We start from the raw sequence: 57,517 nt of genomic DNA, 5'->3' as shown, positions 1-57,517 counted from the left end.
ATCGAAAAACGCATGTCGGTCATGTCCCGGGCTCGCCGGTCTCCTCTTTGCGCCGGCGAAGATGCCAGCCATCATTTGAATCATCTGTATAGGCAGACTATATGGGAGTACAAATCAGAGATGTTAACGGCGGCTGCGATACGATATGAGTTCGAACGACTTCATCACATTATTTTTCCTGGTGGCGGCTGTGCTGATTTTCTTTCAGCTCCGCTCCGTGCTCGGGCGCCGCACAGGAAATGAGAAGCCGCCGCGCGATCTCTATACGCCGCGGGATGCGGCTCCGGCCGAAGCCGCCGATGCCGGTAAGGTCGTGACGCTGCCGCGGCGCGATGCGACGACGGAGGATGAGGATCGCTTCGCCGCCATCGATGCTTTCGCGGCGCCCGGAACGCCGCTCAACGAATCGCTGCGTGCGCTGAACAAGGCCGATCCCGCCTTCAGCCCGAAGGAGTTTCTGAACGGCGCCCGCATGGCTTACGAGATGATCGTCATGGCCTATGCCGATGGCGACCGGAAAACGCTGAAGAACTTGCTGTCCCGCGAAGTCTATGACGGGTTCGATGCGGCGATCGGCGAGCGCGAGGCCCGGGGCGAGAAGGTGAAATCCACTTTCGTGGGCATAGACAAGGCCGAAATCACCCATGCGGAGACGAAGGGCAGCGAAGCGCAGATCACCGTGCGCATTGCCAGCCAGCTGATATCGGCGACCTACGACAAGGCCGACGTTCTGATCGAGGGCGACGCCGAAAACGTCGCCGAGGTCAACGACGTCTGGACCTTCGCCCGCGACACCCGCTCGCGCGATCCGAACTGGAAACTCGTGGCGACCGAATCGGAACATGAGTGACCACGCATCGGACTTCGTCCTGCAGGCCATAAGCTTCGACACTCTGGAAGGCTGGAAGGATGATGATCCCTCCGGCCTTTTTGAAGTCATGCGAAGCTGCCGGCGGCAGATCACCGATGTCAAACCGTACCGCACCGGATCGCTGGGCTTGAGCTCGGAAGACCTGCTTCCGCTTCTCGCCGACGCCGAAGATTTCACTCCGTCATCGCCGGCGTCGGCGCGCGCTTTTTTCGAGACGCACTGTCGGCCCTTTCTGATTCGCCGCAAGGACGGCAATTCCGGCTTCGTCACCGCCTTCTACGAACCTGATATCGACGTGTCGGCGCGGCCGGACGAAATTTTCCGTTTTCCTTTCTACCGGCGGCCGGACGATCTGATCGATCTCGACGACGCCAATCGCCCCTCCGAGCTCGACAAGGCCTATGCTTTCGGCCGTCTGCATGAGGGCCGTGTCACCGCCTATCCGGACCGCTGCGCCATCGATCAGGGGTTTCTCGAGGGCCGCGGCCTCGAGATCGCCTGGGCGAAGTCGAAGGTCGATGTCTTCTTCGTGCATGTGCAAGGTGCTGCCCGCCTGCGCTATGAGGATGGTCGTATCGGCCGCATCACCTATGCCGCGAAGGCCGGCCATGCTTTCTCGGCGATCGGCAAGCTGCTCATCGACCGCGGCGAGATCGATCGGGCGGAGATTTCGATGCAGGCGATCCGTGCCTGGCTGGCGCGCAATCCCGAGCGCGTCGATGAAGTGTTATGGCATAACCGCTCTTATATTTTCTTCCGTGATGCACCGGTTGCCGATTCGCAGGCCGGTCCGATCGCGGCCGCCAAGGTTCCGCTTCTCGCCGGGCGCTCGCTTGCGGTCGACCGGATGATCCATACCTTCGGCTATCCCTTTTTCATTCGCGCCGAAAGCCTCACCCATCTCGACCAGGGCCGGCCGTTCCGCCGGCTGATGCTGGCGCTCGATACCGGCTCGGCGATCGTCGGGCCGGCGCGGGGGGATATCTTCACCGGCTCGGGGGACATGGCCGGGGAAGGTGCCGGCACTGTCCGCAACGACGCCGATTTCACCATCCTCATTCCCAATGCCGCCGCCGGAAGATTCGACTGATGGCCAGGGATCGCAAGCTGAGCGCGGATGAGAGAATCCTCTGGGGCAAGGTCGCCCGCAGCACGCGGCCGATGCCCGGCAAGGCGGGGGCGTTGACCGAACTCGATGCTTTTCTTGCCGAAGCCGAAGCGGCGGCCGAACGGGAACAGGAAAAGCAGACGCCCGCCACGCCCACGCCGCTGCAGCCGACAGTACCGTCAATGGCAAAGCCATCGGCCGGGGTGCATCATCCGCTGGAAAAGCCGGTCAAGCGGAAGATCGCCAAGGGCCGGCTGGCGCTCGAAGCGCGGATTGACCTGCACGGGCTGGTGCAGAGCGAGGCCCATGCCATCCTTCTCGATTTCCTGATCCGCGCCCATGAGCGCGGCATGCGCCATGTGCTTGTGATCACGGGCAAGGGCAGCTCCATGGGCAGCGACGGCGCGCTGAAGCGGGCCGTGCCTCTCTGGTTCTCGAAGCCGGAATTCCGCTATCTGATCTCCTCCTATGAGTCGGCCGCACAGCACCATGGCGGTGAGGGCGCGCTCTACATTCGCCTGTCGCGACGGCATGGGGAAAGGCCATGACACCCTTCGGAGAGGCAGTTCGCAGGTTGCGGGCGCGCAAGGGCGTGTCCCAGAAAGAGATGGCGGAAGCGCTGAATGTTTCTCCCGCCTATCTCTCGGCGCTCGAACATGGAAAGCGTGGTTTGCCGACATTCGACCTGCTGCAGCGCATCGCCGGCTATTTCAACATCATCTGGGATGAGGCCGAGGAACTGTTCCTGCTCGCCCGCTCTTCGGACCCGCGCGTGGTGATCGACACCTCCGGCCTGCCCCCCGAATATACCGAATTTGCCAACCGGCTGGCCCGGCGGATTCGCAACCTTGACAGCGCTGAGATAGGCCGGCTATCGGCTCTTCTCGAAAATGGCGGCAAAGGCGACGGAAAAGCGTCATAATCCCCTGTTTTATGCCTTGTTTTAGGGGCTTGCCATTGGGAAGTGGGTTCAAAAAACCTATATACGAGAGTGAAGAAAGCCGGTGATTCGCAAGGCGCCGCAGCTTTACGACAACAGGGAAAATCTCGACAGAATGAGCGATACATCCGCGACGGAAAACGGCGTAAGCACCGAATATGGCGCAGATTCCATCAAGGTTCTGAAGGGCCTCGATGCCGTGCGCAAACGCCCCGGCATGTATATCGGCGATACCGACGACGGCTCCGGCCTGCATCACATGGTCTATGAAGTCGTCGACAACGCGATCGACGAAGCGCTTGCCGGCCATGCCGACATCGTCACCGTCACTCTCAATCCGGATGGTTCGGTAACCGTGACCGACAATGGTCGCGGCATCCCGACGGACATTCACACCGGCGAAGGCGTGTCGGCTGCCGAAGTCATCATGACGCAGCTTCATGCCGGCGGTAAGTTCGATCAGAATTCCTACAAGGTTTCCGGGGGCCTGCACGGCGTCGGCGTCTCCGTCGTCAACGCGCTATCCGTCTGGTTGAAGCTGAAGATCCGCCGTCACGACAAGATCCATGAAATGAGCTTCACCCATGGCGTGGCCGACGCTCCGCTGAAGGTTACAGGCGACGCGCCGAATGAAACCGGCACGGAAGTAAGCTTCATGCCGAGCACCGACACCTTCACCATGACGGAGTTCGACTACGGCACGCTGGAGCATCGCCTTCGCGAACTCGCCTTCCTGAATTCAGGCGTCCGCATCCTGCTGACCGACAAGCGTCATTCCGATATCAAGCAGGAAGAGCTGCGTTATGACGGCGGCCTCGAGGCTTTCGTCGCTTATCTGGACCGCGCCAAGAAGTCGCTCGTCGACAAGCCGGTTGCCATCCGCGGCGAAAAGGACGGCATCACCGTCGAAGTCGCGATGTGGTGGAACGACAGCTATCACGAGAACGTACTCTGCTTCACCAACAACATCCCCCAGCGCGACGGCGGCACACATATGGCCGGTTTCCGCGCGGCGCTGACGCGCCAGGTCGTTTCCTATGCCGACAGTTCCGGCATCACCAAAAGGGAAAAGGTGACGCTACAGGGCGAAGATTGCCGCGAAGGCCTGACGGCGGTTCTGTCGGTCAAGGTGCCGGACCCGAAATTCTCCTCGCAGACCAAAGATAAGCTCGTTTCCTCGGAAGTCCGTCCTGTTGTCGAAAGTCTCGTCAACGAGGCGCTGAACACCTGGTTCGAAGAACATCCGAGCGAAGCCAAGATTCTCGTCGGCAAGGTCGTCGAGGCCGCCGCCGCACGTGAAGCCGCCCGCAAGGCCCGCGAATTGACCCGCCGCAAGGGCGCACTCGATATCGCTTCGCTGCCGGGCAAGCTCGCCGACTGCTCCGAGCGTGATCCGACAAAATCCGAAGTCTTCCTCGTCGAGGGCGATTCTGCCGGCGGTTCGGCCAAGCAGGGCCGCTCGCGCGAGAACCAGGCGATCCTGCCGCTGCGCGGCAAGATCCTGAACGTCGAACGCGCCCGTTTCGACAAGATGCTGTCGAGCCAGGAAATCGGCACATTGATCACCGCCCTCGGTACCGGCATCGGCAAGGACGAGTTCAATGTCGAAAAGCTGCGCTACCATAAGATCATCATCATGACGGACGCTGATGTCGACGGCGCCCATATCCGCACCCTGCTGCTGACCTTCTTCTTCCGCCAGATGCCGCAACTGATCGAGCGCGGTCATCTCTATATCGCCCAGCCGCCGCTCTATAAGGTCTCGCGCGGCAAGTCGGTGCAGTATCTGAAGGATGAGAAGGCGCTCGAAGAATATCTCATCAGCCAGGGCCTGGAAGATGCTTCCCTGAGGCTCGGTAGCGGCGAGGTTCGCGCTGGTCAGGATCTGCGCGAGGTTATCCTCGATGCTTTGCGCATGCGCGCGCTGCTCGACAATCTCCATTCGCGTTACAATCGTTCCGCCGTCGAACAAGCGGCGATTGCCGGAGCGCTCAACGCCGAGCTCGCCAGCGACCCGGTTAGAGCGCTGGCGCTGGCAAACGAAGTGGCTGGACGCCTCGACATCATCGCCGAGGAAACCGAGCGCGGCTGGCGGGGCGATGTGACAACCGATGGCGGTCTGCGCCTCGAGCGCATGGTCCGCGGCGTCAAGGAAATTGTCGTGCTCGACATGGCGCTGATCGGTTCCTCGGATGCCCGTCATATCGACCAGCTGACGGCACGGCTGAAGGAAATCTATCAGACGCCGCCGTCGCTGCATCGCCGCGAAGGCGACGTCGAAATCTCCGGCCCGCGCGCTCTGCTCGACGCGATCTTCGCAAGCGGCCGCAAGGGCCTCACCATGCAGCGCTACAAGGGTCTTGGCGAGATGAATGCCGAACAGCTCTGGGAAACGACGCTCGATCCGAATGTTCGTTCGCTGCTGCAGGTCAGGGTCAACGATGCCACCGATGCCGACGGCCTGTTTGCTCGACTGATGGGCGATGAAGTCGAGCCGCGGCGCGAGTTCATCCAGGACAATGCGCTGAGCGTTGCAAACCTCGATATCTAATTGATATTTCAGAAATAAATGGCCCAGCTATCTTTAGGATGCGGGGCTTTCGTTTGCCCGGTATGTGCTTGGCCTCAGGCTTCGCTCAATTCGCCACGAAGCGACCGTTGAAGGCGACCTCGGAGAGCGGCTTGCGCTGGCTGGGGAATTCGCGCGCCTGATTGCGTTCGGAAAGAACGCTCTTGTCGGCCAGGCGGCCGATGGCGACGCCTGCTTCGATCCGGTATCCCTCGGGAATGGTAAAAGCCTGCCTGATCTCTTCATGCTTGATGCCGCCCATGCCATGGGCGTAAAGGCCACAGAGGCGCGCCTGGATCGCCAGATGCCCCCATGCCGCACCGGCATCGAAGGAATGGGTGTAGCTCGGCTTTTCCTCAGCCGAGCCGGCAGCCCCGGTGAAGGCGCGCGACACGACGAAAATCAGCGCCGACGCGTTTCTGGCCCATTCCTGGTTGGAATCGACGAGCAATGCGACGAATTTCTCCCATTCCTCTGAACCTTTGAGCGTATAGATGAAGCGCCAGGGCTGGTGGTTGGCCGAAGACGGCGCCCAATGGGCAGCGTCGAGCAGGCTGAGCAACCGCGCCTCCTCGATGATTTCGCCGGTGAAGGCGCGCGGCGACCAGCGGTCGAGAAACATCGGATCGATCGGATAGTCGGATTCGCGGTGATTGCTCTTCGTCATGCTTGTTCCGGGGTTCGGGGCGGAGAATTTGGATCGGGGCTGGGCTCAGTCCGTCCAGACGATGTCGAGCTCTTCGCGGAAGGCGAAGCGCTTCAGATGATCGTCGATGACGTGCTGCATCCTTTCCTGTTGCGAGGGATCGGCGACGGAAAGTGTCATGGTCAGTGCCGCATCGTCGGCCGCAAACGTCACCTCGGCCGTATCGCTGAACGGCACCCGACCCTTCACGGGATTGAAATCGACGCTGAACTTGTGGCTCCAGTGTTTGCAGAGCTGCTGCAGATAGCGGCTTGCATGTTCGGTCCGCACGACGGCCTTCGAGAGATGCATTTCGAACTCCACGTCATCTTGTGTAGCGCAGTCATATTTCCTGTCTCACCGGCTTGGCAAGCGCAGCATCGTCGCAGTTTGGGTGTACAGACTGTCTTCATAAAAGCGGCCTCACGCCGGCGTCGAAGCAGCGTAATGAACCAATTAGTCAATCGATTGCGGGAGTTGCGGATGCTGGTGAACGGAAAATGGACGGAAGACTGGCAGCCCGTTCAGGCCAAGGACGAGAAGGGCGGTTTCATCAGGCAGACCTCGAGTTTCCGCCATTGGGTAACCCCGGATGGTAGTGTCGGGCCGACGGGCGAAGGCGGCTTTGCAGCCAGCACCGGCCGTTACCATCTCTATGTCGCCTATATCTGCCCCTGGGCCTCGCGCACCCTGATCGGCCGCAAGCTCAAGGGCCTGGAAGACATCATCTCCGTCTCGGTCGTCGAACCGCTGCTGGGCAAGCAGGGCTGGCGCTTCGGTGATTATCCCGGCGCGACGGAGGATCACGTCAACGGCGTAACCTATATGCATGAAATCTATACCAGGGCGGCGCCGGATTTCACCGGCCGGGCTACCGTGCCGGTTCTCTGGGACAAGCAGAAAAAGACCATCGTCAATAATGAATCCGCCGATATTCTACGTATGGTGAACAGCGGCTTCGGCGGTCTGGCAAAAAATCCGATCGATCTTTACCCGACGGAGAGGCGCACCGAGATCGATGCTTTCAACGATCGCATCTATCCTGCCCTCAACAACGGCGTCTACCGCGCCGGTTTCGCCAGTACGCAAGTCGCCTACGAAGAAGCCTTTGCCGATGTCTTTTCCTGCCTCGACTGGGTCGAGCAGCAGTTCGAGGGCCGGTCCTTTCTCTTCGCCGATCATCCCACCGAGAGCGATATCCGGCTTTTTGTAACGCTGGTGCGCTTCGACGTCGCCTATCACGGCATCTTCAAATGCAATCTCCGCCGGCTTTCCGACTATGCCAAGCTGCGCGCCTTCTGCCGCCGCATGCTGGATTGGCCGGGCATCGGTGAAACGGTCAACCTCGATCATATCAAGCGCGGCTACTATTCGATCGAAAGCCTCAATCCGACGAAGATCGTCCCCTCCGGCCCGGATCTGGCGGAAATTTTTAGAGCATGATGCCGAAAGATACGGGCGGTTTTCGGCAGAAAATCACCCAAATCGCGGCAAAGCCGTACCGCTTCTTGGCAAAGCCGTAATGACACCGATGAATAATTCGTTCATAGGTGGCTGCAAATTCGTTTCGATGAGGAGGAATTCCATGAAGCTGATGCGTGTTGGCGAAGCAGGCAGTGAAAAACCAGCACTTCTCGATGCCGATGGCAGGATCCGCGATCTTTCCGGTCATGTCGCCGATATCGGCGGTGAAGCGATCGGACCGGCCGGCCTTGCAAAGATAGCGGCGATCGATCCGAAGAGCCTTCCGGAAATCGCACCCGGCCGCATCGGCGCCTGCGTCGCGGGCACTGGCAAGTTTATCTGCATCGGCTTGAATTATTCGGATCATGCTGCCGAAACCGGTGCGACGGTGCCGCCCGAGCCGATCATCTTCATGAAAGCAACATCCGCAATCGTCGGGCCGAACGACAATGTCGTCATTCCCCGCGGTTCGGAAAAGACCGATTGGGAAGTCGAGCTCGGCGTCGTCATCGGCAAAACGGCCAAATATGTGACGGAAGCCGAAGCGCTGGATTATGTCGCCGGTTATTGCGTCTCCAATGACGTCTCCGAGCGCGCTTTCCAGACCGAGCGGTCCGGTCAATGGACCAAGGGCAAATCCTGCGACACCTTTGGCCCGATCGGCCCCTGGCTCGTGACCAAGGATGAAATTCCGCAACCGCAGAACCTCGGCATGTGGCTGACGGTCAACGGCCAGAAGATGCAGAACGGCTCATCGAAGACGATGGTTTACGGGGTTGCGTTCCTCGTCTCCTATCTCAGCCAGTTCATGTCGCTGCATCCCGGTGACGTGATCTCGACCGGCACGCCTCCGGGCGTCGGCATGGGCCTCAAGCCGCCGCGCTATCTCAAAGCGGGAGACGTGGTCGAACTCGGCATCGAAGGTCTCGGCACGCAGAAGCAGACCTTTGTAGCGGATCGTTAACGACGCTTCCTGCTGAGAAACTTAAGTTTTCCAGTCGAGAATGGTGCCGGAGAGTCAATTCTCCGGCATTTCTTGTGTGGGTCTGGTGCGTCCATGTTGCTGTGCAACAAAAACCTGTTAGTCTGCGTTACGTGCCCGCGTTACGAAAAGAGTCGATGCCTCTCAATCGGTGTCATCTTTTCGATGGAGAAAGGTGGCGCCTTCCATGTTTTATCAGCTTTATGAATTGAACCATGCTGCCATGGCGCCGTTTCGCGCCGCGGCCGATATCATGCGATTTGCCTATGCCAATCCGCTGAACCCGTTCTCCCACACGCCGTTTGGCCGGACGATGGCAGCAAGTCTCGAAATGTTCGAACGCACGACGCGTCGCTACGGCAAGCCCGAATTCGGACTGAAGCAGACGACGATCGGTGACCAGACAATGTCTGTCCGCGAAGAGGTCGTCTGGTCGCGACCCTTCTGCAATCTTCTGCATTTTGCCCGCAATGTTCCGCCCGCCGCCCGCGGCAACGACCCGCGCATCCTGATCGTCGCGCCGATGTCCGGGCACTATGCGACGCTGCTGCGCGGCACGGTCGAAGCGCTGCTGCCGAGTGCCGATGTCTATATCACAGACTGGATCGACGCCCGCATGGTGCCGATGACGGAAGGCACGTTCGATTTCGACGATTACGTCGACTACGTCATCGAGATGCTGCATTTCCTCGGTCATGACACGCATGTCATCGCCGTCTGTCAGCCTTCCGTTCCCGTCCTGGCAGCCGCTGCCGTGATGGAAGAAGCCAGGGATCCGCTTTCGCCGGCGTCGATGACGCTGATGGGCGGCCCGATCGACACGCGCATCAACCCGACGGCGGTCAATAAGCTCGCTCAGGAGCGGTCGCTGCAGTGGTTCTCCGACAATGTCATCATGAACGTGCCTTGGCCGCAGCCGGGCTTCATGCGCCCGGTCTATCCAGGATTCCTGCAGCTTTCGGGCTTCATGTCGATGAATCTTGATCGCCACGTTGTCGCGCACAAGGAATTCTTCATGCATCTCGTGAAGAACGACGGCGAGCCGGAAAAGCATCGCGATTTCTACGACGAATATCTCGCCGTCATGGATCTGACCGCCGAATTCTATCTGCAGACGGTGGAGGAGGTCTTCATCAAGCATTCGCTGCCGAAAGGCGAACTGATGCATCGCGGCAAACGCGTCGATCCGGCGGCAATTCGCAACGTGGCCCTGCTGACCGTCGAAGGGGAGAATGACGATATCTCAGGGGTCGGTCAGACAAAGGCGGCGCAGACCATCTGCGTGAACATTCCCGAAGATATGCGCCTGCACTATCTTCAGCCGGATGTCGGCCATTATGGTGTTTTCAACGGCTCGCGTTTCCGCCGCGAGATCGCGCCGCGCATCCTCGATTTCGTCCGCCAGCATTCCCGTTCTGCCGTTAAGCCTCCGGTCCCGCGCGTCATCAAAGGCGGCCGCTCGGCGTGATTCAGAGGCAGCTGAATTAGCAAAACGGATTCAAGGCCTTGTCCGATTTCGCGGGCAATCGTCTTGAAGGCGGTTATTCCGGTAACCACATCGATTTCAGCGTTCGGTATCCTGCCGGGCGCGGAAAGCGAGGGATACCCGCACGATGAACCAGTCAGCATTGCTTCGACCGGATTGGACTCCGGCTACCATTGCCCTGATGATTCTCGGCTTCATGGTTTTCTGGCCTCTGGGTCTTGCCATGCTTGCCTACATCATCTTCGGCGACCGTCTGCGCGGCTTCAAGCGTGACGTCAACCAGGCGACCGATGGCTTCTTTGCCTCCTGCCGCCGCCCGCATGGCCGTCACCGCCCGCACTTCTCGACCGGCAACGTCGCCTTCGACGACTGGCGCAAGGCCGAGATCGACCGGATCGAGGAAGAGCGCCGCAAGCTCGACGAAATGCGCGAGGAATTCGACGCTTACATGCGCGAACTTCGCCGCGCCAAGGACCAGGAAGAGTTCGACCGCTTCATGCGTGACCGCAGGAACGCCAAGCGCGATGACAACGGCCCGGTCGCTGAATATCAGACGCCGTAAACGCCTGAACGATGAATTGATGACCGGCATCTCCCGATGCCGGTTTTTCCATGCCTGCCCTTCCGGCGATCATTTAGATTTGCCGGCGAATCGTATAGAAAACACGCATGTTCTCGCTTCTGAAAACAAGGTCGAAGGCGCGAAAGCCGGCTCCGCCCGAAATGCGGACGCTCGACGTTGCCGGCCGGCTCATGCCGCTGACGATCAAGCAGCATGACCGGGCGACACGCATCACGCTGCGCATCGAGCCGGGCGGTCGCGCCTTGAAGATGACGGTGCCCAAAGGCCTTGCGGCGCGCGAGGTCAATGCTTTCCTTGATCGTCACCAGGGTTGGCTGCTCACCAAGCTTGCCAAGTTTTCGACCGATGCCGGCCTGCGTGACGGCGGCGAAATCCTCCTTCGCGGCGTTTCCCACCGCATCCAGCATAGCGGCAGCTTGCGCGGGCTGACGGAGGCGGTTTCCGTAGACGGCAGGCCGGTGCTGCGCGTCAGCGGCATGCCGGAACATGTCGGACGACGCATTGCGGCCTTTCTCAAGAAGGAGGCGCGCGCCGATCTCGCAAGACTGGCGACGATGCATGCCGCAACGATCCGAGCGCCGATCCGTTCGATCTCGATGAAGGATACCCGAAGCCGCTGGGGCTCGTGCTCGTCGGAGGGAAATCTGAGTTTTTCCTGGCGTATCGTCATGGCGCCGCCTTCGGTGATCGATTATCTCGCCGCCCATGAGGTCGCCCATCTCAAGGAAATGAACCACGGCCCGCACTTCTGGGCTCTCTGCCGTAAGCTTTGCCCAGGTATGGAGGAGGCGAAGTCCTGGCTCAAACGGCATGGCAGCCAGTTGCATGCCATCGATTTCGACTAGCGCATAACCCTGAAAGTCGGAATCGATTTTTCGCAAAGGATGATGCGCAGATTTAAAGTGATAGCGCGTCCTTTGGACGCGCGGCGCTCTAGCCGAGAGCCGCGCTAAATTCAGCGTTCGTCGCAAATTGGCTCGACTCTTTCCGCATTTCGTGTCACTTCGCTGCCATGAGACCGGATATCAAGATCTGTGGCTTGAAGACGCCTGACGCTGTCGATCGCGCGCTGAAACGCGGCGCGACCCATATCGGTTTTATCTTCTTCGAAAAGAGCCCGCGCTATATAGAGCCGGACCTGGCGGCAAAACTTGCCGAACCTGCGCGCGGCAAGGCGAAAATCGTCGCCGTCGTCGTCGATCCGACCAATGACGAACTGGACGAGATCGTGTCGTTGTTGAAGCCGGATATGCTCCAGCTTCACGGCAACGAGAGCCCCGAACACGTGCTGACCATAAAGGCGGTCTATGGTCTGCCTGTGATGAAGGTCTTTTCGATACGCACGGCAGACGACCTGAAGCGCGTCGAGGCCTATATCGGCATCGCCGACCGTTTCCTCTTCGATGCGAAGCCGCCGAAGGGCTCGGAACTGCCTGGCGGCAACGGTATTTCCTTCGATTGGAGCCTTCTCAGCTGGCTTGACGGCAGCGTCGACTACATGCTTTCGGGCGGGCTGAACAAGGACAATGTCGCAGAAGCGCTTTTCATAACCAAGGCACCGGGTATCGACGTCTCCTCGGGAGTCGAAACTGTGCCTGGTGTGAAGAGCGTCGTGAAGATCGATGAATTTTTCGATGCGGTCGAAAAGGCGAATGCGCCTGTCATGGCCTCAGGGAGTTGAGAGTGAACGAGACGCCTAAACCGAATTCCTTCCGTTCCGGCCCCGATGAGGATGGCCGTTTCGGCATTTATGGCGGTCGTTTCGTGGCCGAAACTCTTATGCCGCTGATCCTCGACCTGCAGGACGAGTGGAACCGGGCAAAGAACGATCCGGCATTCCAGGCCGAATTGAAGCATCTCGGCGCGCATTATATCGGCCGCCCGAGCCCGCTCTATTTTGCTGAGCGGCTGACGGCCGAACTCGGCGGCGCGAAGATCTATTTCAAGCGCGAGGAGCTGAATCATACCGGCTCGCACAAGATCAACAATTGCATCGGCCAGATCCTGCTCGCCAAGCGCATGGGCAAGACCCGCATCATCGCCGAAACCGGTGCCGGTCAGCACGGCGTCGCCTCCGCAACCGTTGCCGCCCGCTTTGGGCTTCCCTGCGTCGTCTATATGGGCGCCACCGACGTCGAGCGTCAGGCGCCGAACGTTTTCCGCATGAAGCTGCTTGGCGCGGAGGTCAAACCGGTCACCGCAGGCAGCGGCACCCTGAAGGACGCTATGAACGAGGCGCTTCGCGACTGGGTCACCAATGTCGAGGATACCTATTATCTGATCGGAACGGCAGCGGGTCCGCATCCTTATCCGGAGATGGTCCGCGATTTCCAGTCGGTGATCGGCATCGAAGCGAAAGAGCAGATCCTGGCTGCCGAAGGCCGTCTTCCGGATCTCGTCATCGCTGCCGTCGGCGGCGGCTCCAACGCCATCGGCATTTTCCATCCTTTCCTGGATGACCCCTCGGTCAAGATCGTCGGCGTCGAAGCCGGCGGCAAGGGTCTGCAGGGCGACGAACACTGCGCCTCGATCACCGCCGGTTCGCCGGGCGTGCTGCACGGCAACCGCACCTATCTGCTGCAGGATAGTGACGGTCAGATCAAGGAAGGCCATTCGATTTCGGCCGGCCTCGATTATCCCGGTATCGGCCCCGAACACTCCTGGCTGAACGATACCGGCCGCGTCGACTATGTGCCGATCATGGATCATGAAGCGCTCGAGGCTTTCCAGACCTTGACCCGCCTCGAAGGCATCATCCCGGCGCTCGAGCCCTCGCACGCGATTGCCGAGGTGATCAAACGCGCCCCGACGATGGGCAAGGACGAGATTATCCTGATGAACCTCTCCGGCCGCGGCGACAAGGATATCTTCACCGTCGGCAAGATTCTGGGAATGGGACTGTAAGACATGACCGCACGCATGGACAAACGCTTTGCCGAGCTGAAGGCCGAGGGCCGTCCGGCACTTGTGACCTATTTCATGGGCGGCGATCCCGATTACGACACCTCGCTCGGCATTATGAAGGCGCTGCCGGAGGCAGGCTCCGACATTATCGAGCTTGGCATGCCCTTTTCCGACCCGATGGCCGACGGCCCGGCGATCCAGCTGGCCGGTCAGCGGGCGCTGAAAGGCGGCCAGACGCTGAAGAAGACGCTGCAGCTGGCGGCCGATTTCCGCAAGACCAATGATGCGACGCCGATCGTGATGATGGGTTACTACAACCCGATCTATATTTACGGCGTCGAGAAATTCCTCGACGACGCGCTCGCTGCCGGCATCGACGGCCTGATCGTTGTCGACCTGCCGCCTGAGATGGATGACGAGCTCTGCATTCCGGCGATCCGCAAAGGCATCAATTTCATTCGCCTGGCGACGCCGACGACCGATGAGAAGCGCCTGCCGAAGGTCCTGAAGAACACTTCAGGCTTCGTCTACTACGTCTCGATGAACGGCATCACCGGTTCGGCGCTGCCTGATCCGTCGCTGGTTTCGGGCGCGGTCGAGCGCATCAAACAGCACACCAAGCTGCCCGTCTGCGTCGGCTTCGGCGTCAAGACGGCGGAACATGCAAAGGTCATCGGCGGTTCGGCCGACGGCGTCGTCGTCGGCACCGCGATCGTCAATCAGGTCGCGACCAGCTTGACACATGACGGAAAGGCAACGGCGGACACCGTTCAGGCGGTTGCCACGCTGGTGCGCGGCCTTTCCACGGGAACACGTTCGGCGCGCCTTGTTGCTGCCGAATAGTTTGCCCACATTGGCAACAAAGCATGTCGCGCAAAAGTGTGCAGCGGTTTTGCGGCAACGACATGCGGGAAACTAGGACCTAAAGCGTGGCAGCGAATCTGAAAGATCGCGACGCGCTTTAGACTATCAGGAGTATTCGAGTTGAACTGGATCACCAACTACGTTCGCCCGCGGATCAATTCCATGCTGGGCCGTCGCGAAGTGCCGGAGAACCTCTGGATCAAGTGCCCGGAAACGGGCGAGATGGTCTTCCACAAGGACCTGGAAGGCAACAAATGGGTCATTCCGGCGTCCGGTTATCACATGAAGATGCCGGCCAAGGCCCGCCTGGTCGATCTTTTCGACAATGGCGAGTTTGAATCGCTGCCGCAGCCTAAGGTTGCGCAGGACCCGCTGAAGTTCCGCGATTCGAAGAAATATAGCGATCGCCTGCGCGACAGCCGCCTGAAGACCGAACAGGAGGATACGATCCTCGCCGGTGTCGGAAAGGTGCAGGGACTGAAACTCGTGGCCGTCGTGCATGAATTCAACTTTATCGGTGGTTCGCTCGGCATGGCCGCCGGCGAGGCGATCGTTAAGGCTTTCGAGCGTGCGACGTCTGAAAAATGCCCACTGGTGATGTTCCCCGCTTCCGGCGGCGCGCGTATGCAGGAAGGCATTCTGTCGCTGATGCAATTGCCGCGCACGACGGTTGCCGTCGACATGCTGAAGGAATCCGGCCAGCCCTATATCGTCGTGCTGACCAATCCGACCACAGGCGGCGTCACCGCCTCCTATGCCATGCTTGGCGATATTCATCTGGCCGAGCCCGGCGCCGAAATCGGCTTTGCCGGCAAGCGCGTGATCGAACAGACGCTGCGTGAAAAACTGCCCGAAGGCTTCCAGACCGCCGAATACCTGCTGGAGCATGGTATGGTCGATATGGTCGTCAAACGTCACGATATTCCGGAAACGCTGGCGCGCCTCCTGAAGATCCTGACGAAAAAGCCGGTTTCGGCGGCGAACAACATCAATAGTGGCGCGATCGCTCTGGCGGCGAGCGCCTGATAACCGACAAGCAGGCGGGGTGCCGAATTGATACCCAGAGGCCAAACCGCGGTGAGTGAGGCAGCACAGGAGATCGACAAGCTCATGGGATTGCATCCCAAGGGGTTCGATCTGTCTCTCGATCGCATCACCCGTCTTCTCGATGTGCTCGGCAATCCGCACAGGAAACTACCGCCGGTGATCCATGTCGCCGGCACCAACGGGAAAGGGTCGGTCACCGCCTTCTCCCGCGCCCTGCTCGAAGCCGGTGGCTACAGCGCTCACGTCCACACCTCACCGCATCTCGTCAATTGGCACGAACGTTATCGCATTGGCGTCAAGGGCGGACGCGGGCAGCTTGTCGACGACGCCGTTTTTGCCGAGGCCGTGCGTCGCGTAGCCGATGCCAATGCCGGACAGCACATCACCGTCTTCGAAATCCTGACGGCGGTCACCTTCATCCTGTTTTCCGAACATCCGGCCGATGCCGCGATCATCGAAGTCGGTCTCGGCGGCCGGTTCGATGCGACCAATGTCATTTCCGACCCGGCCGTCTCGGTGATCATGCCGATCTCGCTGGATCACCAGCCTTATCTCGGCGACAGGGTCGAGTTGATCGCAGCCGAAAAGGCCGGCATCATGAAGCCGGGATTTCCCGTTGTCATCGGCCATCAGGAATATGACGCAGCACTTGACGTGCTGATGTCGACGGCCGAACGGCTGCATTGCCCGAGCGCCGTCTTCGGGCAGGATTTCATGGCGCATGAGGAATATGGCCGGCTCGTCTACCAGGACGAATTCGGCCTTGCCGACCTGCCGCTGCCGCGCCTTCCCGGCCGCCACCAATATGCCAATGCCGCCGCCGCTATTCGGGCCGTCAAGGCGGCGGGTTTCACCGTCACCGAGACGATGATGGAAAAGGCGATGAGTTCGGTCGAATGGCCGGGCCGGCTGCAGCGTCTGAGCGAGGGCCGGTTGCTGTCGCATGCGCCCGCCGGCGCCGAGATCTGGATCGATGGCGGGCATAATCCCGGTGCCGGCGAAGTGATCGCCGAAGCCATGGCCAATTTCGAGGAGCGCCAGTCTCGGCCGCTTTTCCTGATTACCGGCATGATCAACACCAAGGATCCGGTCGGCTATTTCAAGGCCTTTACCGGCCTGGTCGAGAAGGTTTTCTGCGTGCCGATCCGCGGCAGCGAAGCGATGATCGACCCGGTGATATTGTCGAATGCGGCTTATGATGCCGGTTTGGTTGCCGAACCGATGTTGACGGTCGGCGATGCGCTGGAAGCGATAAAAGCCGTTCTCAATCCGGAGGCATTGCCGCCGCGAGTTCTGGTCGGAGGCTCTCTCTATCTCGTCGGCGACGTGCTTGCCGACAACGGAACGCCCCCGAAATGAGGGCCGCGAAATGAAAAAGCCCGGTCGAGCCGGGCTTTTTCGTCAATGCTATATAAATTGATCGATATCAATCAGGCAGCGCTGGAAATCCAGTTCGAAAGAGCCGTCTTCGGCTTTGCACCGACAGAGATATCGGCAACTTCGCCGCCCTTGAAGATTGCAAGGGTCGGAATAGAGCGCACACCGAACTGTGCAGCGAGTTCCGGGTTCTCATCGATATTGAGCTTGGCGACCTTGACCTTGCCTTCCATCTCGACGGCGATTTCTTCGAGGCTCGGAGCAATCATCTTGCACGGGCCGCACCATTCAGCCCAGAAATCGACGACGACGGGTTCTGCGGATTCCAGAACTTCCGACTGGAAGTTATTGATATCGACTTTCACGGTAGCCATGGGCTGCTCCTTTAACGGAATTGGGTGTTGGACCACATGTGATGGTGCGGTGCCGAATTTTCAATGTCCGGTATTTCACTTTGTCTTGACCGCCGCAAGCGCCAAACCGAGCGCCTTTTCGCTTAGTGTGAAGAGCGAGGCGTTCTCGGTATAGACAAGCATGCAATCGATACGCTTATCAGGATAGAGCGGCGCCAGGATCTCGCGATAGATCGCCAGCTGCGCCCGGTGCGCGAAGGGGATAGCCTCTTCTGTTGTCGGCGGCACCCGATTGGTCTTGTAGTCGAGAATGACGACGCGATCGGCAAGGACGGCAAGCCGGTCGATGCGGCCGGAGACGGCATAGCGCCGATCGTCGAGCGTCAATGTTCCCATAATCGAGACCTCGGGCTGGGCCTGCGCACCGAGGACGGCCTGCAAACCTTCCTCGTCCAATAGTTTCAGAACCGAATCGACAAGCTTGCGCCGTTCCCCTTCCGGCCAGAATCGCGCCGCGCGTTCGGCATAGCGGCTTGCCGCATCAGGCCGCTCGGCAGACGGAATTTCGGGAAGCGCCTGCAGCATGCGATGGATCAGCCTGCCCTTCTCCAGTGAACGATCGCTGCGCTCCTTCTCACCGAACAGCGGCGAGACGACCAGCAGGCCGCCTTCATCTTCATCGACGATCGTCCCGGCACCGGAAGGACTGAGCGGCCGGGGCAGCTCAGCCTGCGGCGGCAATGGCCGCAACAGGCCGTCCGGCAAAATCTCCTCGCTGCCGCGCTCCTCGCTGCCGCGCTCTTCGCTGCGATCGATACGCTCGAAGCTTCGTTCCACCCGCGGCACCCGCCATTTGATGCCCGGCCATTCCCCATCGGGACCGGAGAATGTGGTCGCCTCCACATGCGGATGGTCGTCGCTGAGTGCCGCCGAAATCATCATATGCCAGGTGTCGTTATTCACACGCACGCCACGATAGCCGCAGACGACCAGCCGGTCGGCGGCTCGCGTCATGGCGACATAGAGCAACCGGCGGTATTCCTCTTCCGCCAGCATCTGGATACGTGCGGCATCGTCCTGGGTCAGCGAATTGGAAAGATCCGAGACAGGAACCCAGACGGGCATTGGCGGCTCGTCTGGGCCGGTCTCGATCAGGCGAAGCTTCGGAAGATGGGTATGGGTGAAGGCCTTCGAACCACCATCGACGAGGAAAACGATCGGTGCTTCAAGACCCTTGGAGGCATGCACCGTCATGATTCGCACCTCGTTGCGCCCCTTGTCCTGCTCGCGCTTCATCACCGGAGCTTCGAGCTCCAGCGTCGAGATGAAGGATTGCAGCCCGGGAAGGCCGGAGCTCTCATGGTCGAGCGTGAAGGTCAGGAATTCGTCGAGGATATCGCTGACCTCGGTGCCGAGACGGGCAAGGAATTGCCGCCGCCCGCCATAGCTGCCCAGCACGCGCGCATAGAAATCATGGACCGACAGGCTCCTGGAATGCCGGAGAAACAGCTCCAGCCTCTCGACGGCAGCGCGGAAACGCTCGGTGCCGTCGGCGGCGAAGCTTCTGAGATGGCTCCAGACGCTTTCATTGTCGCCGCGCAACGCGGCGATCGCGAAGATGTCGTCCTCCGAGAGATCGAAAAGCGGGCTCTTGAGCACGGCGGCGAGCGAAAGATCGTCTTCCGGCAGAAGCAGGAAACGGCCGAGCGCCAGCAGATCCTGCACGGCGATATGGCTGGTCAGCACTAGCCTGTCCGCACCGGCGACGGGAATATCGCCGCGGCGCTTCAACGCGCGCGTCAACGCATTGACGAAGGCGTCGCGCTTGCGCACCAGCACCAGGATGTCGCCGGCCTCGATCAGGCGCTCCTTGCCTTTGTCGACAATCGTCTCGCGGCCGACGAGTGTGCCGATCGAATGGGCGATCCGCCGCGCGAGGATTGCGGCCGGCGCGCTTTCCGGCGTCGCATCGAAGGGCGCCGTCCAGTCCTCCTCCTTCACCACCGCTTCCGGCGCAACCATCTCCCAGAGATCGACGGCGCCGGGATGCCCGATGCGGCTGGAGCGATGCACGACCGGTTCGCCGAGCGCGCTGAGGCCGCGCGCGTTCTCCGGCGCCTTGAAAATGTGGTCGACGGCCTCGAGCACGTCGGCGGTCGAGCGGAAGGAGAGCGGCAGCCGCACGGAAGAAAAGCTCTGCCCGCTATCGGAAACGCGCCGCCGCGTCCGGTCGCTCTCCTCGGAAAAACGCTCAGGCCGCGCCCCCTGGAAGGAATAGATCGACTGCTTTTCATCGCCGACGGCAAACAGCGTGCGCACGATCGGCCGGGCGCTTTCGCCGGAGAAGAAATCTTCGGCGAGCGACTGGATGACGCTCCACTGGATCGGGCTGGTATCCTGCGCCTCGTCGACGAGGATATGATCGATACCCCGATCAAGCTTGTAGTGGATCCAGGGGCCGACGCCACTTTTCGTCAGGAGGTCGGCGGCGCGGGTGATCAGGTCCTCGAAATCGAGCTGGCTGCGTTGCTTCTTCAACTCCTCATAGTCGTGATTCAGCCGGTCGGCGAGCACGAGCGCCGCATGCGTGGCGCCGTACATCCGCATCAGTTTCAGCCGGTCGCGGCTTGCTGCGACATGCGCGCGGGCAATGGCGATAGCCCCCGCCAGCTGCGGTGCCTCGGCAAGCATGGCCTTGACGAGGAATTGCGAGTCCGCCTTGGGCTCGCCCTTCACTGTCAGCAAGATTTTCTCGAGGATCTCAGCGCGCCTTGCGTCATCGCGCTCCCGCCCGGCGAGCCTGAGGCCATAGGCAACCTCCTGCGCCTTCGCGCCGCCTTTCTGGTCGGCGAGCGAAAGATAAAGCTCCAGCGTGCCACCCGAAAGCTCCGGCAAAGGCCAATATTGCGCCGCGATCCTGTCTTCCGTGTCGCCGGCGGCAAGGCCGAGCCTCTTGCGCAGAACCATTTCCACGCCGCCTTGCTGTTCGGCCGTCGCCGTGAAACGACGAATGGCATTGCGGTTGGCGACGATGTCGCCGAGCAGGTTCTCCAGTCCGGATTCGTCGCCGAGATTGAGCACGTAGGCGAATGCCTCAGCAAGGGCGCTGTCTTCGTCAGGCGCGGTTGCCGTCAGCAGCGCCCGGCGCGCATCGGAAAGCAGCGCCACCGCCGCGCGATCGTCGAGAACCGAGAAATGTCCGGCAACGTTGGCCTCCAGTGGGAACTGATGCAGCAGCGCCTCGCAAAAGGCATGGATCGTCTGGATCTTCAGTCCGCCGGGTGTCTCCAGCGCCTTGGCAAACAGCCGGCGGGCCTCGGCAAGCTTCAGTCCGTCGGGAGCTGTACCCTCGATCTGCGTGATCCGCCGGCCGAGGTCTTCATCGTCAAGCACCACCCATTCCGCCAGCCGTTCGAAGACCCGGTTCGACATTTCCGATGCCGCAGCCTTGGTGTAGGTGAGGCATAAAATGGCGGAAGGCCGCGCCCCGGCAAGCAGCAGCCGGATGACGCGCTGTGTCAATACATGTGTCTTGCCGGAACCGGCATTGGCCGAGACCCATGCCGAACGCAGTGGATCGGAGGCAATCGCCTGCTGGATCGTCGTCCAGCCGATCCAGGCGCCGGGATCGTCGTCGTTGGGAAGGGCGGTCACATCACTCATCACCGCCGCCCTCTTCGGTTTCGGCGGTCGACCATTCGGAGACGCGGGCAAGATGATCATAGTCGCCGCCGAAATCGAATTGCTGGGCCGGGATCAGCCGCGAAGTGAAGCCTCTTTCGCTGGATTGCAGCAACCCCGCGAATTTGACCAGCTGGTCGATCGATTCGGCTGCGAGATCCATCGCCGATTTCGCCTTGTCGCTGCGCGCCGAGCTCTCGTTGTTGACGGTATCGACCTGGAAGCGGCTTCCGGGTCGCAGACGCACATAGAGAAGGTCCTGCGGCACGAGGCTGCCGGCATCACGGAAGGCGCCGGCACTCAAGGCCGCCGCTTCGAGCGCAAGCTGCGGATCGAGAAGCACGCGCGCCTGCGCCGGCGAAGGATTGTAGCCAGTCTTGTAGTCGATAATGTCGGCCGAATGCGGTCCTGTTATGTCGATCCGGTCCGCGACGCCGGTGAGCCGGATATTGATCGACTCCAGCTCCATGCCACCCCGTACTTCCGTCAGCGTTTTCAGGATGCCATGCCGGCGTCCAGCCTCCCATTCGAGGAAGGCGCGGGCCACCGCGCGAAAGCGCGGCCGCCATACGGCATCGATATGAGGCGGCAACTTTTCCATGTCGAAAAGCTCGGAAAGAATGCGCTCCATCGCCGCTGCCGCATCCGGCGTGCCGGCGATATGGGCTTCGCGAATGAAACGGTCGATGATCTTGTGGTAGAGCGTCCCGCGTTCGGCCGCACCCGGATCGCGATTGAACGGATCGAGGGGGTCGAGCCGCAGGATGCGACGGGCATAGATGGCATAGGGATCTCGGCGCAGCCGGCCGACTTCGCTGAAGGAATAGGATTTCGGCTGCAGCGCCAGCGGCGGTTTCGGCGAGGGTCGTTGCGCTGGCGCCTGAGCATCTCCCCGATCGATGAGACCGGCCCATTGGAGAAACCGGTTGCCGCGGCCCTTCAATTCCGCTTCGAACGCCTCTCCGCCCAGCGCCAGCAGCCGCTGCAGCCAACGCGAGGCAACGGTCGGCGTTGAGCCCTGGCGTAGCGCGCGCGAATAGATCAGATGGCGCGTACCGTTTGCCATCTCGAAATCATGCGCCAACTGGCCGATACGCCGCTCCGGCGGCTCGAGGCCGATCTCCGTCTTCATCATTCGCGGAATGAAGGGATTGTTGGCGGTCTGTCCCGGCCAGGTGCCTTCGTTCAGGCCGCCGAGGATCAACGTATCGACGCTCTGCAGGCGGGCTTCCAGCGTGCCGAAGATGAAGAGCCTCGGATGGCTGAGCGCCCGTGGCTTCACCGCATGACCGGCAGCAAGGGCTGCCATGATGTCGATCCATTGCGGTCCGTCGGCCTCCATCTGGCCGTTGGTGTCGATCACTTCGCTGAGCAGGGCGGCGAGAGCGTCTCCCGCTTCGTTGGACCAGAGATCGGCGAGATTTCCTTGCGGATCGACCGCGACCGCTTCAAGCGAACGGCCAGTGCGCTCTGCCCATTCGGACAGTGTGAAGCGCACTGTTCTTCCGCGATCTTCCGGCCGGTGCCGCATCAGCGCCGAAGCCAGAGGCTCGGTCGCTTGTGCGACCCGGCGGGCAAGGTCGTATGCGGCGTCGGCGGCCTCAGGCAAAAGCGCTTTTCGCCATTGCGGCGCGTGCCTGTCCAGGGCCTGTTCGGCAAGTTGGTGCGTGAGCAGCGGTTCCAGCGCACTGATATCCACCTCTGCCACGCCGCCGCGCAGTGCCAGCAGCTCGAGCGCCTCGGTAGCGGAAATCAGTGCACCGCGCTCCAGGCCGAAGCGGGCAAGCGGATGTTTGAGCAGCGAGACGATCGCCACCGGATCGCCCGGCCGCAGCGCTGCTTCCAGTAGCAATTGCAGAAGCGTGCCCTGCGGCATGGCTGAAAGCGGCGTACCCGCCGAATCATCGGCGAGGATGCCGAAGCGCGAAAGCTCAGCCATCACCCGCCGAGCGAGACTGCGGTCCGGCGTGATGAGGGCTGCCCGGCTTTCGCCGTCCAGTCCCAACCTCTCCAACGCCAGCCTGAGCGCGATGGCAATCGCGGTTGCTTCCTCGCGCTCATTGGCGGCTTCAATCAGCGAGACATCAGAGAAGGCCGAAGACAGCGCGCCTGCCGGCAGGTCGGTTTTCCAAGCTCCCCAGTCACTGGTCGCCTCCGCCGGAGCAAGGGCCCGCGACAGGATTTCGGCACGCCGCTCAAGATCGGCCTCCGGTCTGTCGAGGAGCGTGACGTCGGCCCGCGTCAGCTTCAGCCGCTTGAGCAGAGACGACAGACCATATTGCGGATGGCTCCGGCTTGCCGGATTGGCATGTTGGCCTGGCACCGGTTCCCGCGCGACCATCTGCCAGTGCTTCTCGGGCATGGAGAGATCGAGGCCCGGAAGCACGATCACGCCTTCCGGCAGATGGGCGACGGCGGCAATGAGATCGGCGGTGGCGGGAACGGAACCCGTCGAACCGGCGATGATGATCGGCCCGGCGGGTTTCGTTGCCGAAAGCCGGCTTGCTTCGGCCCGGAGAATGGCGTTTCTGTGCCGCGCCGGCGAGGATTTGCCGAGTTCGGACAGCCGCTCCGGCCAGAAGGCGCTGGCGATCTGCAGGAATTCCGCCGTCAACTGCCACCAGGCGGCATAATCGCCGGTATCGAGTTTCGACAGCTCCGACCAATCGAGATCCTCGGTCTCGATGGAATCGATCAGCTCGGCAAGATTGCGGGCGAGCCAGATCGCATCCGCCGGGCTTGCCGGCGCGACGAGCGGCGAGTCCGAGTGAATGTGGCGGACGATCTCCGGCAGCTTGTTTCGCCAGGCAAGGATCAAACGCGCAAGCTCCAGCAGACGGGCGGTATTCGACAGCGGCTGGGCGAGATCGATCGTTGCCGGCAGCGCCTCGTCGAAATAGCCGCTATCGTCATCGGTTTCGCCGAGCGGACGGATGACGGGGAGAATCGCCGAGTGGCCGCCGAGCAGGTCGACGAATTCGGACCGTAGCACACGCACGGCGCGTCGGGTCGGCAGGTAGATCGTTACTTTGGCAAGCGATAGCGGATCATCGGTGTCGTGCCGGAAAATCGGCGTCAATCGGCCGTCGCAAAGTGTCGTCGCCAGCGTTTTCAGGAAGGAGAGGCCTGCCGGGATCGTCAGGATGCGTGGCTGGTGCCGCTCCGCCATGGCTTACGCAAACGTCCGTAATCGCCGGATCGTTTCCTCCGCCTCGCCGATCGCGTCGGGCGTGCCGACCGTTAGCCAGTGGCCTTCGAGCACGATGCCGAAAAGCCGTCCGCGCGCGATCGCCTTGTCGAAATAGATATTGAGGTTGAAAGCATGCTTCGGTGCATCGTCGAGCAACGACGGGTTCATGACGATCGCTCCGGCATAGACGACGGGATTGGACGGATCGTCACGATAACGCGTCAGCCGGCCATCGGTTGCGAGGCTGAAGTCGTTCTTGCCGTTGTGACCCGTCGTATCCTCGATCGCAACACAAAGCAGCGCCATATCCATGCGTTCGGCATCGAAGAATCCGGCTAAGCGTTGTAGATTCGTCGGCCGCCCCGGCTGTTCGCCGATCCAGAAGAGATCGGCATTCATGACGAAGATATTGTCGCGGGTAAGTAGCCTCAGCCCCTTCGCCAAGCCGCCGCCGGAATTCATCAGTGCGTCCCGCTCGTCGGATATGACGATGTCGAGGCCGTGATAATTGCCGAGATGGTCGAGCATCTGGTCGGCGTGGTGGTGAACGTTGACGACGGCGCGTTCGATGCCGGCCGCCACCAGCGAATCCAGCGCGTAGTCGATCATCGGCTTGCCGTCGATCTTCACCAGCGGCTTCGGGATCTTGTCGGTGATCGGGCGCATGCGGGTTCCGAGACCCGCGGCCAGTACCATGGCTTGTCTGATGGTCATTCTGATCCGGAACTTATGATTCGCTCTCGCCTATTCCAGCCCTTGCGCACCAATCGCGCAAGGGGGCAAGCGCTTCATGCTCGAGCGCGACGTTCAGGTAGCAAAGCGTGCGCGGCATATGTTTCAGATAACCCGGCTTGCCATCGCGCTGCAACAGGCGCACCCAAAGACCGGCAAGCTTGCAATTGCGCTGGGCAGACATGATCGCCCAGGCCTTCATAAATCCGGCCTCGTCGAAACCGCCCTGTGCGCGGCGAAGCGTCAGATAATCGTCCATCAGCTGCCGGAAGAGGTCCGGCTCGATCGTTACGCGCGCATCCTGGACGATCGACGCAAGGTCATAAGCCGTCGGGCCGATCATCGCGTCCTGGAAGTCGATCAGGCCGATCTTGCGAATATCGCTTTCATGTTCGCGCCAGATGATGTTCGGCGAATGGAAGTCGCGCAGCAGCAGGCTCTTCTCGGCCGTTGCGAGCTCGTCGATGAGCGCGTCCCAGATCGCCAGATATTCCGCCCGTTCGGCTTCCGTTGCGGGTGCGCCCTGGCGCTTCCAGGGCAGGTGCCAGTCGAGCACCAGCCGCACCTCCATCTTCATCGCCGTGCGGTCGAAATCAGGAATATGGTGGATATGGCCCTTTCCAACGGGGATGTCCTGCGGAAATTTCAGGGCGTGCAGCCTGGCCAGGCAGGCAACGCTTTCGCGATAGCGTTCTATAACCGGCTGTCCGTGGACATCCAGAACGCCTTCGCTGCCGAGATCTTCGATCAGCAGTATACCCTCGTTATAATCCACCTTGTAGACTTCGGGCGCTGCAAAACCATCCTTGCGCAGCGTATCGGCGATTGCCACGAACGGATAGGCGTTTTCGGCAAGATGCGCGACTTTGGGATAGGGTTTGCCGTCGAGAACAGGCGGGCCTTCAGCAAGCGGCGGCCAGTCCATCAGGATGATGCGTTGGTTCCCGGCTTGCGGATAGATCGCCTCATAGGCGCGCAGCGAAGCGTCGCCGGTCAGGAAGCGGCGTCTCGCTTCGGGATAACCTGCACCGTCAAGGAACTCGCGGATCGCCAGGACACGGCGGATGCGTGAATCTTGCGCGCCCGCGGCTCTGATTGTCGCCCGGCGGCCGTTGCCCTCATGTTCAAGTGTCAGCGCGATGCGCTCCGCGGGCAGTTCGCTCCCCGCCATCTCCGGCCATTCGACGAGACAGATACCGTTCTGCAAGGCCTCGTCGAAGCCAAGCTCCGTCAGTTCGGCAGGATCGCCGAGCCGGTAGAGATCGAAATGCGAAACGGCGATGCGCAGATCGTAGGATTGCACCAGCGTGAATGTCGGGCTCGGGACCTCGAGCCCCTCGTCATCGGCCATGGCGCGCAGAATCGCCCGGGCGAGCGAGGATTTCCCCGCGCCGAGATCGCCGGAAAGGGCAAGGCAATCGCCGGCCTTCAGGGCCAGCGCCAGGTCTTCACCGAGGCGGATGGTGGCCGCCTCGTCTTTCAGGAAAAGCGAGATCGCATCATTTGTCGTCATTCGGCGGCAGCGGAATGCGGTACATCGACCGAGGGGATACGGCAGACGACGGTCGTGCCCTTGCCCGGTTCGCTGTCGATCGTCACATCGCCATGATGCAGACTGACGAAGCTGTCGACGATCGAGAGGCCGAGGCCGGCGCCGCCGCGTTTGCCGCTTTTCGCTCCCGTGGCAAAACGGTCGAAGACGGTCGCGATCATGTCAGGCGAGATGCCGGGGCCGCGATCGCTGACGGCGAAGACGAAGTCCGTGCCTTCGCGATGGCATTCCAGCGAGATCGAGGTGCCTTCGGGCGAGAAATTCGCCGCATTGGACAGAAGCTTCAGAAGGATCTGCTTCAGCCGCTGCGGATCGGCGACGATCGAGCCGAGATAGGCCGGGGCGGTAATTGCAAGCGCCACACCGCTTTCGTGGAGGCGATCTGCGATCTGCATCGAGACGTCGTCGAGCAGGTCGTTGAGATCGATATCCGCATAATTGAGACGCATGATGCCGGCGTCGACGGTCGCAAGGTCGAGAATATCGTTGACGAGCGTCAAGAGAACCGAGGACGAGGTCGAGATGTGGTCGATATATTCGGCCTGCCGTTCGGTAAGCGGCCCGACGCCCTGCGTGCGCAGGAGATCGGTGAAGCCGATGATGTTGGTCAGTGGCGAACGCAGTTCATAGGAAACGTGCTGGACAAAGTCGTTTTTCAGCTCGTCGGCCTTGCGCAACGCTTCGTTCTTCTCGGTCAGCGCGCGCTCGGCGCGCACGCTGTCCGTCATGTTGACGAAGGTCAGCATGGTCTGCGCGTTCGGCAGCGGGATGACGGCGTAGTCGAGCACGAGGCCGGAGAAGAGTTCCAGCGTTCCCTGGCCCGAGCGGCGTTCGTCGTCGAAGCTGGTGATCAGTTCCGCGAAGGTCTTCCAGCCGTCCGGCCGGTCATAGGACGGCGCGCAGGCCTCGCCTAGCGCACGGATATGGGTGCCGGGCTTGGCTTCGGTTTCGGTGATCCCCCAGAGCGCGCGGAAGGCCGGGTTGGAAAGGCGGATGCGTCCATCAGGACCGAACACCGCCACACCCTCGGAAAGGTGGTCGATGGTTTCGCCCTGCACCTTGACCAGCGTGTTGTAGCGCGTTTCGAGGTCGACCTGCTCGGTCAGGTTTTCGAACACCCAGGTGGCGCCACCCTGCGGATGGGCGGTCGCAAAGACGCGCAGCGTCTGCCCGTTCGGCAGGTGCCAGAGATCGGATTGCGTGTCGAGCGCGCGATAGACCGAAAGCGCGGCTTCCTTCCAGCTTTTCCAGTTGAGCTGGTCCGGCAGCTTCTTGGCCGCTCGCAGCCGCTCGAGCAACTCGCTATTGTCCGGTCGGCCTTCGAGGAAGGCGATATCCAGCTCCCAGAGCGCGACGAAGGCCTGGTTGTAGAATTGCAGCCGGCGGTCGCCGTCGAAGATGGCAACCGGCGTAGCGAGATGGTCGAGCGTTTCGGCATGGCTCTTCAGCGTCCGTTCCAGCTCGGCGCGCACGGCCTCTATGTCGGACACATCGATCGCGATGCCGGCCGAGCCGCCGGGAACCCTGACGTCGACGACATCGAAGAATGTGCGGTTGCCGCGCACGACCGTCGAGATCTTGTCGTGGAAGGGCGATTCCGGCGTCGTCGTGGCGCGAATGCGTTCGCGAGCCACGGTCGTCAGCATCTCGCGGCCTTCATTGATCGCCTGCTGCGGCGACCGCGCTTCGACCGCCTCGCCATAAGCCTGGTTGACCCAGGTGAGGCGGCCCACCGGATCGCGCTGCCAGGCCGGCATGTCGATCGCGTCGAGCATGGTCTGGAAGGCCGAGATCGAGGTCATCAGCCGGTCGCGCTCGATCCTGAGCTCTGCGAGCTCGGCGCGCAGATTGTTGAGCGCCACGAAACGGACGAAGGCCCGCCCGCCGGAAACCCGGCCCTGCGCCTCCAGGATTTCGTCGCGGATGGTTTCGACCACCATGTCGAAGCTCTGCGCCTCGTCGCGCAGCCGGTCGATCGCCTTTTCCAGCTCGGAAGCCGAACGTGACTTCAGCCACAGGCCGAAGGCCAGGAATTCGCCGTCTTGCGGCGCGCCGGTCTCAGGCGGAAGCTGGCCGAGCAGTTCGGGACGCGCATTGCCGTCCCAGATGACGATCCGCCGGTTCTTGTCGGCGATCAGAGCCTGGTATTGCGAAATGCGCTGCTGGGCATCGGAGAGCGCCGAGCGGATTTCCCGGCTTTCGTTTTCCAGGTTGCCGCGCTGACGCACGAGCCACAGCGTCGACAGTAGTGCTGCCGATATGACGCCGATGACGACGGAAACACCGATCACCTGCGAGGATGTGAAGTGGTGAGCCGTGGCCGCCGCCTGCTGCTCCGCCTGTGCCAGAGCCGGCCGCGCCAAGGCCGCGAGCGCGGTGCCGGCCGCGCAGCTTTTCAGGAAGCGCGCCAATGGTCCGTGCTCTTGCTTTACGGCCTCGTGCGCCGTTGCTGATTGATATCCTTGGCCTGCCATGAGCGGGCGGCGATCGGCGCGAGCGCCATCATCCGCCTGACCGGGCAGGCTGCTTTTCATTTCCGACATCCGCGGTATGTCTCCGTCCTTCAATGTGCCGCATTACGACAAGACATCCCATTTTCGCAGCGGTCGGACAGGGTCCGGCGCCACGAATCAAGTCTTAAAACAATACTTCGGAAGGGAATCGGCGGGAAGGGAGCGTCCAAAAAATAAGCCGCGGCATTTGTCAATGCCGCGGCTTCTACATCTTGTGGATATTAACGATCAGATCAATATCTGTAGTGGTCGGACTTGAACGGGCCCTTCGGCGAGACGCCGATATAGGCTGCCTGTTCCTCAGAAAGCTCAGTCAGCTTCACGCCGAGCTTGTCGAGATGCAGGCGGGCGACCTTCTCGTCGAGGTGCTTCGGCAGGATATAGACCTGGTTGGAATACTGGTCGGGCTTGGTGAAGAGCTCGATCTGCGCCAGCGTCTGGTTGGTGAACGAAGCCGACATCACGAAGGACGGATGGCCGGTGGCGTTGCCGAGGTTGAGCAGACGGCCTTCGGAAAGAAGGATGATGCGATTGCCCTTGGGGAATTCGATCAGGTCGACCTGCGGCTTGACGTTGGTCCACTTGAGATTGCGCAATGCAGCGACTTCGATTTCGTTGTCGAAGTGACCGATATTGCCGACGATCGCCATATCCTTCATCGCCCGCATATGGTCGATGCGGATGACGTCCTTGTTGCCGGTGGTGGTGATGAAAATATCGGCCGAAGAAACGACGTCCTCGAGCAGAACGACTTCATAACCGTCCATCGCAGCCTGCAATGCGCAGATCGGATCGGCTTCGGTCACCTTGACGCGGGCACCGGCGCCGGAGAGCGAAGCGGCAGAACCCTTGCCGACGTCGCCGTAACCGCAGACGACGGCAACCTTGCCGGCCATCATGACGTCGGTGCCGCGACGAATGCCGTCGACCAGCGATTCCTTGCAGCCATACTTGTTGTCGAACTTCGACTTGGTGACCGAGTCGTTGACGTTGATCGCCGGGAAAGGCAGCAGGCCCTTCTGGCTGAGCTGGTAAAGGCGGTTGACGCCGGTCGTCGTTTCCTCGGTGACGCCCTTGATCGCGTCGCGCTGCTTGGTGAACCAGCCAGGCGAAGCGGCAAGGCGTTTCTTGATCTGTGCGAAGAGGATTTCCTCTTCTTCGGAATGCGGGTGAGACAGCACGTCCTCGCCGGCTTCTGCACGGGCGCCAAGCAGGATGTACATGGTGGCGTCGCCGCCGTCATCGAGGATCATGTTGGAAAGGCCGCCATCGGCCCACTGGAAGATCTTGTCGGTATAGACCCAGTAATCTTCGAGTGATTCGCCCTTGATGGCGAAGACAGGCACGCCGGAAGCGGCGATCGCGGCAGCGGCATGATCCTGCGTCGAGAAGATGTTGCACGAGGCCCAGCGGACTTCGGCGCCGAGCGCGACCAGCGTCTCGATGAGCACGGCCGTCTGGATAGTCATATGCAGCGAGCCGGTGATGCGCGCGCCCTTCAGCGGCTTTGTCTGGCCGAATTCGGTGCGGCAGGACATCAGCCCCGGCATTTCGGTTTCGGCGATCGTAATTTCCTTGCGGCCGAAATCCGCAAGCCCGATATCGGCGACGACATAATCTTTTTCAGTGCTCATAGAGGCCTCCAGGCTGAAAAACGTCTCAAAATTGGCGCAGGCGCGAAGATGACCCGCGTGCAAGCGCACGGCATGTCCGCCGTTTAGCAGGCTTCGCCGGTGATGGCAATAAGGATATAAAGAAGTCTTTATATGTTTATATGAACTCGATCGGAGCTCACATCTCCTCGCCGAACCTGTTCTGGATCAGCTGGTCCAGGGCCTCCAGCGCTTCCTCGGCCTGGCTGCCGCTTGCCGAAACGACGACGCTCGAGCCGGGGCTCGCTGCAAGCATCATCAGGCCCATGATGGAGGTTCCGCCGACCGTCATTCCATCCTTGGAAACGGTGATGGCGGCATCGAAGGTCTCGACCATCTGCACGAATTTGGCGGAAGCGCGCGCGTGAAGACCGCGCTTGTTGATAATGAGGAGTTCCCGGGAGAGCGATGTCATGAATGCCCGTTATTTTCCGCTGAGCACACGGCTCGCGACATTGATATATTTCCGCCCGGCTTCGGAGGCCTCGACCAGCGCCTTCTCCATGTTGTTCTCGCCGCGCACGCCGGCAAGTTTGATCAACATCGGCAGATTGACACCGGCAATGACTTCGGTATGGCCGCTGCTCATGACTGATATGGCGAGATTGGACGGCGTGCCGCCGAACATGTCGGTCAGGATGACGACGCCGTGGCCATCATCGGCACCGGAAACGGCTTCCAGAATGTCCTGCCGTCTCTGATCCATGTCGTCTTCGGGGCCAATACAGACCGTCTCGATGAATTTCTGAGGACCGACGACGTGCTCGACAGCATGACGAAACTCTTCAGCCAGCTTGCCATGAGTGACAAGCACAAGTCCGATCATGATATTACTGCTCCCATATACGCAAACGGTGGCCCCAATATCGCAACGCAGCAATTACGTCCACCGGTGGGGGCACATCTTGGCTATGAAAAGCCGAAGTGCAAGATAAAAATGCGAATATATAAGGCAGATTGACTAATCCGGAAGGCCTCAGCGCCCGATATCCGGCACTTTTGCCATCAGGATCGCAAGGGGTGAGGAAACGCCTGTGAGCAACCGCAATGCGGGAAGCGAAAAATCGGCGGCAAGGCTCACCATTTCGCCCTCGGGAGGCACCCGATCTTCACCGGTGGCGGTGCCCGGAAGCACGGCATAATGCATGGCCGCTCTTGGAATATGGTCCTGACGAACGATGCCGGTGCCGCGAAGTTCGATCAGCCCGGTGATCGACGGCGGGCATGTGGCGATCACCGCTCCGGCCTCTCTTGAGAGAAGGACCTGGTCGTCGGCGACCAGCGCCGTGAAAAGCCCGAGCCGGCGCGCCTCGGTCATGCAGGTGAAGGCCAGCATCGATTTTCCCCAGCCGGAGGGGCCGCTGAACAGCAGCCCCGTCTTGCCGACGACGATCGCCGTCGCATGGACGTTGAAAGCTGCCTCGGTCATGCTGCGGCGCCGATTGGCAGAGAGAGGATGAAGCGCGCGCCGAGTATATGCCCGCTCTCGGCATCGGTGATGTTTTCGGCTCTCAGCGAACCGCCATGCGCTTCGGCGATCTGCCGGCTGATCGACAAGCCGAGCCCCGAATTCTGGCCAAAGCCTTCCGCCTCCGGCCGGTCCGTATAGAAGCGTTCGAAGATACGGTCGATATTTTCCGCCTGGATGCCGGGGCCGTTGTCTTCGATCGTGGTGACGCAGCGCGAGCGTGTCCGCACCAACCGCACGGTAATCTTGCCGCCCTTTTCCGGCACGAAAGAGCGGGCATTCTCGATCAGGTTGGCGATGATCTGGCCGATGCGTAGATCGTGGCCGTTGACGACGAAGCGCGTCTTGACGTTCGGCTTGCGTTCGATCGCATATTCGATTTCCACCTGCTTCTTGGTGCTCCTGACCTGGCGCGAAACCTCGATGAGGTCGCGCAGCAGCACTTCCATGTCGACGGAGCCGGCATCGACGCGTGCGAGTTCGGCGTCGAGACGGGAGGCGTCGGAGATATCGCTGATCAGCCGGTCGAGGCGGCGGACATCGTGCTGGATGACGTCCATCAGCCGCTTCTTGGAATCGTCGGATCGGGCAAGCGGCAGCGTTTCGACGGCGCTGCGCAGCGAGGTCAGCGGGTTCTTGAGCTCGTGGCTGACATCGGCCGCGAAACTCTCGATCGCATCGATGCGGTCGTAGAGCGCCGTCGTCATCTCGCGCAATGCGATGGAAAGGTTGCCGATTTCATCCTGGCGGGCAGAGAAGTCGGGAATTTCCTCACGCGTCTTGGCACCGCGGCGGACGCGGATGGCGGCTGCCGAAAGACGGCGCAGCGGATTGGCGATGGTCGACGACAGCACCAGCGAAAGCAGCACGTTGACGAGTGTCGCTACGCCGAAGACGCGCATGATGGCAAGCCGCTCGGCATGGACGATATTGTCGATATCGCCCGCCTGCGTCGACAACAACAGCACGCCGAGCACGGCGCGGAAGCGCTGGATCGGCACGGCGACGGACACGATGAGTTCACCTTTTTCGGTGGTGCGCACGACTGCGCCGCGCACGCCGGTGAGCGCATTCATCACTTCGGGATAGATCGAGCCGTCGCCGCCCGGCGCTTCCTTATAGAGCGGCAGATTGCCGGGCTGCAACGCCTTGTTGAACAAGGTGGCGAACCACTCGCTCCAGGTCTGTTTCTCTTCTTCCACCGGCGGCAGGTCGAAGCGCAATACCTGGCCGCGCGAATAAAGATGGCGCGAATCGAGCAGCAGGTTGGCATCGGCATCGAAGATGCGGGCGCGCGTGCGCGTCGGCGAGATCAGCCGGCGCAGGACCGGCGCGACCTTTTCGGGATCGATCGGGAATTCGAGATCCTCGTCGTTCGGCACCGGAGTGATGCTCTGGCCGGCCTGCAGCTCGAGCAGCTTCTGCGGATCGATGGTAATCGAGTTCGTATCGACCGACGCGGAGGCCGAAACGGCGCCGGCGATGATTTCGCCCTGCGTCAACAGGCTTTCGGCGCGGGCGTCGATCAATCCCTCGCGGAACTGGTTAAGGTAGAGGATGCCGCCGACGAGCACTACCAGCGCGACGAGATTGAAGAACAGGATACGCCGCGTCAGGCTCGAAAAGACGGCATTGCCGAAGATGCGGCGGATCAGGGTGAAGGGATGCGACCAACGGCGGCCACGAACGCGACGGGTGCTCACGCCCTCCGCATCGTCGATATCCCTTTCCTGCACCAACTGTGCCAATGACAGGCCCTTTCGAAGAGCGGGGCCGGATGGACCGGCCCGCAGCCCTCAACATTTCCGACAGCGCCGCGCGTCTTTTCAGACGCGCCAAGGACGCTGTGACATTTTGAACTGCTGCATAATTTGACCCTTAAACCGATGCCGATTTAGGAAATTATGCAGGAGCGCGCTGCGCCGCTTGGGGCTCAGGCTGCTTCGCGGAAGCGGTATCCCACTCCGTAGAGTGTTTCAATCATATCAAAGTCGGTGTCGACCATCTTGAATTTCTTGCGCAGCCGCTTGATGTGGCTGTCGATGGTCCGGTCGTCGACATAGACCTGTTCGTCATAGGCTGCGTCCATCAGCGCGTCGCGGCTTTTGACGACGCCGGGGCGCTGCGCCAGCGAATGCAGGATCAGGAATTCGGTCACCGTCAGCGTCACGGCCTCGCCTTTCCAGGTGCAGGTATGGCGTTCCTGGTCCATGACCAGCTGCCCGCGTTCCAGCGAGCGGGCCTGCTGCACCGCGCCGGTCTTCGGCGCGCCGGTGGGGCTGGTGCCGGCGGCGGCGGCTTCGCGGCTTGACGCGCGGCGCAGGACGGCGCGCACGCGCTCCACCAGCAGGCGCTGCGAAAAAGGTTTGGTGATGAAGTCATCGGCGCCCATCTTCAGGCCGAAGAGTTCATCGATCTCCTCATCCTTGGAGGTGAGGAAGATGACGGGAATATCCGACTTCTGCCGCAGGCGGCGCAGCAGTTCCATGCCGTCCATGCGCGGCATCTTGATGTCGAAGATCGCCAGCTGCGGCGGTCGCGCCAGCAGGCCGTCGAGCGCCGAAGCACCGTCCGTATACGTCTCGACCTTATATCCTTCGGCCTCCAGTGCGATCGACACCGAGGTGAGGATGTTGCGGTCGTCATCAACGAGCGCGATTGTCGGCATGGTGTTGGTCTCCGTCATCAGTGCGCAATCTCCCGGATTTGCTCTCCCCAGGCGGTCTCAGTGACCGGATGCGCTTATGGAGGATAAAGGTGGAACAAATTGTGGCAAAGATAAAGAGGAGGATTGCCGTAAAATTCGCCAGCAATCTTAGGTAGTGCGTCTGAATGTATAAACGCGACCCATTCAAACGATTTAAAATTAAGACAATAAATTTAAATCGATTAATTGTTTGATATCACTGCATTTTCTCAGGTTTTCCATCTTGTGTTTTAAAATTTCTGCCCGTATTTTCGCGATTAGTTTTAACGGCAACGAGCCTGAGCGAAGGGAACTAGCCATGGAAATGTTCGGAGTTCATAACCCGGCAATAGAGCTGGCAACGGTGGGATTGGGCGGCGCAGCCAGCGTTCGCTACAACTTTTCCGCCGCCGCGCTCTATGAAGAAGCGATCCGCCGGGGCGAAGCCGAACTGACCGCTCAGGGCGCATTGCGGGCTATCACCGGCCAGCACACCGGCCGTTCGCCGCGCGACAAGTTCGTCGTTCGCGATGTCAATACCGATGGCGAAATCTGGTGGGACAACAACAAGCCGATCTCGCCGGAGCATTTCGCCGTGCTGCGCGACGATATGCTGGCGCATGCCGCGGGCAAGGAGCTTTTCGTCCAGGATCTCGTCGGCGGCGCCGAGGAAGGCCATGCTCTGCCGACCCGCGTCGTGACCGAATTCGCCTGGCATTCGCTGTTCATCCGCAATCTGCTGATCCGCCCTGACACCGCAGCGCTGTCCGGCTTCGTGCCGAAACTGACGATCATCGATCTGCCGAGCTTCAAGGCCGATCCGGCCCGCCACGGCTGCCGTTCGGAAACGGTGATCGCCTGCGATCTCACCAACGGTCTCGTCCTCATCGGCGGCACCTCCTATGCCGGCGAAATGAAGAAATCGGTCTTCACCGTGCTCAACTACCTGCTGCCGGCCAAGGGCGTGATGCCGATGCACTGCTCGGCCAATGTCGGCCCGGACGGTGACGCGGCGGTGTTCTTCGGCCTTTCCGGCACCGGCAAGACGACGCTTTCGGCCGATCCGGCCCGGACGCTGATCGGCGATGACGAACACGGCTGGAGCGAAAACGGCATCTTCAACTTCGAAGGCGGCTGCTACGCCAAGACCATCCGCCTTTCGGCCGAAGCCGAGCCGGAAATCTATGCAACAACGCAGCGCTTCGGCACCGTGCTGGAAAACGTCGTGCTGAACGAAAGCCGCGAGCCGGATTTCGACGACGGGTCGCTGACCGAGAACACCCGCTGCGCCTATCCGATGGACTTCATCCCGAACGCGTCGGAAACCGGCCGTGCCGGGCATCCGAAGACGATCATCATGCTGACCGCCGATGCCTTTGGCGTCATGCCGCCGATCGCCCGATTGACGCCTGATCAGGCGATGTATCACTTCCTCTCCGGCTACACCGCCAAGGTGGCCGGCACCGAAAAGGGTGTCGTCGAGCCGGAAGCGACCTTCTCCACCTGCTTCGGCGCGCCTTTCATGCCGCGGCATCCGGCCGAATATGGCAATCTGCTCAAGGAGCTGATCGGCCGTCATGGCGTCCAATGCTGGCTTGTCAATACCGGCTGGACCGGCGGCGCCTATGGCACCGGCAAGCGCATGCCGATCAAGGCGACGCGTGCGCTTCTCGCTGCCGCCCTCAGTGGCGAACTTGGACAGGCCGAATTCCGTGCTGACACGAACTTCGGCTTCGCCGTACCGGTCTCCGTCGACGGTGTCGATGGCAGCATTCTCGATCCGCGCTCGACCTGGGCCGACAAGACAGCCTATGACGCACAGGCCGAAAAGCTGGTCTCGATGTTCATCGCGAACTTCGCCAAGTTCGAAAATCATGTCGACGGCGGCGTCCGTGATGCGGCCCCCGGCGTAAAGGTCGCTGCCGAATAAGCAGATCAAACCTCTGACTCACGTGAAACCCGGCATCGCAAGATTGCCGGGTTTTCCATGTCACAGCCGATATTTTCAATTCGCCGCCGATGTGACATAGAACGCCGCATGGCCAGCGACGCGCTTTATATCGATGACAGGATCACCATCGCCGGATGGGAGCTGACGGAACAGTTCGTTCTGGCGGGCGGTCCCGGCGGGCAGAATGTCAACAAGGTCTCGACCGCCGTCCAGCTGTTCTTTAACATCGCGAATTCGCCGTCCCTCAATGATCGAGTCAAAACCAATGCGATCAAGCTCGCCGGCCGGCGTTTGTCGAAGGAGGGCGTGCTGATGATCGAGGCGAGCCGGTTTCGCAGCCAGGACCGCAACCGCGAGGATGCGCGCGACCGGTTGAAGGAACTGATTCTCGAGGCCGCCAAGCCGCCACCGCCGCCGCGCAAGAAGACCAGGCCGACCAAGGGTTCGGTCGAACGCCGCCTGAAGGAAAAATCCGGTCGCTCGGAAGTCAAGAAAATGCGCGGCCGCCCCGGCGGCGGCAGCGGTGAGTGACATGCCGGAGCTCTTGCGCGGCATCCGCCATCTCCCCGGTTACCTCGACCGAGCGCGTCAGGAGGCATTGGCCGAGGTGATCCGCACCATCGTCGCCGAAGCACCGCTTTATGTGCCCGCCATGCCCGGTACCGGCAAGCCGATGTCCGTGCGCATGACCAATTGCGGACCGCTCGGCTGGGTGACGGACAAAGAGCGCGGCTATCGCTACCAGCCGACACACCCTGCAACCGGCAGACCCTGGCCCGATATGCCGCAGCAATTGCTCGACATCTGGAATGACGTTTCGGGTTACGACAAGCCGCCGGAAGCCTGCCTCGTCAATTTCTACTCCGACGAAGCGCGCATGGGCTTGCATCAGGACAGGGACGAACAGGATCTCGAAGCCCCGGTCGTCTCGATCTCGCTCGGCAACAGCTGCCTCTTTCGCGTCGGCGGCCTCAGCCGCAATGATCGCACGCTATCTTTCAAGCTTTCGAGCGGTGATCTGGTCGTGCTGGGCGGCGAGGGGAGGCTGTGTTTCCATGGCGTCGACCGCATCCATCCGGCGACGTCGACGCTGCTGAAGAATGGCGGCCGCATCAATCTGACCCTCCGCCGCGTCAACTCCACCGACTAACGACCGCCGCTATAGCTTTCGCAGCGCGACCTGTTCGATCAGGTGATCCTTGCCCTTTTTCAGGATGAGATCGGCGCGTGGACGCGTCGGCAGAATGTTCTGCCGCAGGTTCTTCAGGTTGATGTTTGCCCAGAGATCCTCGGCGATTTCGAGCGCTTCCCCGTCGCTGATCGAGGCATAGCGATGGAAATAGGAATTCGGATCGCGGAAGGCGGTCTCGCGCAGCCGCATGAAGCGCGTGACGTACCAGTTGTGGATCTGGTCTTCGGCGGCATCGATATAGATCGAGAAGTCGAAGAAGTCGGAGACCATCGGCACGATCTTGCCGCCGGCCGGCAGGTCGCGCGATTGCAGCACGTTGATGCCCTCGAAGATCAGGATGTCGGGCCGGTCGACGATCTTGTACTCGTCCGGCAGCACGTCGTAGACGAGGTGCGAATAGCTGGGCGCCTTCACATCCGGCCGCCCGGCCTTGATCGCCGAGAGAAAGCGCAGGATCGCACCCGTGTCGTAGCTTTCCGGAAAGCCTTTGCGCTGCATCAGCTTTTCCCGCTGCAGCACGGCGTTCGGATGGAGGAAGCCGTCGGTGGTGACGAGATCGACCTTCGGGCTGGAAGGCCAGCGCTGCAGAAGCTCCTTGAGGATACGGGCGGTGGTCGATTTGCCCACAGCGACCGAGCCGGCGATGCCGATGACGAAGGGCGTCTTCGTCACATCGGACAGGCTGAGGAAGCGGTTGCGCTGTTCAAACAGCATCTGTGAAGATTCGACATGTGCCGAGAGCAGCCGCGACAGCGACAGATAGATGCGCCGGACCTCGTCGAGATCGATCGGATCGCCCATCGAACGCAGCCGTTTGACCTCGTCGCTCGTCAGCGTCAACGGCGTGTCGGCGCGGAATTTCGCCCATTGTTCGGAAGAGAAGAAGTGGTAGGGCGAATAGGATTCCGACTGGAAATGATCCAACGCTTCCGGCACCCCGATAATCTCAGTCGCGATACTCATGAACTCTGCCGGCTGGCCTTTTCCTTGAGGCCGGACTGCGCGGTTCTGCGCTCGAGTTCGGCCATGACATTCTCTAACGGTATTTCAGCAATCTTCAATACGACCAAAAGGTGATAGAGCACATCGGCCGCCTCATAGGTCAGATTGTCGCGGTCGCCGGTTACCGCCGCCATCACGGCTTCGATCGCCTCTTCGCCGAGCTTCTTCGCCGCCTTCGACTGGCCGGCGGCCACGAGCTTCGCCGTCCAGGATTGCTCCGGTGAAGCTTTCGACCGCTCCGCGACGATGCTTTCGAGATCGGCAAGGGAAAATCCGCTCATAGGTCCGCTTTCAACTTCAGTCGAGACGCATGTCGATGCCGCACTTCGACATATAGTGCTTCGCCTCGCCGACGGAATAGGTACCAAAGTGGAAGATCGATGCGGCGAGAACGGCATTGGCATGGCCTTCCTTCACCCCGGCGACGAGATCGTCGAGGTCGCCGACGCCGCCGGACGCGATGACCGGCACACGCACCGCATCGGCGATCGCCCGCGTCAGTTCCAGATCGTAGCCGACCTTGGTGCCGTCGCGGTCCATCGAGGTGACCAAGAGCTCGCCGGCGCCGCGCGCCACCATCTTCTCCGCGAATTCGACGGCATCGATGCCGGTCGCGTTGCGGCCACCATGGGTATAGATCTCCCAGGCGCTGAGATTGTCGCCGCCGACTGCTTGCGTGCGCCGGCGCTTGGCATCGATCGAAACAACGATGCACTGGTCGCCGAACTTGTCGGCTGCCTCGGTGACGAAGTCGGGATTGCTGACGGCTGCCGAATTGATCGAGACCTTGTCGGCGCCGCACAGCAACAGCTTGCGGATATCGGCGATGGTACGCACCCCGCCGCCGACCGTCAGCGGCATGAAGCATTGGTCGGCCGTGCGCGACACGACATCGAAGATCGTCTCGCGATTGTCCGAGGAAGCGGTGATGTCGAGGAAGCAGAGTTCGTCGGCGCCGGCCGCGTCATAAGCCTTCGCGGCTTCGACGGGATCGCCGGCATCGACGAGATTGAGGAAGTTGACGCCCTTGACGACACGGCCGTCCTTGACGTCGAGGCAGGGAATGACACGGGCCTTGAGGGTCATTTACGCAGTCTCCTTTGCCCTGTTGGCCTTGATCAGCGCCAGCGCTTGCCCGGGATCGATGCGGCCGTCATACAGCGCACGGCCTGAAATCGCTCCTTCCAGCTTTCGCGCATCGGGCTCCAGCATACGTCTGATATCATCGAGCGAGGCAAGGCCGCCCGAGGCGATGACGGGAATGGAAACGGCGTCGGCAAGCGCCAGCGTCGAGGTCCAGTTGATGCCGGCCAGGATGCCGTCACGATCGATATCGGTATAGATGATCGCGCTAACGCCGGCGCCCTCGAATTTCCTGGCGAGCTCGATGATACCGAGTTCGGAGGCCTCCGCCCAACCCTCGACGGCCACCTTGCCGCCCTTGGCGTCGATGCCGACGGCGACATGATCAGGAAATTTCCGGCAAGCCTCGATGACCAGCGCCGGATTTCTGACCGCGACGGTGCCGAGAATGACGCGCCGCAGCCCGCGCGACAGCCAGGCCTCGATATGATCGAGCGTGCGAATGCCGCCGCCGAGCTGCACGGGATTGTCAGTTGCCTTCAGGATCGCTTCGACGGCGTCGCCATTTGCCGAATGTCCCGCAAAGGCGCCGTCGAGATCGACCACATGCAGCCATTCGAAACCCTGATCTTCGAAGGATCTCGCCTGGGCGGCCGGATCGATGTTGTAGACTGTCGCCTGCTGCATGTCGCCGAGCTTCAGGCGGACGCATTGGCCGCCTTTCAGGTCGATCGCGGGAAAAAGGATCATGTCGTCTTACGTCCGTAGAGTGATCGGTACCATCAGCGCATTCCACGCATCTACGATATCCGATCGGAAAAAGACAGCGGCAATGGTAGCCGCGCCGAAAAGTAGAAGGAGGAGCAGGGTGACGGCAAAGCCGGCCCGGACCTGACGCCAGAAGCCCAGGCGCCTCTTGATCGATTTCTCGATGTTTCGTACCTGGCGCAACGCATCGCTGTTGACGGCGGTCAGCCGGATCTGCGGCTCCATCGCCTCAACATAGGTTTCGGCATAACTCGAAAGGATCTGCGAGGCGCGGTCGCGCAGCGTATTGCGCAGGTCGGTCGAGAGATAATTGCTGTTGACGGCGGCAAGCTCGGCCTCATCGGGCGAACGACCGGCATTTCGCTTGCGATGGCTGAGAACGAAATCGCGCTTTTGCCGCTCGTAGAGTGCGTAGGCGAGCAGGCCGATCAGATCGTCCTCACCTTCGATATAGAATTCCAGTACGGCCTCGGCGATGTCGCTGGCGCTGACCCCGTTTTGCCGCCGGCTCGAACCGTCATTTGCGGGGAAAGAATCGTGGATCATCGGTCCAGCCTTTCTTTCAGCGCCTTGGCCGCGTTGGAAAGCGCCTTCCTGTGAATGGCTTCGTCGACACGGCGGATGATCGTGCCGCCGGGAAGCTTGATATCGGAAAAGGGGGGCAAGCCTTCCCTGGAGGGCCGCAACGTGTAGAACACCTTGCCTGATTTCCGTGAAGCCGGCATCGAACGCACTCCTGTTCCGCCTTCCATACAAGGGAAATAAGGCGGCTGTATTAAAAGCCAGCCCTTGGAGCAATTCCAGCAAAACCGTGTAGCCTTTTTGCTCGGGATTGCGCGAACAATGCTCTACACGTTCCAGGCTCTACGGGTTCCAGCGCAGAAAATTGGCGATCAGGGCCAAGCCAAGCTTCTGGCTCTTTTCCGGGTGAAACTGTGCTCCGACCATGTTGTCGCGCCCGACGAAAGCGGTCATCGGACCGCCATAGTCGGCCGTCGCAATAACATCCTCGGCGTTTTCGGCGGCAAGATGGTAGGAATGCACGAAATAGGCGTGCAGTCCCTGTGACCCCGTCGGAATTCCTTCGAAGAGCGGATGTTCGCGCTTCAAATCGAGCGTGTTCCAGCCGATCTGCGGGATCTTGAGTGCCGGATCATCCGGCGTCATCTCGATGACGTTACCGGGAATCCAGCCGAAGCCGTGCGTCACGGTCTTCTCGAGGCCGCGCGAGGACATGAGCTGCATGCCGACGCAAATGCCGAGGAACGGCCGCGCCTTTTTCTCGACAGCTTCGATCAGCACCTCGGCCATGTCAGGCACGGCATCGAGGCCGCGCCGGCAGTCGGCATAGGCGCCGACACCGGGAAGCACGATACGATCGGCCGCGGCAACATCCTCCGCCCTGTCGGTGAGATCGATATGGGCATCCATGCCGGCTTCGTGGGCGGCACGCTCGAAAGCCTTTGTCGCCGAGCGCAGGTTACCGGAGCCATAGTCGATAATCGCGACGCGCATCGTCAGCGTCCTCCATCAAAACCAAAGAGACCAAGCGATGTTGCATGGCCGTGGGGGCTGTTCGGACGGGCCTTGTTCTGCCAGTCCGGTGCTGCGGCGTCGTCACTAGCTGCGATAGCCGCCCTGTCCGAAAAATAGACCTGCTCGGCAATCCCGATCGTATCGGCTGCAATGAATGCGTCTTCGTTCCAGCCCTTGGCAGCAAGGTTGCGGACACGGAAATTCTGGCCCTCGAGACCGACCAACATATTCACGCCCAGCAGGATTGCCGCTCCCGCCGGCCCGAGGCCCGGTTCGTCCATCAGCGCACCACCAATCCCCTGCAGCAGAAAGGCGGCGGCCGCATGCAGCCAAAGCCGATGCGCCAGCAGCCAAACCCATGGAAACAGGAAGCCGAGCAGCGTGAAGCCGTCACGGATGGTTCTCGTCTCATCGGCCGCGGCGCTTGTGCTGCCGGGCGGTGTCAGGAAGATATAGCTGGATGTCATTGCCGCTGCTCCCTTGAAGGGCTCAGACGAGCGTGCCCTTGGTCGAGGGAACACGGCCTGCCTGTCTCGGATCGATCTCTGTCGCCGTGCGCAACGCGCGGGCAACGGCCTTGAAGCATGTCTCGGCAATATGGTGATTGTTGGCGCCATAATGGTTGAGAATATGCAAGGTGATGCCGGCATTCTGGGCGAGTGCGTGGAAGAATTCGCGAACGAGCTCGGTGTCGAAAGTGCCGATCTTCGGCGCGCTGAAGGCGACATTCCAGACGAGGAACGGCCGGCCGGAAAGATCGACCGCAGCCTTGGTCATCGTCTCGTCCATGGCGAGATCGATCGACGCATAGCGGGTGATGCCCCGCCGGTCGCCAAGCGCCTTGGATATTGCTTGGCCGATGGCGATGCCGGTATCTTCGACCGTATGATGATCGTCGATATGCAGGTCGCCCTTCGCATCGATCTCCATGTCGATGAGGGAATGTCTCGAAAGCTGGTCGAGCATATGGTCGAAGAAGCCGACGCCCGTAGAAATCGTCGATTTGCCGGTGCCGTCGAGATTGACGGAAACGGAAATCGAAGTTTCGTTGGTCTTGCGGGAAACGCTGCCCGTGCGGCTTGCTGCGGTCTCGGCCATATGGCCCTCCATCGGGAATAAGGCCGTTCCTTATCAGGCGCATCGGGAAATATCCAGAAGCCGGGCAAGAGAAAAGCCGGCCCATTTGCAATCGGCGCAAGTCCACTTACATAGGGCTCAACAGGGCCGGCATGCGGCCCGGCAGACAGGTGTTTTATGACAACAATCATTACAGTTCGAAAAGGCGGCAAGGTGGTCATGGCGGGCGATGGCCAGGTGAGCCTCGGCCAGACCGTCATGAAGGGCAATGCCCGCAAGGTGCGCCGCATCGGCAAGGGCGAAGTCGTCGCCGGTTTCGCCGGCGCCACCGCCGATGCCTTTACCCTGCTCGAACGGCTTGAAAAGAAGCTTGAGCAATATCCCGGTCAATTGATGCGCGCCGCCGTCGAACTCGCCAAGGACTGGCGCACCGACAAATACCTGCGGAATCTCGAAGCCATGATGCTCGTCGCCGACAAGTCGATTACGCTGGCGATCACCGGCAACGGCGACGTCCTGGAGCCTGAACACGGCACGACGGCGATCGGTTCGGGCGGCAATTTTGCCCTTGCTGCCGCCCTCGCGCTCATGGATACCGACAAGTCGGCTGAAGAGATCGCTCGCCGCGCCCTCGATATCGCCGCCGATATCTGCGTCTACACGAACCACAATATCGTGGTGGAATCGCTGGATGTCGAAGGCTGAACCCTAGGCTTTGAGACCGCTAGGCCTAACCAAGGCAGGCTTTCAGGGACTTGGCGAAACAACGAATAATTACGGCCGGGCGCTGCTGATGGCCCTGGGCCGCCAGGAGAATGACACGCAATGACGACTTTTTCCCCCCGCGAGATCGTTTCTGAGCTCGATCGCTACATCATCGGCCAGCATGATGCCAAACGCGCCGTCGCGATCGCGCTACGCAACCGCTGGCGCCGCCAGCAGCTCGATCCGAGCCTGCGCGACGAAGTCATGCCGAAGAACATCCTGATGATCGGCCCGACCGGTGTCGGCAAGACGGAAATCTCCCGCCGCTTGGCAAAACTCGCCGGCGCGCCCTTCATCAAGGTGGAAGCCACCAAGTTCACCGAAGTCGGCTATGTCGGCCGCGATGTCGAGCAGATCATCCGCGATCTGGTCGAGGTCGGCATCGGCCTGGTGCGCGAGAAGAAGCGGGCCGAAGTGCAAGCCAAGGCGCATGTGAGCGCCGAGGAGCGTGTTCTCGATGCGCTGGTCGGCACGACCGCATCGCCTGCTACGCGTGAAAACTTCCGCAAGAAGCTCCGGGACGGCGAACTTGACGACAAAGAAATCGATATCGAGGTAGCCGATGCCGGTTCCGGCATGGGCGGCTTCGAAATTCCCGGCATGCCGGGTGCCAATATCGGCGTGCTGAACCTGTCGGAAATGTTCGGCAAGGCGATGGGCGGCCGCACCAAGAAGGTTCGCACGACAGTCAAGGCTTCATATAGTGACCTGATCCGCGACGAATCCGACAAGCTGATCGACAATGAGGTGATCCAGCGCGAAGCCGTTCGCTCCACCGAGAATGACGGTATCGTCTTCCTTGACGAAATCGACAAGATCGCCGCCCGTGACGGCGGCATGGGCGCCGGCGTTTCGCGCGAAGGCGTGCAGCGCGACCTCTTGCCGCTCGTCGAAGGCACGACGGTTTCGACCAAATACGGGCCCGTCAAGACGGACCATATCCTGTTCATCGCCTCCGGCGCCTTCCATGTCTCCAAGCCCTCGGATCTTCTGCCGGAATTGCAGGGCCGCCTGCCGATCCGTGTCGAATTGCGTCCGCTGAACAAGGATGATTTCCGCCGGATCCTGACCGAGACGGAAGCAAGCCTCATCCGCCAGTACCGCGCGCTGATGGAGACGGAAAGCCTGAGCCTCGAATTCACCGACGACGCAATCGACGCGCTTGCCGATGTCGCCGTGCATCTGAACTCCTCCGTCGAGAATATCGGCGCACGCCGTCTGCAGACGGTGATGGAGCGGGTGCTGGACGATATTTCCTACAACGCGCCGGATCGGGGCGGGACGGCCGTGACGATCGATGCCGCTTACGTGCGCGAACATGTCGGCGATCTCGCACAGAATACCGATCTCTCGCGCTTCATTCTGTGATATCGGCGCACCGCTTCATGTCTTTCCCGGCATGAATGACGGATTGTGACGAACGCGACTCTCGACAACGGGCCTTTTACTTTCTAGTGAAGGCCCGTTTTGTTTTCTGCTCCGGCTTTATTCGGCCAAGATTCTGGTCCAGGCAGCCGCATCACAAACGGGACGATGGAACGGACGGGATAACGGATCGTGCGACGCCTTTTGACAAGCCTTATGATTGCCGTTGCCCTGGTGAATTCGGCGCCTGCCTTCGCCATGCAGACGGTGCCGGCCGGCAATCGTCATGCCGAGCAGCCCGATATTCCGGGCGCTTCCATTAGGCGCACCAAGGGCACCAAGAGCAGCTTCGATCTGAAATACGAAAAGGTCCACGAGCTTCTGGCGACCGATCGCGAGTTGATGAGCAAGATCCGCAAGGTCTCCAGCGCTTACGGCATCAATCCCATCCACGTCGTCGGCGCGATTGTCGGCGAACATACCTATAATGTCGATGCCTACGACCGACTGCAGGCCTATTATGTCAAGGCTGCCTCCTATGCCGGGGAAAGCTTCCGCTTCGCCTATGACGGCGAAAACGTCGACGATTTCGTGGCGCGGCCGCAATTTGCCGAATGCAAGGGCAAGAGTGATTCCTACACACTCTGGTCCTGCCGCGAAGATGTCTGGGAAACCGATTTCCGCGGCAAGACGGTGGGTGGTACGAGCTTCCCCAACAACCGTTTCAGCGCAGTCTTCTTCCAGCCCTTCTATGCCGGCCAGACCTTCGGCCTCGGCCAGGTCAATCCGCTGACGGCGCTGATGCTCTCCGATCTCGTGACCCGCGTGTCCGGCTATCCGAAGCTGAACGAGAAGAATGCCGGCGCCGTCTACAGGGCCATCATGGATCCCGATATCTCGCTCGCCTTCGTCGCGGCCTCGATCCGCAGGTCGATCGACGATTACAAGGAGATCGCCGGCATGGATATCTCGGGCAATCCCGGCCTGACGGCAACGCTTTATAATGTCGGCAATTCGCGCCAGCGCGCCGCAGCCCTTGCTGCGAAGAACCGCGGCGCCGGTACGACGGTCTGGCCGGAAGAGAATTATTACGGCTGGCTGATCAACGACAAGCTGGACGAACTCAAGGGCCTGCTCTAGCTTCAAGCTTGCCGGGAAGGCCTAGATCTTCCCCGAAAGGCTTTTACGATGGACATGCGTCCGGACCCCTTCGTCCCGCCAGCACCGCTGCCGCGTACCGTGCCGCCGAGCCGGCTGGAAATCATTCGCATCATCCTGCGCAATCCGCTCGAACTCTGGGGCGAGCCGTCCTACACGCTGCCCTGGATCCGCACCAATTTCTTCGGCCAGAGGACGCTGATCGTCAATGATCCCGGCCTGATCAAGCACGTGCTGGTCGACAATGCCAATAATTACCGCATGTCGGATGTGCGCCAGCTCGTCCTGCGTCCGATCCTCCGCGACGGCCTTCTGACCGCCGAAGGTCCTGTCTGGAAGAGATCGCGCAAGGCGGTGGCGCCGGTTTTCACGCCCCGCCATGCCCAAGGCTTCGCCGGGCAGATGCTGCGCCAGTCCGAAGACTATGTCTGCAAATATGAGAGCGCAGGCGAGACAGGCGCAATTTTCGATATCAGCACCGACATGACCGAGCTGACCTTCGCGATTCTCGCCGACACATTGTTCTCCGGCGAAATCGTCACCTCGAGCGGCCATTTCGCCGACGATGTCAATGAACTCCTGCATCGCATGGGCCGCGTCGATCCGATGGATCTGATGCGCGCTCCCTCCTGGGTTCCACGTGTGACACGCATCGGCGGTCAGAAAGTGCTGGAGAAGTTCCGCGCAATCGTGCGCAACACCATGGATATGCGGCTCGCAAAGATGAAAGCGAACCGCAGCAGTGCGCCCGAGGATTTCCTGACCCTGCTCCTGGAGCAGGCTGGCCCTGAGGGGCTGACCAAGGAAGAAATCGAAGACAATATTCTGACCTTCATCGGTGCGGGGCATGAGACCACAGCCCGGGCGTTGGCCTGGACGCTGTATTGCGTATCGAACAGCCCGCATATCCGCGAAGCGATGGAAGAAGAAATCGACGCGGTGCTCGCCACTGGGGCAGAACCTGTGGAATGGCTGGAGATGATGCCGCAGACGCGCGCCGCCTTCGAGGAGGCTTTGCGCCTCTATCCGCCGGCGCCATCGATCAATCGCGCCGCCATATCGGATGATTGCTGGATAAGCGCCAAAGGTGAGCGGGTCGAGATCGAGGCCGGCGTCACTGTGCTGATCATGCCCTGGACGCTGCACCGCCACGAACTTCACTGGGACAGGCCGCGCGCCTATATGCCCGAACGCTTCCTGCCGGAAAATCGCGGCTCTATCGGCCGCTTCCAGTTCCTGCCTTTCGGCGCCGGTCCGCGTGTCTGCATCGGTGCAACCTTTGCGCTTCAGGAGGCGGTAATTGCCCTTGCCGTCCTGATGCACCGCTATCGTTTCGATTCCACCGATCAGACCAATCCCTGGCCGGTGCAGAAGCTGACGACGCAGCCGCAAAACGGGCTGCCGATGCGCGTGACGCCGCGCATAATTTCCACGAAAGCATAAATCTTTCGAATTATTGCAGAATTGACTGTGAATGAAAGCCGGGCAAAGTGGCAGCATTCAAAGTCGTTGCCAGGGAGAATGCCGCATGAGCCGCGTTGATAAGAACGGTCTTGCCATCGAAACCGTCCTTCATGATTTCCTCGTCAAGGAGGTGCTGCCGGGTCTGGCGGTCGATGCGGACAAGTTCTTTGCCGATTTTTCGGCTGTAGTCCACGATCTCGCCCCGAAAAATCGTGCGCTGCTGGCAAAACGCGACGAGCTGCAGGTAAAGATCGACGACTGGTATCGTCGGCATGGCGCGCCGGCGGATATGGACGAATACCAGTCCTTCCTCCGTGAAATCGGCTATCTCCTGCCTGAGGGATCGGACTTCCAGGTTTCGACCGATAATGTCGACCCGGAGATCGCCTCGATCGCCGGTCCGCAGCTCGTCGTTCCCGTCATGAACGCGCGTTACGCCTTGAACGCCGCCAATGCCCGCTGGGGCTCGCTCTATGATGCGCTCTACGGTACGGACGCCATTCCTGAGAGCGATGGCGCCGAGAAGGGTAAGGGTTACAATCCGAAGCGCGGCGAGAGGGTCATCGCCTGGGTGCGCGATTTCCTCGATACATCAGCGCCGCTGCAGGACTGCCGCTGGAAGGACGTCGGAAGCTTCGCCGTCAAGGATGGAGCGCTGGTCGTCAGATCGATCGATGGCGAGCAGGCCATGCTGACGGACGGCAAGCATTTTGCCGGCTATCGCGGCGATGCAGCCGCTCCGACGCATATTCTCCTGAAGAACAACGGCATTCACATCGAAATCGTCATCGATGCGGCGACAACGATCGGGAAAGCCGATCCGGCTCATATTTCCGATGTCTGGCTGGAATCGGCAATTACGACGATCATGGACTGCGAGGATTCGATTGCCGCCGTCGATGCCGAGGACAAGGTCGTCGTCTATCGCAACTGGCTCGGCCTGATGAAGGGCGATCTGCAGGAAGAGGTGGCAAAAGGCGGAACGAGCTTCATCCGCAGGCTCAACCCGGATCTGCAATATGCTGACCCGGATGGTGCCGCCTTCGAGGTGCATCGCCGCTCGCTGATGCTGGTGCGCAATGTCGGCCACCTCATGACCAACCCGGCGATCCTCGACCGCGACGGCAACGAGGTGCCTGAAGGCATCATGGATGCTGCGATCACCGGCCTGATCGCGCTTTACGATATCGGCCCCTCCGGCCGGCGGAAGAATTCCCGCACCGGCTCCATGTATGTGGTCAAGCCGAAGATGCATGGGCCGGAAGAGGTGGCCTTCGCCGTCGAGATCTTCTCGCGGGTTGAAGATGCGCTTGGCCTACCGCGCAACACCATCAAGATGGGCATCATGGATGAGGAGCGCCGCACGACCGTCAACCTCAAGGAATGCATCCGTGCCGCTCGCGAGCGCGTCGTCTTCATCAATACCGGCTTCCTCGATCGCACCGGCGACGAGATCCACACTTCGATGGAAGCCGGCCCGATGATTCGCAAGGGCGACATGCGTCAGGCGACCTGGATTTCCGCCTATGAGAACTGGAACGTCGACATCGGCCTCGAATGCGGCCTTGCCGGCCACGCCCAGATCGGCAAGGGCATGTGGGCGATGCCGGATCTGATGGCGGCGATGCTCGAACAGAAGATCGCCCACCCGAAGGCCGGCGCCAACACCGCCTGGGTGCCGTCGCCGACGGCGGCGACCTTGCATGCCACCCATTACCACCGGGTCAATGTCTCCCGTGTTCAGCTGGGGCTGAAGGATCGCGCCCGCGCCAAGCTTTCCGATATTCTCTCCGTGCCGGTCGCGGTGCGGCCGAACTGGACGCCGGAGGAAATCCAGCGCGAACTCGACAACAATGCTCAGGGCATCCTCGGTTACGTCGTGCGCTGGGTCGATCAGGGCGTCGGCTGCTCGAAAGTGCCCGACATCAACAATGTCGGTCTGATGGAGGATCGCGCGACGTTGCGCATCTCGGCCCAGCATATGGCGAACTGGTTGCATCACAAGGTCATCACCGAAGCTCAGATCGTCGAGACGATGAAACGCATGGCCGCCGTCGTCGACCGGCAGAGCGAATCGGATCCGGCCTATCAGCCGATGACCGGCAATTTCGACGATTCGATCGCCTTCCAGGCCGCCCTCGATCTCGTCCTGAAGGGCAGGGAGCAGCCGAACGGCTACACCGAGCCGGTGCTTCACCGCCGCCGCCTCGAACTCAAGGCGAAACAGGCTGCGTGATAGGAAGATACGAAAAGGCCGCCGAAACGACAGTCCCGGCGGCCCTTTTTTTACCCATTTCGATATCTAGCTTACTGAATGACGACGACCTTGGATGTGCCCTTGCCGGGACGAACGCGGCTGTAGAGGTCGATGACATCTTGGTTCATCAGGCGAATGCAGCCCGAGGAAGCGGCGGTGCCGATCGAAGCCCATTCTGGCGTGCCGTGCAGGCGGAAGAGCGTGTCCTTGCCGTCCTCGTTGAAGAGATACATGGCGCGTGCGCCGAGCGGATTGGTGAGGCCCGGGCCCATGCCGTCTTCGACGTACTTGGCGAGATCAGGCCGGCGGACGGCCATTTCCTTTGGCGGGTGCCAGTTCGGCCACTCCTGCTTCCAGGCGACGTAGGCGGTGCCGGCCCATGCGAAGCCCTGCTTGCCGACGCCGATGCCGTAGCGCATGGCCTTGCCGTTGGCCAGGATGTAGTAGAGGAAGCGCTCGCGCGTGTTGACGATGATCGTTCCGGGACGCTCTGTGGTCTGGTAGCTGACGACCTGGCGGCGGAACTGCGGCTTGACCCGGCTGATCGGGATCGCCGGCAGCGAGTATCCGGCATCCTTCGTCACGCCGTAGGCGTCATCGAAGATCTGGGCCGTCTGTACCGTCGGGCCCGCGCCCTTGTCGTCGACGGACGCGCTGTCTGAGGTCGTGGAGCAACCGGCCAGAGCGAGCGTCGTCAGCAGGCCAAATACAGGGAATGCATTGCGGATGCGCATGGAAGACTCTTGAAGTTTTGGGGCAAGGAGAACGGTCTCTCGACCATCGTTGATTATGGTTTATTTTCGATTAACTTGCGCTTTGCAAGGCTACTGCGGCGCGACAAATCCGTCTGCCGCGCAAATTAGAAGCGCATGGTTTTTTTGCAACAACACGCCAGCCCCTGCGGTGGTTATCCATGACGATTTTGAGCGTTTACAATAACAATCCGTTAATCGATGGCCGGCAATCGGACAGGGCCATGATGGTGCGGCGGGGAACGCAGATATTGCTGCATGAAATGCGCCACGCCGTGCTGCCCGAACTGCCGCTGGCCAGCGGTCGCCGCGCCGATCTGATCACGCTTTCGGAAAAGGGCGAGGTCTGGATCATCGAAATCAAGACCTCGATCGAAGATTTCAGGGTGGATCGCAAATGGCCGGAATACAGGCTGCATTGCGACCGCCTGTTCTTCGCCACTCACCAGGATGTGCCGTTGGAGATCTTTCCCGAGGAATGCGGACTGTTCCTGTCGGATGGTTACGGCGCCCATATGATTCGCGAGGCGCCGGAACACCGCATGGCGCCGGCCACACGCAAATCCGTCACGCTTAACTTCTCGCGTGCCGCCGCGCATAGGCTGATGATGGCCGAATGGGCGAACGGAAAACCGTTCACTGTCGACGATGTCTAATTATAAACGCGCGAGGTGCGCGTCTATTTCGGCGCGCGTTTGGCAAGGATGCGCTGCAGCGTCCGCCGGTGCATGTTGAGCCGGCGCGCCGTTTCGGAAACATTGCGCTCGCACATTTCATAGACCCGCTGGATGTGTTCCCAGCGCACCCTGTCGGCCGACATCGGGTTTTCGGGAAGCTCCGCCTTTTCGCCCGGCCGCTGCGTCAGCGCCGCGAAAACGTCGTCGGCATCCGCGGGCTTTGCCAGATAGTCGACGGCGCCAAGCTTCACGGCAGTCACTGCCGTTGCGATATTGCCGTAACCGGTCAGCACGATGATCCTGGTGTCGTCGCGCCGCTGGCGGATCGCCTCGATGACGTCGAGCCCATTGCCGTCGCCGAGCCGAAGGTCGACCACCGCATATTTCGGCGGCCGGCCTTTCGATTTCGAAACGCCCTCCGCTACTGATTCGGCCGTTTCCACCTGGAAGCCGCGTGTCTCCATCGCCCGCGCCAGGCGGCGCAGGAACGGCCCGTCGTCGTCGACGATCAGCAGGCTGGCGTCGGGACCGATATGGTCCTCATCTGACGCGGCGAAATTGTCATGATTCTGTTCTGTCATCGTCTCGGTCCCGACGGTTGAACGCCCGATCTGCGTCAACCGCTTATATCCTGTTTATGCCGACAAAGTCATTTTGTCGAATTTGCGTCGATCAGCATGCGCGGCCATTCGATCCGGATGCGCGCGCCTGCACTTTCCGGATCGCGGTTCTCGAAAATCAGCGATGCGCCGGAGCGCTCCAGCAGCGTCTTGGCAATGAAAAGCCCGAGCCCGAGGCCACCCGCCGTATCCTCTTTCTGCCGTTTCGTCACATAGGGTTCGCCGATCCGCGTCAGAATGTCAGGCGCATAACCGTTGCCATCGTCCTCGATGACGATCAGCACTTTGTCGTGATCGTGCTCGACAGTGACGATCACTTTCTCCCGCGCATAATCGACGGCATTTTCGATCAGGTTGCCGAGCCCGTACATGATGCCGGCATTGCGGTCAGTGACCGGCTCGCCCTTGCGCGGGCTCTTTTCGATGAGCTCGAGAGTGATACCGAATTCCCGGTGCGGGGCGACGATCTCCTCGATCATCGACGAAAGCGGCAGGCGGCGCATATGCGCCTCGCCTTCGGAGGAAAGCGTCGTCAGCCGCCGCAGGATGTCACGGCAGCGTTCGCTCTGGCTGCGCAGCAGCATCACGTCCTCGCGGAAACGGTCGTCGTCCTTGAGTTCGCGCTCCATTTCCTTGGCGACGACGCTGATGGTCGCCAGCGGCGTACCGAGTTCATGGGCGGCCGCCGCCGCCAGCCCGTCGAGCTGCGACAGATGCTTTTCCCGCTGCAGCACCAGTTCGGTCGCAGCCAGCGCATCGGCAAGCTGGCTCGCTTCCATCGAGACCCGATAGGCATAGAAAGCGGCGAATGCCATGGTCGAGGCGATCGAACACCAGACACCGAACTGCATGACGTTGTGGACGTTGATCTCGACCCCGTCGAACCAGGGCAGCGGAAAGGGCGAAAAGGCAAGCACTGTGATGCAGACCATCGCAACGCCGATCAGCGCGGTGCTGTAGCGAATCGGCTGCGAGGCAAAGGAGATGATGACCGGCACGCAGACGAGCGCTGCGAAGGGATTGGCAAGGCCGCCGGTGATGAAGAGCAGCGCGCAGAGCTGCAAAAGGTCGAAGCCGAGTAGCGCGAAGGCGGCTGGCGGTTCCAGCCGATGTGTTGGCGGATAACGGATCGTCAGGTAGAAATTCACCCAGGCAAGGGCGGCGATCAGCGAAGAACTGGCAACCAGCGGTAAGGGAAATTTCAGCCAGAAGGCAACGATGAAAACCGTCAGCGCCTGTCCGCCGACGGCAAGCCAGCGCAGCCGCACCAGTGTCTGCAGGCGCAGCCTGCGGCTGTTGTGCCGGTCCTCCAGCGTATAGCCTTCCGTCTTGTCGATCATGCCAGGCTTGTCGATCATGCCGGGGGCTCCTTGAATGGACCTCATGTACCACGCGGTTTTGCCCGTGTCGTCGGCAACGCATCCTCCGGCCGCTCCGGCCAGGGATGCCGGGGATAGCGCCCGCGCATATCGGCACGCACATCCTTCCAAGAGCCGGCCCAGAAGCCCGGCAGGTCGCGTGTCGTCTGGATCGGCCGGTGCGCCGGCGAGGTGAGCTCGAGCAGCAGCGGCAGGCGGCCACCGGCAATGGCCGGATGCTGCTTCAGTCCAAACAGCTCCTGCACGCGGATCGTCAGAACCGGTTCCTCGCCCTCATATTGGATCGGATGCCTTTGGCCGGTCGGCGCTTCGAAGTGGGTCGGCGCAAGCCGGCTAAGGTCGCGCTGCAATTCGTGCGGTACCAGCGACATCAGTCCGTTCGAAAGCCCGGCCGCGGAAATCTCCGAAAGGCCGCGGGCCTCCGTCTGGAAGGGTGCGAACCAGTCGTCGAGCCGGGAAAGCAGAGCATCATCGCCGACATCGGGCCAAGGCTCGCCGATCGTCCGGTGAAGGAAGCCGATCCGCTCGCGAAGCTGAATGGCTTCCTTCGAGAAGGCAAGCTGATCGAGCCCCAGCTCCCGCACCCCCTCCACCAGTGCCTGGGTGACCGCTGCCCCGGAAGGGCGCGGCAAGGGCGTCTCTTCAAAGACGATCGCGCCAAGCCGGGTTGCCCGCCGCGCCCGGATTTGCCGGCTCTGCCGGTCGAAGAATATCTGGTCGCCGGTTTTGATCTCACCGGGCAACTCGGCTTCGATGTCGCCGCGTGTCACCTCGGCTGCCGCCAGAACCCGCGCCTGCGCCGCCCGTCCGGTCAGGTCGGCAATCACCAGCATCTGGCTGCCGGCCAGCCTCTCGGTTTCCGGCAGCTCTGCTCCGCGCCCGTTCGCCATCACGAACCGGCCGCGCCCGCCGCGCTGAAGCGCGATGCGATCCGGGAACGCATGCAGCAGCAGCTGGCCTGCAAGCGCCGGCGCCGTTGAGGCAACCCTGTCGAGGCCGCTCGCCAGCCGTCCCGCCAGCCGCCGCGAGGCTTCTGCTCTCTCGCCCCGCTCGGCCTTGAAGCGTCGCAGTCGCTCCTCGATATCGACACTCGTTCCGCCAAGCCCTTGTTCGGTGAGAAGCACGGCGATCATCGCCGCATCCCGGGCCTGCCCCGCTTCTCCCGCCGAGACGACCATGGCGGCAAGCCGCGGCGGCAAAGCGAGATCGCGCATCACCTTGCCGCGCGCTGTCAACGCTCCGTCCTTGTCGAGCGCGCCAAGTTGGCCAAGCAGCACCCGCGCTTCCCTCAGCGTCGTTTCCGGCGGCTGATCGACGAAGGCAAGGGATGCCGGATCTTGAACGCCCCAATGTGCGAGATCGAGCACCAGCCCCGAGAGATCGCTGGAAAGGATCTGCGGCGGTGTGAAGGCCGCCAATGCCGCGGTCTGTCCCTGGTGCCACAGCCTGACGGCGATGCCCGGCTCCGTTCGTCCGGCACGGCCGGCCCGCTGATCGGCGGAAGCCCGCGACACCCGCACCGTCTCCAGCCGCGTGATCCCGGTCGACGCCTCGAACACCGGCAGACGCTGCAGCCCGCTGTCGATCACGATCCTGACACCGTCGATGGTGATCGACGTTTCGGCGATCGATGTCGCAAGCACGATCTTACGCATCCCTTTGGATGCCGGGCGGATCGCCGCATCCTGCTCTTTCTGGCTGAGATTGCCGTAAAGCGGCGCAATCAGCGTTTCGGCTCCGAATCGTCCTGCCAAGCGTTCGACGGTCCGGGTGATTTCCGCCTGGCCGGGCAGGAAGGCGAGGATCGAGCCGGCCTCGTTGGCATGGGCATCGAGTATCGCCCGCGTCACGGCATCCTCGATGCGTTCGCCGCCCGACCGATCCTGGTAACGGATATCGATCGGAAAGCTGCGCCCCAGGCTTTCGATAACAGGTGGATGGTCGAGCAGGGCGGCCACGCGTTCGACGTCGAGGGTCGCCGACATGACCAGGATACGCAGATCCTCGCGCAGAGCAGACTGGACGTCGAGCGCCAGAGCGAGTCCGAAGTCTGCATCCAGCGAACGCTCATGGAATTCGTCGAAGATGACGACCGAGACACCGGTCAGTTCCGGATCGTCGAGGATCATCCGGGCAAAAACCCCTTCGGTCACCACCTCGATTCGTGTCGCTGCCGATATCCTGTTGTCGAGGCGCATGCGGTAGCCGACCGTCTCGCCGACCTGTTCGCCGATGAGCGATGCCATCCGGCTTGCCGCTGCCCGCGCCGCCAGCCGCCGTGGCTCCAGCAGGATGATCTTGCCGTCGCCGCGCCATGCCTGGCCAAGCAGGTAAAGCGGCACCAGCGTCGTCTTGCCGGCGCCGGGCGGGGCGGAAAGAACGGCGCGTTTTTGCTTTTCCAGCGCAGCAGCGACGGCCGGCAGGACATGTGAAACCGGAAGTTCCGGCAAGGATGCACTGATTGTCACTTTCGGCCCGTCACTGTCTCATAGGCAAGAATGGCGCCGGCGAGATCCTCCAACGCCGCACCCACCGACTTGAACAGCGTGATTTCTGCGTCATGGCTTCGTCCGCCATGGGCGCCGCTGACGAGTTCCGCAAGCTCAGCCCTGATGTCACCTTCCTTCAGCACGCCGCTTTTCAGCGGCTGAACGATATCGCCCGCCTCGCTGATGGCGCCGGCGCGGGTATCGACATAGACCGAAGCACGACGGATGGCCTCGTCGTCGCTTTCGCGCATGCTCGGCTTGAAGGCGCCGACGAGATCGAGATGCGCGCCGGGCTTCAGCCATTCACCTGATATCAGCGGCGCGCTGGAAAGCGTGGCGCAGGAAATGATATCGGCTGTCCGCGCTGCGATTTCAGCATCCGCGACCGCCTCGGCATTCAGTCCGAGCGCCCGGGCTTCGGCTGCGATCTTTTCCGCCGCTTGCCCGTTGCGGCCCCAGACCCGGTACCTCTTGATCGGCCGGGTCGTGCCATGGGCCAGCATCAGATTGAGCGACAGCCGACCGGTTCCGCAGACGAGCAACTCTTCCGCGTCGGGGCGGGCGAGATGACGGGCCGCCAGCGCCGATGCTGCTGCCGTCCGCCGCGCGGTCAACTCGCCGCCGTCGATTGCGGCAAGCATCTCGCCGGTAGCGCCGGAGGAAAGAAGATAGGTTCCGAAGATTGCCGGCAGGCCGCGTCGCACATTGCCTGGAAAGACCGAGACCGTCTTTACCCCGGCATAGCGTCCGGGAACCCAGGCGGGCATCAGGAGCAATGTGGCGCTCTCTTCATCCGGCACCTCCATTTCATGGTGATGGCGCACCGGCATCACGCATTCGCTCTGGAACATGCGGGCGATCGCCTCGATCAGATCCGGCCAGGGTAGGGCCGCGCGCGTCTGTTCTTCATCGAGGACTAGCATTCTTCACTCCGCCGCATCGTTCTTCATCGCCAAACTAGCGAGTGAGGCGTGACATAGGCAAGCACCCTGGAATTCCGCGCCTGGCGCCCCATATAAGTCTTGTCTCCCTCGCCGAAGCCGTTCTTCGGGATTCGGCGAAAACGAATCTCAAAAACCACCCATTCGGGCGGTGAATTTCTTCGTTTTTGGAGATGAACGCCAAAAGCCCTTCATTTTCAACCTGTTACAAAAATGTCAAAAAACTTTTGTTTGGTGTGTTGACTGTCTGCAGGGGTTAGTTCTATAAGCCCCCTCACTGAACGAGGGCGGCGGCGCTGCTGGCGACGAAGTCTTTCGTTCTGGTGAAACTCAA

Annotated in this window: 53 protein-coding genes and 1 pseudogene (1 of these 54 cut by a window edge); 25 read left to right on the top strand and 29 right to left on the bottom strand. The window is 61.2% G+C overall.

Annotated features, from left to right (window positions below):
• Positions 1-14 carry the start of an FxsA family protein gene (locus G9X68_RS23200; RefSeq protein WP_342355381.1) on the bottom strand. 493 nt of this gene lie to the left of the window's left edge, so 14 of the gene's 507 nt are visible here — the first part of the coding sequence; it begins with the start codon at positions 12-14; its stop codon lies off the left edge, out of view.
• A 131-nt stretch (positions 15-145) separates the two neighbouring features.
• Between G9X68_RS23200 and G9X68_RS23195 the strand changes: the two genes are divergently transcribed.
• The 5 genes from G9X68_RS23195 (at position 146) to gyrB (ending at position 5,470) form a co-directional block, all read left to right on the top strand.
• Positions 146-850, top strand: a complete 705-nt coding sequence (locus G9X68_RS23195; RefSeq protein ID WP_003544090.1) for a Tim44/TimA family putative adaptor protein — start codon at positions 146-148, stop codon at positions 848-850.
• A complete protein-coding gene (gene mltA, locus G9X68_RS23190; RefSeq protein WP_171604407.1) occupies positions 843-1,961 on the top strand; it encodes a murein transglycosylase A in 1,119 nt (372 codons plus the stop codon). Before G9X68_RS23195 ends, mltA begins: the two co-directional genes overlap by 8 nt.
• Complete coding sequence (locus G9X68_RS23185) at positions 1,961-2,527, top strand: Smr/MutS family protein (protein ID WP_171604406.1); 567 nt, start codon at positions 1,961-1,963, stop codon at positions 2,525-2,527. The genes mltA and G9X68_RS23185 overlap by 1 nt, the downstream gene beginning before the upstream one ends.
• Positions 2,524-2,901, top strand: coding sequence for a helix-turn-helix domain-containing protein (locus tag G9X68_RS23180; protein WP_003544097.1), 378 nt, complete (start codon positions 2,524-2,526; stop codon positions 2,899-2,901). Before G9X68_RS23185 ends, G9X68_RS23180 begins: the two co-directional genes overlap by 4 nt.
• A 133-nt stretch (positions 2,902-3,034) precedes the next feature.
• The gene (gyrB, locus tag G9X68_RS23175; RefSeq protein WP_171604405.1) at positions 3,035-5,470 is read left to right on the top strand and encodes a DNA topoisomerase (ATP-hydrolyzing) subunit B; all 2,436 of its coding nucleotides are present in this window, start codon (positions 3,035-3,037) and stop codon (positions 5,468-5,470) included.
• Positions 5,471-5,555: 85 nt separating this feature from the next.
• Here the strand turns inward: gyrB and G9X68_RS23170 are convergent, their stop codons facing one another.
• Together G9X68_RS23170 and G9X68_RS23165 are read right to left on the bottom strand one after the other, a co-directional pair.
• Positions 5,556-6,155, bottom strand: a complete 600-nt coding sequence (locus tag G9X68_RS23170; protein ID WP_171604404.1) for a nitroreductase family protein — start codon at positions 6,153-6,155, stop codon at positions 5,556-5,558.
• Positions 6,156-6,200: 45 nt separating this feature from the next.
• Positions 6,201-6,485, bottom strand: a complete 285-nt coding sequence (locus tag G9X68_RS23165; RefSeq protein WP_171604403.1) for a DUF2218 domain-containing protein — start codon at positions 6,483-6,485, stop codon at positions 6,201-6,203.
• Positions 6,486-6,656: 171 nt separating this feature from the next.
• On the opposite strand from G9X68_RS23165, the gene G9X68_RS23160 reads away from it, so the two are divergent.
• The 10 genes from G9X68_RS23160 to G9X68_RS23115 all read left to right on the top strand — a co-directional run bounded on the left by G9X68_RS23160 (position 6,657) and on the right by G9X68_RS23115 (position 16,862).
• On the top strand, positions 6,657-7,616 hold the full coding sequence (locus tag G9X68_RS23160) for a glutathione S-transferase family protein (RefSeq protein WP_171604402.1): 960 nt from the start codon (positions 6,657-6,659) through the stop codon (positions 7,614-7,616).
• Between the two features lie 142 nt (positions 7,617-7,758).
• The gene (locus G9X68_RS23155) at positions 7,759-8,601 is read left to right on the top strand and encodes a fumarylacetoacetate hydrolase family protein (protein WP_171604401.1); all 843 of its coding nucleotides are present in this window, start codon (positions 7,759-7,761) and stop codon (positions 8,599-8,601) included.
• Positions 8,602-8,806: 205 nt separating this feature from the next.
• Positions 8,807-10,087: a polyhydroxyalkanoate depolymerase gene (locus G9X68_RS23150; RefSeq protein ID WP_171604400.1), complete on the top strand. Its 1,281-nt coding sequence runs from the start codon at positions 8,807-8,809 to the stop codon at positions 10,085-10,087.
• A 145-nt stretch (positions 10,088-10,232) separates the two neighbouring features.
• Positions 10,233-10,667 (top strand): DUF2852 domain-containing protein, encoded by a 435-nt coding sequence (locus G9X68_RS23145; RefSeq protein WP_164015576.1) that lies wholly within the window; start codon positions 10,233-10,235, stop codon positions 10,665-10,667.
• A gap of 107 nt (positions 10,668-10,774) precedes the next feature.
• A complete protein-coding gene (locus G9X68_RS23140; protein ID WP_171604399.1) occupies positions 10,775-11,533 on the top strand; it encodes a M48 family metallopeptidase in 759 nt (252 codons plus the stop codon).
• Positions 11,534-11,700: 167 nt separating this feature from the next.
• Positions 11,701-12,369 carry a phosphoribosylanthranilate isomerase gene (locus G9X68_RS23135; protein ID WP_171604398.1) on the top strand — a complete coding sequence of 223 codons (669 nt, stop codon included), beginning with the start codon at positions 11,701-11,703 and terminating at the stop codon, positions 12,367-12,369.
• 2 nt (positions 12,370-12,371) lie between these two features.
• Positions 12,372-13,592, top strand: a complete 1,221-nt coding sequence (gene trpB / locus G9X68_RS23130; protein ID WP_171604397.1) for a tryptophan synthase subunit beta — start codon at positions 12,372-12,374, stop codon at positions 13,590-13,592.
• 3 nt (positions 13,593-13,595) lie between these two features.
• Positions 13,596-14,435 (top strand): tryptophan synthase subunit alpha, encoded by an 840-nt coding sequence (gene trpA, locus G9X68_RS23125; protein ID WP_029874599.1) that lies wholly within the window; start codon positions 13,596-13,598, stop codon positions 14,433-14,435.
• Between the two features lie 141 nt (positions 14,436-14,576).
• Positions 14,577-15,482, top strand: coding sequence for an acetyl-CoA carboxylase, carboxyltransferase subunit beta (gene accD, locus G9X68_RS23120; protein ID WP_171604396.1), 906 nt, complete (start codon positions 14,577-14,579; stop codon positions 15,480-15,482).
• A 27-nt stretch (positions 15,483-15,509) separates the two neighbouring features.
• Positions 15,510-16,862, top strand: coding sequence for a bifunctional folylpolyglutamate synthase/dihydrofolate synthase (locus G9X68_RS23115; protein WP_171604395.1), 1,353 nt, complete (start codon positions 15,510-15,512; stop codon positions 16,860-16,862).
• A 71-nt stretch (positions 16,863-16,933) separates the two neighbouring features.
• Here G9X68_RS23115 and trxA read toward each other — a convergent pair whose 3' ends face one another.
• The 12 genes from trxA to G9X68_RS23055 form a co-directional block, all read right to left on the bottom strand.
• Positions 16,934-17,254: a thioredoxin gene (gene trxA / locus G9X68_RS23110; protein WP_003544118.1), complete on the bottom strand. Its 321-nt coding sequence runs from the start codon at positions 17,252-17,254 to the stop codon at positions 16,934-16,936.
• 75 nt (positions 17,255-17,329) lie between these two features.
• Entirely contained in the window at positions 17,330-20,896 is a 3,567-nt protein-coding gene (gene addA, locus G9X68_RS23105) for a double-strand break repair helicase AddA (protein ID WP_171604394.1), read from the bottom strand.
• Positions 20,889-24,083 carry a double-strand break repair protein AddB gene (gene addB, locus G9X68_RS23100; protein WP_171604393.1) on the bottom strand — a complete coding sequence of 1,065 codons (3,195 nt, stop codon included), beginning with the start codon at positions 24,081-24,083 and terminating at the stop codon, positions 20,889-20,891. Before addB ends, addA begins: the two co-directional genes overlap by 8 nt.
• 3 nt (positions 24,084-24,086) lie before the next feature.
• Positions 24,087-24,818 (bottom strand): nucleotidyltransferase family protein, encoded by a 732-nt coding sequence (locus tag G9X68_RS23095; RefSeq protein WP_171604392.1) that lies wholly within the window; start codon positions 24,816-24,818, stop codon positions 24,087-24,089.
• Between the two features lie 13 nt (positions 24,819-24,831).
• Positions 24,832-26,349 (bottom strand): tRNA (adenosine(37)-N6)-threonylcarbamoyltransferase complex ATPase subunit type 1 TsaE, encoded by a 1,518-nt coding sequence (gene tsaE, locus G9X68_RS23090; protein ID WP_171604391.1) that lies wholly within the window; start codon positions 26,347-26,349, stop codon positions 24,832-24,834.
• Positions 26,346-28,931 (bottom strand): sensor histidine kinase, encoded by a 2,586-nt coding sequence (locus G9X68_RS23085; protein ID WP_171604390.1) that lies wholly within the window; start codon positions 28,929-28,931, stop codon positions 26,346-26,348. Before G9X68_RS23085 ends, tsaE begins: the two co-directional genes overlap by 4 nt.
• A gap of 203 nt (positions 28,932-29,134) precedes the next feature.
• Positions 29,135-30,535, bottom strand: coding sequence for an adenosylhomocysteinase (ahcY, locus tag G9X68_RS23080; RefSeq protein ID WP_011649859.1), 1,401 nt, complete (start codon positions 30,533-30,535; stop codon positions 29,135-29,137).
• A gap of 157 nt (positions 30,536-30,692) precedes the next feature.
• On the bottom strand, positions 30,693-30,968 hold the full coding sequence (locus G9X68_RS23075; protein WP_003544133.1) for an HPr family phosphocarrier protein: 276 nt from the start codon (positions 30,966-30,968) through the stop codon (positions 30,693-30,695).
• Between the two features lie 9 nt (positions 30,969-30,977).
• A complete protein-coding gene (locus G9X68_RS23070) occupies positions 30,978-31,379 on the bottom strand; it encodes a PTS sugar transporter subunit IIA (RefSeq protein ID WP_003544139.1) in 402 nt (133 codons plus the stop codon).
• A gap of 150 nt (positions 31,380-31,529) precedes the next feature.
• Positions 31,530-31,982, bottom strand: a complete 453-nt coding sequence (locus tag G9X68_RS23065; protein ID WP_171604389.1) for an HPr kinase/phosphorylase — start codon at positions 31,980-31,982, stop codon at positions 31,530-31,532.
• The gene (locus G9X68_RS23060) at positions 31,979-33,769 is read right to left on the bottom strand and encodes a sensor histidine kinase (protein WP_171604388.1); all 1,791 of its coding nucleotides are present in this window, start codon (positions 33,767-33,769) and stop codon (positions 31,979-31,981) included. Before G9X68_RS23060 ends, G9X68_RS23065 begins: the two co-directional genes overlap by 4 nt.
• 185 nt (positions 33,770-33,954) lie before the next feature.
• Positions 33,955-34,689, bottom strand: a complete 735-nt coding sequence (locus G9X68_RS23055) for a response regulator transcription factor (protein ID WP_003544146.1) — start codon at positions 34,687-34,689, stop codon at positions 33,955-33,957.
• A 337-nt stretch (positions 34,690-35,026) separates the two neighbouring features.
• On the opposite strand from G9X68_RS23055, the gene G9X68_RS23050 reads away from it, so the two are divergent.
• The 3 genes from G9X68_RS23050 to G9X68_RS23040 all read left to right on the top strand — a co-directional run bounded on the left by G9X68_RS23050 (position 35,027) and on the right by G9X68_RS23040 (position 37,808).
• Entirely contained in the window at positions 35,027-36,637 is a 1,611-nt protein-coding gene (locus G9X68_RS23050; RefSeq protein ID WP_171604387.1) for a phosphoenolpyruvate carboxykinase, read from the top strand.
• Positions 36,638-36,745: 108 nt separating this feature from the next.
• Positions 36,746-37,189 (top strand): alternative ribosome rescue aminoacyl-tRNA hydrolase ArfB, encoded by a 444-nt coding sequence (gene arfB, locus G9X68_RS23045; RefSeq protein ID WP_025396530.1) that lies wholly within the window; start codon positions 36,746-36,748, stop codon positions 37,187-37,189.
• A 1-nt stretch (position 37,190) separates the two neighbouring features.
• The gene (locus G9X68_RS23040) at positions 37,191-37,808 is read left to right on the top strand and encodes an alpha-ketoglutarate-dependent dioxygenase AlkB (protein WP_171604386.1); all 618 of its coding nucleotides are present in this window, start codon (positions 37,191-37,193) and stop codon (positions 37,806-37,808) included.
• A gap of 9 nt (positions 37,809-37,817) precedes the next feature.
• Here the strand turns inward: G9X68_RS23040 and coaA are convergent, their stop codons facing one another.
• The 9 genes from coaA to hisB form a co-directional block, all read right to left on the bottom strand.
• Positions 37,818-38,813, bottom strand: a complete 996-nt coding sequence (coaA, locus tag G9X68_RS23035) for a type I pantothenate kinase (RefSeq protein ID WP_171604385.1) — start codon at positions 38,811-38,813, stop codon at positions 37,818-37,820.
• Entirely contained in the window at positions 38,810-39,133 is a 324-nt protein-coding gene (locus G9X68_RS23030) for a phosphoribosyl-ATP diphosphatase (protein WP_171604384.1), read from the bottom strand. The genes coaA and G9X68_RS23030 overlap by 4 nt, the downstream gene beginning before the upstream one ends.
• 16 nt (positions 39,134-39,149) lie before the next feature.
• Positions 39,150-39,938 carry an imidazole glycerol phosphate synthase subunit HisF gene (gene hisF / locus G9X68_RS23025; protein ID WP_171604383.1) on the bottom strand — a complete coding sequence of 263 codons (789 nt, stop codon included), beginning with the start codon at positions 39,936-39,938 and terminating at the stop codon, positions 39,150-39,152.
• Positions 39,939-40,685: a 1-(5-phosphoribosyl)-5-[(5-phosphoribosylamino)methylideneamino]imidazole-4-carboxamide isomerase gene (hisA, locus tag G9X68_RS23020; protein ID WP_171604382.1), complete on the bottom strand. Its 747-nt coding sequence runs from the start codon at positions 40,683-40,685 to the stop codon at positions 39,939-39,941.
• A 6-nt stretch (positions 40,686-40,691) separates the two neighbouring features.
• A complete protein-coding gene (locus G9X68_RS23015; RefSeq protein ID WP_171604381.1) occupies positions 40,692-41,249 on the bottom strand; it encodes a hypothetical protein in 558 nt (185 codons plus the stop codon).
• A complete protein-coding gene (locus tag G9X68_RS23010; RefSeq protein ID WP_029768237.1) occupies positions 41,246-41,428 on the bottom strand; it encodes a hypothetical protein in 183 nt (60 codons plus the stop codon). The genes G9X68_RS23015 and G9X68_RS23010 overlap by 4 nt, the downstream gene beginning before the upstream one ends.
• A 139-nt stretch (positions 41,429-41,567) precedes the next feature.
• Positions 41,568-42,218 (bottom strand): imidazole glycerol phosphate synthase subunit HisH, encoded by a 651-nt coding sequence (gene hisH, locus G9X68_RS23005; protein ID WP_171604380.1) that lies wholly within the window; start codon positions 42,216-42,218, stop codon positions 41,568-41,570.
• Between the two features lie 2 nt (positions 42,219-42,220).
• The gene (locus tag G9X68_RS23000) at positions 42,221-42,706 is read right to left on the bottom strand and encodes a DUF2628 domain-containing protein (protein WP_171604379.1); all 486 of its coding nucleotides are present in this window, start codon (positions 42,704-42,706) and stop codon (positions 42,221-42,223) included.
• A gap of 22 nt (positions 42,707-42,728) precedes the next feature.
• Positions 42,729-43,337 (bottom strand): imidazoleglycerol-phosphate dehydratase HisB, encoded by a 609-nt coding sequence (gene hisB, locus G9X68_RS22995; RefSeq protein ID WP_003544176.1) that lies wholly within the window; start codon positions 43,335-43,337, stop codon positions 42,729-42,731.
• 156 nt (positions 43,338-43,493) lie between these two features.
• Between hisB and hslV the strand changes: the two genes are divergently transcribed.
• The 6 genes and pseudogenes from hslV to G9X68_RS22970 all read left to right on the top strand — a co-directional run bounded on the left by hslV (position 43,494) and on the right by G9X68_RS22970 (position 50,304).
• The gene (gene hslV / locus G9X68_RS22990; RefSeq protein ID WP_168314976.1) at positions 43,494-44,021 is read left to right on the top strand and encodes an ATP-dependent protease subunit HslV; all 528 of its coding nucleotides are present in this window, start codon (positions 43,494-43,496) and stop codon (positions 44,019-44,021) included.
• A 28-nt stretch (positions 44,022-44,049) separates the two neighbouring features.
• A pseudogene (locus G9X68_RS32355) lies at positions 44,050-44,145 on the top strand (GNAT family N-acetyltransferase); the annotation flags it as partial.
• Positions 44,142-45,449, top strand: coding sequence for an ATP-dependent protease ATPase subunit HslU (gene hslU, locus G9X68_RS22985; RefSeq protein WP_011649875.1), 1,308 nt, complete (start codon positions 44,142-44,144; stop codon positions 45,447-45,449). The pseudogene G9X68_RS32355 and the gene hslU, both read left to right, overlap by 4 nt.
• 189 nt (positions 45,450-45,638) lie before the next feature.
• Positions 45,639-46,586 (top strand): DUF1402 family protein, encoded by a 948-nt coding sequence (locus G9X68_RS22980; RefSeq protein WP_171604378.1) that lies wholly within the window; start codon positions 45,639-45,641, stop codon positions 46,584-46,586.
• 48 nt (positions 46,587-46,634) lie between these two features.
• Entirely contained in the window at positions 46,635-48,047 is a 1,413-nt protein-coding gene (locus G9X68_RS22975) for a cytochrome P450 (RefSeq protein ID WP_171604377.1), read from the top strand.
• A gap of 85 nt (positions 48,048-48,132) precedes the next feature.
• Positions 48,133-50,304 (top strand): malate synthase G, encoded by a 2,172-nt coding sequence (locus tag G9X68_RS22970; protein WP_171604376.1) that lies wholly within the window; start codon positions 48,133-48,135, stop codon positions 50,302-50,304.
• Positions 50,305-50,375: 71 nt separating this feature from the next.
• Here the strand turns inward: G9X68_RS22970 and G9X68_RS22965 are convergent, their stop codons facing one another.
• A complete protein-coding gene (locus G9X68_RS22965) occupies positions 50,376-51,059 on the bottom strand; it encodes a L,D-transpeptidase (RefSeq protein WP_168309275.1) in 684 nt (227 codons plus the stop codon).
• 179 nt (positions 51,060-51,238) lie between these two features.
• On the opposite strand from G9X68_RS22965, the gene G9X68_RS22960 reads away from it, so the two are divergent.
• Positions 51,239-51,733 carry an MmcB family DNA repair protein gene (locus tag G9X68_RS22960; RefSeq protein ID WP_171604375.1) on the top strand — a complete coding sequence of 165 codons (495 nt, stop codon included), beginning with the start codon at positions 51,239-51,241 and terminating at the stop codon, positions 51,731-51,733.
• 23 nt (positions 51,734-51,756) lie between these two features.
• Here the strand turns inward: G9X68_RS22960 and G9X68_RS22955 are convergent, their stop codons facing one another.
• From G9X68_RS22955 to lhpI, 4 genes are all read right to left on the bottom strand, one after another.
• Positions 51,757-52,335, bottom strand: coding sequence for an ActR/PrrA/RegA family redox response regulator transcription factor (locus G9X68_RS22955; RefSeq protein ID WP_171604374.1), 579 nt, complete (start codon positions 52,333-52,335; stop codon positions 51,757-51,759).
• A gap of 68 nt (positions 52,336-52,403) precedes the next feature.
• Positions 52,404-53,732: an ActS/PrrB/RegB family redox-sensitive histidine kinase gene (locus G9X68_RS22950; protein ID WP_171604373.1), complete on the bottom strand. Its 1,329-nt coding sequence runs from the start codon at positions 53,730-53,732 to the stop codon at positions 52,404-52,406.
• 23 nt (positions 53,733-53,755) lie between these two features.
• Positions 53,756-56,221: an ATP-dependent helicase HrpB gene (gene hrpB / locus G9X68_RS22945; RefSeq protein ID WP_171604372.1), complete on the bottom strand. Its 2,466-nt coding sequence runs from the start codon at positions 56,219-56,221 to the stop codon at positions 53,756-53,758.
• Entirely contained in the window at positions 56,218-57,165 is a 948-nt protein-coding gene (gene lhpI, locus G9X68_RS22940) for a bifunctional Delta(1)-pyrroline-2-carboxylate/Delta(1)-piperideine-2-carboxylate reductase (protein ID WP_171604371.1), read from the bottom strand. The genes hrpB and lhpI overlap by 4 nt, the downstream gene beginning before the upstream one ends.
• Positions 57,166-57,517: the final 352 nt, after the last annotated feature.

Source organism: Rhizobium changzhiense (genome assembly GCF_013087625.1).
Lineage (GTDB): Bacteria > Pseudomonadota > Alphaproteobacteria > Rhizobiales > Rhizobiaceae > Rhizobium > Rhizobium sophorae.
The sequence above is the reverse complement of the archived record's forward strand: the minus strand, read 5'-3'. Positions and strand labels throughout refer to the sequence as shown.

Coding starts and splice junctions, on each gene's coding strand:
- G9X68_RS23195 (WP_003544090.1), top strand. CDS start 146: ATGAGTTCGAACGACTTCATCACATTATTTTTCCTGGTGGCGGCTGTG.
- mltA (WP_171604407.1), top strand. CDS start 843: ATGAGTGACCACGCATCGGACTTCGTCCTGCAGGCCATAAGCTTCGAC.
- G9X68_RS23185 (WP_171604406.1), top strand. CDS start 1,961: ATGGCCAGGGATCGCAAGCTGAGCGCGGATGAGAGAATCCTCTGGGGC.
- G9X68_RS23180 (WP_003544097.1), top strand. CDS start 2,524: ATGACACCCTTCGGAGAGGCAGTTCGCAGGTTGCGGGCGCGCAAGGGC.
- gyrB (WP_171604405.1), top strand. CDS start 3,035: ATGAGCGATACATCCGCGACGGAAAACGGCGTAAGCACCGAATATGGC.
- G9X68_RS23170 (WP_171604404.1), bottom strand. CDS start 6,155: ATGACGAAGAGCAATCACCGCGAATCCGACTATCCGATCGATCCGATG.
- G9X68_RS23165 (WP_171604403.1), bottom strand. CDS start 6,485: ATGCATCTCTCGAAGGCCGTCGTGCGGACCGAACATGCAAGCCGCTAT.
- G9X68_RS23160 (WP_171604402.1), top strand. CDS start 6,657: ATGCTGGTGAACGGAAAATGGACGGAAGACTGGCAGCCCGTTCAGGCC.
- G9X68_RS23155 (WP_171604401.1), top strand. CDS start 7,759: ATGAAGCTGATGCGTGTTGGCGAAGCAGGCAGTGAAAAACCAGCACTT.
- G9X68_RS23150 (WP_171604400.1), top strand. CDS start 8,807: ATGTTTTATCAGCTTTATGAATTGAACCATGCTGCCATGGCGCCGTTT.
- G9X68_RS23145 (WP_164015576.1), top strand. CDS start 10,233: ATGAACCAGTCAGCATTGCTTCGACCGGATTGGACTCCGGCTACCATT.
- G9X68_RS23140 (WP_171604399.1), top strand. CDS start 10,775: ATGTTCTCGCTTCTGAAAACAAGGTCGAAGGCGCGAAAGCCGGCTCCG.
- G9X68_RS23135 (WP_171604398.1), top strand. CDS start 11,701: ATGAGACCGGATATCAAGATCTGTGGCTTGAAGACGCCTGACGCTGTC.
- trpA (WP_029874599.1), top strand. CDS start 13,596: ATGACCGCACGCATGGACAAACGCTTTGCCGAGCTGAAGGCCGAGGGC.
- trxA (WP_003544118.1), bottom strand. CDS start 17,254: ATGGCTACCGTGAAAGTCGATATCAATAACTTCCAGTCGGAAGTTCTG.
- addA (WP_171604394.1), bottom strand. CDS start 20,896: ATGAGTGATGTGACCGCCCTTCCCAACGACGACGATCCCGGCGCCTGG.
- addB (WP_171604393.1), bottom strand. CDS start 24,083: ATGGCGGAGCGGCACCAGCCACGCATCCTGACGATCCCGGCAGGCCTC.
- G9X68_RS23095 (WP_171604392.1), bottom strand. CDS start 24,818: ATGACCATCAGACAAGCCATGGTACTGGCCGCGGGTCTCGGAACCCGC.
- tsaE (WP_171604391.1), bottom strand. CDS start 26,349: ATGACGACAAATGATGCGATCTCGCTTTTCCTGAAAGACGAGGCGGCC.
- G9X68_RS23085 (WP_171604390.1), bottom strand. CDS start 28,931: ATGTCGGAAATGAAAAGCAGCCTGCCCGGTCAGGCGGATGATGGCGCT.
- ahcY (WP_011649859.1), bottom strand. CDS start 30,535: ATGAGCACTGAAAAAGATTATGTCGTCGCCGATATCGGGCTTGCGGAT.
- G9X68_RS23075 (WP_003544133.1), bottom strand. CDS start 30,968: ATGACATCGCTCTCCCGGGAACTCCTCATTATCAACAAGCGCGGTCTT.
- G9X68_RS23070 (WP_003544139.1), bottom strand. CDS start 31,379: ATGATCGGACTTGTGCTTGTCACTCATGGCAAGCTGGCTGAAGAGTTT.
- G9X68_RS23065 (WP_171604389.1), bottom strand. CDS start 31,982: ATGACCGAGGCAGCTTTCAACGTCCATGCGACGGCGATCGTCGTCGGC.
- G9X68_RS23055 (WP_003544146.1), bottom strand. CDS start 34,689: ATGCCGACAATCGCGCTCGTTGATGACGACCGCAACATCCTCACCTCG.
- G9X68_RS23050 (WP_171604387.1), top strand. CDS start 35,027: ATGGAAATGTTCGGAGTTCATAACCCGGCAATAGAGCTGGCAACGGTG.
- arfB (WP_025396530.1), top strand. CDS start 36,746: ATGGCCAGCGACGCGCTTTATATCGATGACAGGATCACCATCGCCGGA.
- G9X68_RS23040 (WP_171604386.1), top strand. CDS start 37,191: ATGCCGGAGCTCTTGCGCGGCATCCGCCATCTCCCCGGTTACCTCGAC.
- coaA (WP_171604385.1), bottom strand. CDS start 38,813: ATGAGTATCGCGACTGAGATTATCGGGGTGCCGGAAGCGTTGGATCAT.
- G9X68_RS23030 (WP_171604384.1), bottom strand. CDS start 39,133: ATGAGCGGATTTTCCCTTGCCGATCTCGAAAGCATCGTCGCGGAGCGG.
- hisF (WP_171604383.1), bottom strand. CDS start 39,938: ATGACCCTCAAGGCCCGTGTCATTCCCTGCCTCGACGTCAAGGACGGC.
- hisA (WP_171604382.1), bottom strand. CDS start 40,685: ATGATCCTTTTTCCCGCGATCGACCTGAAAGGCGGCCAATGCGTCCGC.
- G9X68_RS23015 (WP_171604381.1), bottom strand. CDS start 41,249: ATGATCCACGATTCTTTCCCCGCAAATGACGGTTCGAGCCGGCGGCAA.
- G9X68_RS23010 (WP_029768237.1), bottom strand. CDS start 41,428: ATGCCGGCTTCACGGAAATCAGGCAAGGTGTTCTACACGTTGCGGCCC.
- hisH (WP_171604380.1), bottom strand. CDS start 42,218: ATGCGCGTCGCGATTATCGACTATGGCTCCGGTAACCTGCGCTCGGCG.
- G9X68_RS23000 (WP_171604379.1), bottom strand. CDS start 42,706: ATGACATCCAGCTATATCTTCCTGACACCGCCCGGCAGCACAAGCGCC.
- hisB (WP_003544176.1), bottom strand. CDS start 43,337: ATGGCCGAGACCGCAGCAAGCCGCACGGGCAGCGTTTCCCGCAAGACC.
- hslV (WP_168314976.1), top strand. CDS start 43,494: ATGACAACAATCATTACAGTTCGAAAAGGCGGCAAGGTGGTCATGGCG.
- hslU (WP_011649875.1), top strand. CDS start 44,142: ATGACGACTTTTTCCCCCCGCGAGATCGTTTCTGAGCTCGATCGCTAC.
- G9X68_RS22975 (WP_171604377.1), top strand. CDS start 46,635: ATGGACATGCGTCCGGACCCCTTCGTCCCGCCAGCACCGCTGCCGCGT.
- G9X68_RS22970 (WP_171604376.1), top strand. CDS start 48,133: ATGAGCCGCGTTGATAAGAACGGTCTTGCCATCGAAACCGTCCTTCAT.
- G9X68_RS22965 (WP_168309275.1), bottom strand. CDS start 51,059: ATGCGCATCCGCAATGCATTCCCTGTATTTGGCCTGCTGACGACGCTC.
- G9X68_RS22960 (WP_171604375.1), top strand. CDS start 51,239: ATGACGATTTTGAGCGTTTACAATAACAATCCGTTAATCGATGGCCGG.
- G9X68_RS22955 (WP_171604374.1), bottom strand. CDS start 52,335: ATGACAGAACAGAATCATGACAATTTCGCCGCGTCAGATGAGGACCAT.
- G9X68_RS22950 (WP_171604373.1), bottom strand. CDS start 53,732: ATGATCGACAAGCCTGGCATGATCGACAAGACGGAAGGCTATACGCTG.
- lhpI (WP_171604371.1), bottom strand. CDS start 57,165: ATGCTAGTCCTCGATGAAGAACAGACGCGCGCGGCCCTACCCTGGCCG.